Origin of the sequence: Gordonia sp. VNK21 (assembly GCF_046098115.1) — a bacterium.
GTDB lineage: Bacteria > Actinomycetota > Actinomycetes > Mycobacteriales > Mycobacteriaceae > Gordonia.
Genome location: NZ_JBJURU010000007.1, coordinates 45,465 through 87,137, shown reverse-complemented (window position 1 = coordinate 87,137; position 41,673 = coordinate 45,465). Strand labels below are relative to the sequence as shown.

Here is a 41,673-nt window from a genome sequence, read left to right as displayed (position 1 = left end):
GGCCGGTGGGCTGGCTCTCCGGCTCGTGCCTGCTGCTGCGGCGCACGGCGTTCGAGGGCGTCGACGGCTTCGACTCCCGGTACTTCATGTTCTTCGAGGACGTCGACCTCGGCGACCGGCTCACCCGGGCCGGCTGGCTGAACGTCTTCGTGCCGACGGCGCGGGCCACCCACGCCAAGAGTCACTCGGTGTCCCGGCACCCGGAGAAGATGATCCCGGCGCACCATGCGAGCGCCTACCGCTTTCAGGCCGACCGGCATCGCGGGCCGCTGTGGTCGCCGGTGCGTCTGGCCCTGCGGGCCGGACTGGCGGCCCGCTCCCGGCTGGCGGTGGCCGCCGCACGGCGCGAACAGCGTTCCTGATCCCGCCCGCATCCGGGCATGCGCGCATGCGCAGACGAGTAGACGACGAAAGGTTGTTCCGTGGCACCTGCAGTGCAGGCTCTGATCCTGGTGGGCGGCAAGGGAACCCGTTTGCGGCCGCTGACCCTCTCGGCGCCCAAACCGATGCTTCCTACCGCCGGTGTGCCGTTCCTGACTCACCTGCTGACCCGCATCCGCCAGGCCGGCATCACCGACGTGGTACTGGGCACCTCGTACCAGGCGGAGGTCTTCAGCGAGTACTACGGTGACGGCTCCGAACTGGGGATGACGCTCACCTACGTCACCGAGAAGGATCCGCTGGGCACCGGCGGCGGCATCCGCCACGTCTACGACGTCCTCACCGCCGACACCGTCCTGGTCTTCAACGGCGACGTGCTCGGCGGCACCGACGTGCGCGAGGTGCTCACCACCCACCAGAACTCCGGGGCCGAGGTCACCCTGCACCTGGTCCGGGTGAGCGATCCGCGGGCCTTCGGCTGCGTCCCGACCGACGCCGACGGCCGCGTCACCGCCTTCCTGGAGAAGACCCAGGATCCGCCGACCAACCAGATCAACGCCGGCACCTATGTCTTCAACCGTTCGGTGATCGGCGAGATCCCGGCCGGCCGGCCGGTGTCGGTGGAGCGGGAGGTGTTCCCGCGGCTGCTCGCCGAGGGCCGGCACATCCAGGCCCACGTGGACAACGCCTACTGGCGCGACATGGGCACCCCGGAGGACTTCGTGCGCGGCTCGGCCGATCTGGTGCGCGGTATCGCGCCGTCGCCGATCCTGGCCGACGTCTGCGGTGAGTCGCTGGTCAAAGCCGGCGCCGAGGTGGCGCCGAGCGCCGTGCTGATCGGCGGCACCGTCGTGGGCGCCGGGGCCACGGTGGGACCGGGCGCCCGGCTCGACGGCGCGGTGATCTTCGACGATGCGGTGATCGAGGCCGGTGCGGTGGTCGAGCGCAGCATCGTCGGCTTCCGGGCCCGGCTCGGCCGCGGCAGCCTGGTCCGCGACACCGTGATCGGCGACGACGCCCACGTCGGCGGCCGCTGCGAGCTGCTCCGCGGCGCCCGGGTGTGGCCGGGCGTGCACATCCCCGACAGCGGGATCCGCTTCTCCACCGACGTCTGACGCCGGTGGAGCGGCTCAGAGCTCGTCGCTGCGGGCCTTGGCCGCCGCCAGCAGCCCGGTGCCCACCGGCACCACGGCCGGCAGCAGCCGGTCGTCCTCGGCGATGAGCGAGGCCGCCTCGCGGACGGCGAGGGTCCGCGGATCGGTCGACGCCGGATCGGCGACGGTCCCGTCGGCCGAGGCGTTGGCCACCACCAGCACCCCGCCCGGACGCAGGATGCGTACACCCTCGGTGATGAACACCGGATAGCTCAGCAACGGGCCGTCGACGAAGACCACGTCGTAGGACTCGTCGGCGAGCCGGGTGAGCACGTCGCCGGGCATACCGGTGATCAGCCGGGTGCGCCCCGGGGCGATCTGGGCGTCGGCGAAGGCCTCCCGGGCGGCGCGGTGATGCTCCGGCTCCGGGTCGATGGTGGTGAGCACGCCGCCGTCGGGCATGCCGGCCAGCAGCCACAGCCCGCTGACCCCGGCTCCGGTGCCGATCTCCACCACGTGGCGCGCATCGGTGATCCGGGTGAGCAGTGAGAGCAGGGCGCCGGTGGCCGGGGAGACGGCGGTGGCGCCGAGTTCCTCGGCGCGGGCGCGGGCGGCCCGCAGCGCGTCGTCCTCCATGATCGCCGCGTCCGCGTAGGCGTTCAGGTCGGATTTCGGCGCAGGCGTGTCAGTCATGTGAATGAGGGTGCCACGGGCCCGCTGACCTGCGCGGGCAACGCGCCGAGCAGGGGCGAGATCGCCGCCCCGACGCGGCCGGCGACACATCCTCAGGAAACCCTCAGGCCGGTAACAGGGCGACCACACTCCGGTACGAGAGGCTGAGCCTCGAGATCGGCGACGAGCCGGCGCGGAACAACCCGGCACGCCGCGGCGTTCCACGCACTACAGCGTCCGGCCGGACGCGCAGGAAAGGACCACTGAGCACCGTTGAAGACCCTGCACAAGGACGTTTCCAGCTCCTTCACCGGCACCGCGGGATTCGATGCCACAGGTGACCGCGGCCTGATGCCGTCCTGGGATGAACTGGTCGCCGAGCACGCGGACCGCGTCTACCGGCTGGCCTACCGGCTGTGCGGCAACCAGCACGACGCCGAGGACCTCACGCAGGAGACCTTCATCCGGGTGTTCCGGTCGCTGCAGAACTATCAGCCGGGCACCTTCGAGGGCTGGCTGCACCGCATCACCACCAACCTGTTCCTGGACATGGTGCGCCGGCGCAACAAGATCCGGATGGAGGCCCTCGAGCCGTCCTACGAGCGGATCCCCACCGACACGCCCGATCCGCAGCAGGCCTTCGCCGATGCCAATCTGACGCCCGACCTGCAGAGCGCCCTGGACTCGCTGAGCCCGGAGTTCCGGGCCGCCGTGGTCCTCTGCGACATCGAGGGACTGTCCTACGAGGAGGTGGGCACCACGCTGGGCGTGAAGATGGGCACGGTGCGCAGCCGGATCCACCGCGGCCGCCAGGCCATCCGCGAACACCTCGCCGCGCAGGGCTACACCGACAGCCGTTCGGTGGCCGTGGGGGCCGGGGCCTGAATCGCAGGACGAGTCCGCGCGTGGCCGCATCGGGTTTTCCGATATCCTCGTCTGCAGACATGGCCGAGCGGACCGGGAAGAAGGTGGCGCGCGTGGGACTCGATCGAGGTTCGCGGGGCGGACGGTGGGCGCCGATTCCGGCGTCGATCACCCCCGATCCCCACCATCGGCTCACGCAGGGCTTCGCCCCGACCGAACACCTCGCGGCCGATGCCGTCGTCGCCTACGTCGACGGGGTGCTCGGCGGTACCGCGGCCGCCCGCGCCAACGCGCATCTGCGTGACTGCGGTCAATGCGCTGCCGACGTGGACGCCCAGGCCAAGGCCCGGCGTGCACTGCGCTCGGCCGGTGACCGGGTGCCGCTCCCGCCCGGGCTGCTGGGCCAGCTCAGCGCCATACCGACCCGGGAGATCGACATGCGCGCGGTCTTCGCCCGCGAGCACGCCGACCGGACCGGCGATGCGCAGCGACGGAATCGGGACAGCTGATCCGTGACCGAACCTCGTGAATGGTCTGCCCGATCCGGCGACGACGCCGCCGCGCAGCCGGCCGGTCCGCCGCGCCCGGCCGCACCGGCACCGGTACCCGAGCAGGTCACGGCCGTCTTCGGCCGGCCCGACGGGGTCACCGGCTCGTTCTCCCCGGAGGCCGCACCCGCCGACCGTCCGCAACCGCAGCTCGCGGACCCCGATCCGGTCCTGGCCGAGGCCTTCGCGCGCCCGGCCGGTTCGTCGGAGGGGCTGCAGCGCGATCCGTACGCGACCTTCGGGCGCGAGGACGCCGATCCGGAACCGGCCGACCCGTGGCGTGACCCGGACAGCGGCGCCTTCCTCGACGGTCCGGCCCTGACCGATCCGCAGACCGAGGCGCCGACCGTGGCCGGTCCCAAGCTGGGGCTGCGCGAACTGCTCTTCGGCGGCCGCGTCCACTGGTGGGCGCTGGCCAGCCTGGCGATGGTGGCACTGCTGGTGGGTCTGATCGGCGGCCTGATGGGCCGCTGGACGGCCGAGGCGGTGCCCCCGCTCAACGCCGACACCGTCTCCCTGAACGTGGACGACTCCGCGGCGTCGTCGGATTCGCCGATCGCTCAGGTCGCCAAGGAGTTCGCTCCGGCCGTGGTGATGATCGAGGTGCGCACCGCCGCCGGCGGCGGCACCGGCTCGGGCTTCGTCATCGACAAGCTCGGCTACATCGTCACCAACAACCACGTGGTCTCGATGGCCGCGACCGACAAGTCCGCCAAACTCGAAGTGGTCTTCTCCGACCACCACCGGGTGCCGGCCCGCGTCGTCGGCCGCGACCCGAAGACCGACCTGGCCGTCGTCAAGGTGGACGACGTGGAGAATCTCAAGGTCGCCGAATTCGGCAGCTCCAGCAAGCTGGAGATCGGCCAGCAGGTGATCGCCTTCGGCGCGCCCCTCGGCCTCGACCGCACGGTCACCACCGGCATCGTCAGCGCCATGGGCCGCGCGGTGCCGCTGCGGCCCGACGCCGAATCCGACACCGACACCGTCGTCGACGCCATCCAGACCGACGCCGCGATCAACCCCGGCAACTCCGGCGGCCCGCTGGTCGACGGCCAGGGCCGGGTGGTCGGGGTGAACACCGCCATCGCCTCCGGAGCCGGCGGATCGATCGGCCTGGGCTTCGCGATCCCGTCCGACGAGGCGGTGCCGGTGGTCGAACGGCTGATCAAGGACGGCAAGATCAACCACCCGCAGATCGGCATCACCGCCGACACGGTCCGCAACGACAAGGTCTACGGCGCCCGGATCAAGGACGTCGTGGCCGGCGGACCGGGTGCGGCGGCCGGGCTCAAGGAGAACGACGTGATCACCGGCTTCGACGGCCGGACCATCGAGGGCGCCGACGAATTGACGGTGGCCGTCCGGACGTCGAAAATCGGTAAGCAGGTGAAAATCACCTACTGGCGGGACGGTCGCACCTTCGACGGTGAGATCACCCCGCGCAGCGACTAGGCGTGAAGGTCCGGTAGCCGATGTTCCAGAGCGTGGGATGGGCGGAGATCCTCATCCTGGTGGTCGCGGCCCTGGTGATCCTGGGCCCCGAGCGGCTGCCCGGGGCGATCTCCTGGGTGATGAACGCCTTCCGCAAGGTCAAGGACTATGCCGGCGGCGCCTCCAACGAGCTGCAAGATCAGCTCGGCACCGACTTCGACTCCATCCGCGAACCGATCGCGCAACTCAACGAACTGCGGCAGATGACCCCGCGGGCGGTGATCACCAAACACCTCTTCGACGGCGACTCGTCGACGCTCGACTCGATGGAATCGGAGATGGGCCGGCTCGAGTCGTCGGTGCGCGACTCGCTCAGCGATGTGCCGACCACCTCCCGCCCGGCCGGCCCGCGCCCGGCCGCCGGCCGGAATCACGAGCCGCAGCCGCCCGCCGTCCGCGAACCGGCTGTTCAGCCGAAGGCCGCGCCGGCCGCGCGCAGGCACGACGTCACCGACTGGGACGCCACCTGACCGGACCGCACCTGTGCGCCCCGGCCGGGGCGCGGCGATGCCCCCCAGCCGGGTGTGCCCCAGTCCGGTGTGTATCGGTGTGGTGTGGTGTGGATCAGTGCCGGGTGGTGTCGATGCCCAGGCTCATGCCGGCCAGGCCGCGGCGACGGACCGCCAGCCGGTCGGCGATCGCCCGCAGTGCACTGCCGGCGGGGGAGTCGGGGGCGGCGAGCACCACCGGCGTACCGGCGTCCCCGCCTTCGCGCAGCGCCTGCTCGAGCGGCACCTGGCCGAGCAACTCCACCTCGGCGCCCACGGCCCGGGTCAGCCGTTCGGCGACCCGCTGCCCGCCGCCGGAGCCGAACGGCTCCATCCGGCTGCCGTCGGGCAGTTCCATCCAGGACATGTTCTCCACCACGCCGAGCACCTTCTGGCGGGTCTGCAGGGCGATCGCGCCGGCCCGCTCGGCCACCTCGGCCGCAGCCTGCTGCGGCGTCGTGACCACCAGGATCTCGGCCCCCGGAATCAGCTGGGCGATGGAGATGGCCACGTCACCGGTGCCGGGCGGCAGATCCAGCAGCAGCACGTCCAGATCGCCCCAGTAGACGTCGGCGAGGAACTGCTGCAGTGCACGGTGCAGCATCGGGCCGCGCCAGGTGACCGGGGTGTTGCCGTCGGTGAACTGGCCGATCGAGATGAACTTGACCCCGTGGCTCACCGGCGGCACGATCATCTGCTCGACCTGGGTGGGCTTGGTCTCGCTGCCCAGCATGCGCGGGACGCTGTGGCCGTAGATGTCGGCGTCGAGAACCCCCACCGACAGCCCGCGATCGGCGAGCGCGGCCGCCAGATTCACGGTGATCGACGATTTGCCGACACCGCCCTTGCCGGAGGCGATCGCGTACACCCGGGTCATGTTCCCCGGCTTGGAGAACGGGATCTCCGGCTCGGCGCGGTCGCCGCGCAGCTTCTTGCGCAGCGCGGTGCGCTGCTCGTCGTCCATCACGTCCAGTTCCACCCGCACCTCGCCGACGCCGGGCACGTCCGCGACGGCGGTGCGCACCCGATCGGAGATCTCGGTACGCATCGGGCAGCCGGAGGTGGTCAGATAGACGCCCACGTCGACGCTGCCGTCCTGGCCGATCGACACCGATTTCACCATGTCCAGCTCGGTGAGCGGTTTGCCCAGTTCCGGGTCGGAGACCCGGCTGAGCGCAGAGCGAACGGCGGATTCGGTGGGTGTGGCAGTAGAACTCACACCCCCCAGCCTAGCCTCGGTGAAAAGCGGGCGTCCGCGGCCCCGGACGCCGGCCGGTCAGCGCTGCGCGGTGGTGCGCTTGGCGGTGGTGGTCGGCGACGCCTTCTTGGTGTTCGGCGCCTGCTTCTTGGGAGCCGGCTTCTGCTGCGGCTGGCCGGGGATGATGTCGGCGGGGATGCACAGCGCACCCAGGCACTGCTGCTCCGGGGTGGTCTTCTTGGGCTTCGAGGACTTCGGGGCCGACGAGTCGGGCGCCGTCGAGGACTTGTCGTCCTTCTTCTTGTCGTCCTTCTTCTTCTTGTCGTCGGCCTTCTTCTTGTCCGGCTTCTCGGCGTCGTCGCCGGCACTCATCTCCGGGATGCCGCCGGTGGGCACCACGCCGGTGGCGTAGGCCACGGCCCAGCCGAGCACGTTGTTGGCGTAGGCGACCGAGCGGTTGTAGCGCAGCACCGCCGAGACCCGGGTGCCCTCGGCCATGATGTCGGTGACGCCGGCGCACAGGTAGCGGCCGGCGGCGTAGGTGGCGTCGAAGATGTTGTCCGGGTCGGCCTTGCCGTCGCCGTTGGCGTCCGAGCCCCAGCTGGCCCAGGTGCTCGGAATGAACTGCATCGGGCCCATCGCCCGGTCGTGGCTGCTGTCGCCGTCGTACTTGCCGCCGTCGGTGTCGGTGATCACGGCGTTGCCGGCCAGCGAGCCGTCGAGCACCGGACCGCGGATCTTGGTGCGGGTGTTGCCGTAATCGTCGACGTTGCCACCGCCGGCGTGACCGGATTCGATGCGGCCGATCCCGGCGAGCAGATACCAGGGCAGTTTGCACTGCGGGCTCTCGGCGGCCACCCGGTTGGCGGCCAGCTTGTAGGCCTGCAGCACCACGCCGGGGATGCCCAGCGGCCCCGACGGCAGATTCGCGGCGATCCGGAACTGCGGATCGGCGGCAGCAGCCCGTTCGGCGGGCGGTGCGAAGCCGCGCAGCGGGGCGGTGCGCGCCGGAACGGCCTCGGCGAGTGTGCGCCCGCCGTCATCGGTGATCGTGCTCTGGTACGCGGCGGTGGCGGTGCCCGCGGGCGTGCTGGCGGTGGCTCCGGTGAGCATGACGGCGCCGACGGCGGCTACTCCGGTGGTCACGGCGACGCCGCGCCAGGGCAGGGCGGCACTCGTGCGGCGCTGTCCCCGCCAGAAACTGATCCCCATAAGCTCGTCTGACTCCGAAAGCCTCGTCTGTTCGCACCGGTGTCGATTCCCCCGGTCCTGGCTGTGACACAGCATACAGGTTTGTCTCGGCGGGGGAACCGGCTCCCCGGGACCTGCTCGGCGGCGACCGGCGGTCAGTCGTCCCCCTGGGCGGTATCGGCGCCGGTCACCGCGGTGGGCTCGTCGCGCTCGCGCTGCCGGGAGTCGAGTCGTTCGACCAGATCATCGAGCAGATCGTCGAGCTCTCGGCGCAGGTAGTCGCGGGTGACCGTGTCGCCGACGGCCAGCCGGACCGCGGCCAGTTCGCGGGCCAGGAACTCGGTGTCGTCCTTGGTCTGGGCGGCCCGGCGCCGGTCCTCGTCGAGCGAGACCCGGTCCCGGTTCTCCTGCCGGTTCTGCGCCAGCAGGATCAGCGGGGCGGCGTAGGCGGCCTGGGTGGAGAACGCCAGGTTGAGCAGGATGAAGGGGTACGGATCCCAGTTCCAGCTGAAGGCGCCGATGTTGAGCAGGATCCAGACGATCACGACGACGGTCTGGATCGCCAGATAGCGGCCGGTGCCCAGGAAGCGGGCGACCCGCTCGGCGTAGAGCCCCACCGCGTCGCCGTCGAAGCTCACCTGCAGTCTGCGGCGGCCCTCGCTGGGAGTGTCCAGGCGGCGCGGGCTCATCGCAGTTCGGCCTCCGGTTCCTGTTCGCGCCAATCACTGGGCAGCATCGCGTCGAGCAGGTCGTCCACGGCCACCGCGCCGAGCAGATGTCCCTCGTCGTCGACCACCGGCGCGAGGACCAGGTTATAGGTGGCGAAGAAGCGCGTCATCTTCTCCAGCGAGTCGTCCGGGTGCAGGCGGGGCACGTCGGCGTCCAGGATGCCCGCCACCAGGTTGGCCGGCGGTTCGCGCAGCAGCGGCTGCGTGTGCACCGAGCCCAGGAATTTGCCGGTCGGTGTGCTGGTGGGCGGCCGGACGACGAAGACCATGCTGGCGCCGGCCGGGTTGATGTCCGGGTTGCGGATGTGCGCGAGCGCCTCGGCGACGGTGGCCGCGGCCGAGACGATGATCGGCTCGGGGGTCATCACGCCGCCGGCGGTGTCGGGGGAGTGCAGCATGAGCCGGCGCACCGGCTCGGACTCCTCCGGGTCCATCCGCGAGAGCAGGGCCTCGGCCTCGGTCGCGGGCAGCGCTGCGAGCAGGTCGGCCACATCGTCGGGGTCCATCGCCTCGAGCACGTCGGCCGCGCGCGACGGTTTCAGCTCGGCGAGCAGATCGGTCTGATCGTCGGTGGGCATCTCCTGCAGCACGTCGGCCAGCCGCTCGTCGTCGAGGGCCGCGGCCAGCTCGTTGCGCCGGGTCTCGGGCAGCTCGCGCAGAGCGTTGGCGACGTCGGCCGGGCGCATGCCCTCGAACTGGCTCAGTGCCAGCTCCACACCGTGCCCGGGCCGGTTCAGGTTCAGCCGGTTGAGGCCGTGCACGTGATTCCACGGCACCACCACGGTTTCGCCGCGCCGGCGCAGCCGGCCCTTGCGGGTGGTGCGCAGCGCCACTCGCGACACCAGCCAGTCGGTGCGGGCGCGCTCGATCTCCAGATCGACCACGGTGAGCTCGGTGCCGTGCTGCTCGGGCAGGTCGGGATCGTCGATCCGCACCCGCGAGTCGAGGATCTGGCCCACCGCGAGGGCCTCGTTGGGCCGCAGGTGCAGACTGCGCAGATTCACCCGGCCGGTGGTCAGCGTGACCGCATCGGCCTCGATACTGGTCACCCGGAGCATCGGCACGAAGATCCGGCGACGGGTGGTCAGCTCCACGGCCAGGCCGAGGGCGCGGGGGCGGTGGCCGGGCAGCGACATCGAGATCACCACGTCCCGGACGCGCCCGATTGATTCGCCGTCGGGGCCCAGCACCGTCAAACCGACTAATCTGGCGACGAAGACCTTGAGCGCTGTGGTCATGGGCCTAGCGTAGAAGGTGACTGCTCGGAAGCGGAGGAACCGACCATGACCAATCCGATGAGACCGGCCATGCCGGGACTGCCGACCAAGCCGCAGGGCTGGCCGGTGGGCTCGTACGACACCTACGAGCAGGCGCAGCGGGCGGTGGACTATCTGTCCGACAACGAATTCCAGGTGGAGAAGATCACCATCGTGGGCGTGGACCTGATGCAGGTGGAGAAGGTGCTCGGCCGGCTCACCTGGGGCAAGGTGGTCGGCGGAGGCCTGGTCTCGGGCGCCTGGCTGGGTCTGTTCTTCGGCCTGCTGGTCAGCCTGTTCGTCACGAACAGCGACATCTGGGTGCCGATCGTCTACGGTCTGATCGCCGGCATGGTCTTCGGCGTGATCAGCACGGCGATTCCGTATGCCGCCACCCGCGGACAGCGCGACTTCAGCTCCACCATGCAACTGGTGGCTGGGCGCTACGACGTGCTCTGCGAGCCGGACAGCGCCGAGCGCGCCCGGGACATGCTCGCCAAGCTCGCGCTCTAGCCCCCGGGCCGGGCCCGCGGGCCCACCGGCGCCGCCGGACACGCCGGATGCATTCCGTTTGTGTGGGTCGCCTCACTCCGCTGGGTTAACCTATGCCGCACAGCACGATTCACAGGTGATCTTCAGGTGCGCGCAACGGTGCGGCGCCGTGAGGCGAGCAGGAGGAGTCCGGCGAGATGAATCTTGAGGTTCCTTCCCGACGCGGGCGGCGACGCCGGCTGGGCGTGCGCCTGGGCGCGGCCGCACTCGCCGCCGCGGCGGCCATCCCGGCGCTGACCGCGTGCAGCGACAGCTATGAGGCCGGCGTCATCAACATCTACGCCCCGGCCGACGGTTTCGACTTCATCACCCAGGTGGCCGAGACCTGTTCGGCGGATTCGGGCGGTCAGTACCGGATCGCCACGCACATGCTGCCCAAGGAGGCCGACGGTCAGCGTCTGCAGCTGGCCCGCCGTCTCGCCGGCAACGACCACCGCATGGATCTGATGGCGATGGACGTGGTGTGGACCGCCGAATTCGCCGACGCGGACTGGCTGGTGCCGGTGCCCGACGATCTGGCGGCCGCCCTCGAGAAGACCAATCTCGGCGGCCCGCTGGAGACCGCGAAATGGCAGCGCGAGGACGACGCGGCCAAGCGGCTCTACGCGGTGCCGATCTGGACCAACACCCAGTTGCTCTGGTACCGGCCGGATCTCATGCGCACATCGCTCGGCTCGGCGAAGCCGCCGCAGACCTGGGATGAGATGCTCTCGGACACCAAGCGCATCGGCGAGGCCGGCGGACCGCGGCAGATCCTGTTGCAGGCCAAGCAGTATGAGGGCCTGATGGTGTGGTTCAACTCGCTGCTGGCCTCGGCCGGCGGCAGTGTGCTCGATCCGGACGATCCGACGAAGGTGACGCTGACCGACACCCCCGAACACCGCGCGGCCACCGTCGAGGCGCTGCGGGTGATGAAGGCCGTCGCCACCGCCCCGGGCCACGATCCGTCGATCACCAACTCCGACGAGAGTTCGGCGCGCACCGGGATGGAGCGCGGCGACGGCGCCTTCGAGATCAACTGGCCGTTCGTCTTCGCCGGCGCGCGGGAGAACGGTGTGGCCGGCGAGGCCCCCTTCCTGGGCGACTCGCTGGTGCGGTACCGCTCGATCGTCGAGGCCGCGGCGGACAATCCGACCGATCCTCAGCTCGAGACGGTCAACAACGCCCTGCGCAAGCGCTTCAACTTCGCGTTGTATCCGGGTATCTCGGACGATCTGCCCGCCCGCTCCACACCGGGCGGCCTGAACATCGGCGTGGCCTCGACCAGCAAGCAGGCTGATCTGGCGTTCACCGCCGCCAAGTGCCTGACCAGCGCCGACGCCCAGAAGATCTACGCGGTGCAGGGCGGCACCCCGCCGACCATCGCCTCGCTCTACGACGATCCAGACTTCAAGATCGTCTACCCGATGGGCGACGACATCCGCGATCAGCTCGAGGCCGACCGCGCCGCGCCGCGCCCGGCGTCGCCGCGGTACCAGGAGATCTCGACGGCCGTCACCGCCGCGCTCAGCCCGGTCGGCTCGTGGAACCCGGAGAAGATGGCCGATGAGCTCGCCACCCAGGTGAAGCGCGCGGTCAAGGGAGAGGGGATCGTGCCGTGACCAGTGGACCCCATGACGGCGACGGCCCGCAGGGCCGCGACCAGCACCCGCCGGTGCACTCGGACATCTGGGTGCCGCCTGAACAGCTGAACCGGCCCGCCGCCGACCGGCCCGCCGCCGAGGTTCCGGCGGCCGCGGCCGCCGGTGCCGGCGCAGCAGGCGGGACCGCGGTGCTCGATCAGTCCCCGCCCGCCGCACCGGCCGGCCGGCACGGCAGCACCGACCGCCGGCGGTCCGAGCGCCGCCTGGCCTACTGGCTGGTGGCTCCGGCCGCCGTGGTGATGGCACTGGTCACCGGCTATCCGATCGTCTACGCGATCTGGCTCTCGCTCACGGATGCGAACCTGCGCGATCCGGGCGAGCAGAAGTTCGTCGGTCTCTCCAACTACGGCACGGTGCTCTCGAGCAACTACTGGTGGACGGCTCTGGCGGTGACGGTCTGCATCACGGTGGTCTCGGTGCTCATCGAGCTGGTGCTGGGCATGGCCATCGCGATGGTCATGCATCGGGCGATGTTCGGCAAGGGCCTGGTACGCACCGTGGTGCTGATCCCGTACGGCATCGTCACCGTCGCCGCTGCCATCTCCTGGAAGTACGCGTGGACGCCGGGGACCGGCTATCTGGCCAATCTGCTGCCCGACGGCAGCGCGCCGCTCACCGAGCAGATCCCGGCCCTGTCGATCGTGGTGCTCGCCGAGGTCTGGAAGACCACCCCGTTCATGGCACTGCTGCTGCTGGCGGGCCTCGCGCTGGTGCCCGACGATCTGCTCAAGGCCGCTCAGGTGGACGGCGCCGGAGCCTGGACGCGGCTGTTCCGGATCACCCTGCCGCTGATGAAGCCGGCCATCCTGGTGGCGCTGCTCTTCCGCACCCTGGACGCCTTCCGGATCTTCGACAACATCTACGTGCTCACCGCCGGCAACCACGACACCGGATCGGTGTCGATGCTCGGCTACAACAACCTGTTCAAAGCGTTCAACCTCGGCGTCGGCTCCGCGATCAGCATTCTGATCTTCCTGTGCGTGGCCATCATCGCCGGGATCTTCATCAAGGGCTTCGGCGCCTCCGCGCCCGGTTCCGACGACGAGGGGAGATAGCCGACCATGAGCTCGCTGAACCGGCGACGGGCCGGCTGGACCATCGTCAACCTGCTGGTGGTGCTGTACGCGGTGATTCCGCTGTGGTGGATCATCAGCCTGTCGTTCAAGTCCACCGGCACGGTGACCGACGGCAACTTCATTCCCACGTCGTGGACGCTGGAGAACTACCGGAACATCTTCGACACCGGCTTCTTCACCTCGGCGCTGATCAACTCGATCGGCATCGGCCTGATCACCACCGCCATCGCCGTGGTGCTGGGCACGATGGCCGCCTACGCCATCGCCCGCCTGGAGTTCCGCGGCAAGAAGCTGCTGGTGGGTGCGGCGCTGCTGATCGCGATGTTCCCGCAGATCTCGCTGGTGACGCCGCTGTTCAACATCGAGCGCCGGATCGGGCTGTTCGACACCTGGCTGGGCCTGATCCTGCCGTACACCGCCTTCGCGCTGCCGCTGGCGATCTACACCCTCTCGGCCTTCTTCCGGGAGATCCCGTGGGATCTGGAGAAGGCGGCCATGATGGACGGCGCCTCGCCCACCCAGGCCTTCCGCCGGGTGATCGTGCCGCTGGCCGCACCCGGGGTGGTGACCTCGGCGATCCTGGTGTTCATCTTCGCCTGGAACGACCTGCTGCTGGCTCTGTCGCTGACCTCCACTGACCGGGCCCAGACGGCGCCGGTGGCGATCGCCAACTTCACCGGGGTCAGTCAGTTCGAGGAACCGACCGGAGCGATCGCCGCGGCCGCGGTGGTCATCACCATCCCCATCATCATCTTCGTGCTCTTCTTCCAACGTCGTATCGTGGCCGGTCTGACCTCCGGCGCGGTGAAGGGATAACCCATGGCCGATATCGTTCTGGACAACGTCTCCAAGCAGTACCCGGACGGCTCGACGGCCGTGGAGGGCGTGAATCTGCAGATCGCCGACGGCGAGTTCGTCATCCTGGTGGGCCCGTCGGGCTGCGGCAAGTCGACGACGCTGAACATGATCGCCGGCCTCGAGGACATCACCGGCGGTGACCTGTTCATCGGCGGCGAGCGGATGAACGACGTGGCGCCCAAGGACCGCGACATCGCGATGGTCTTCCAGAGCTACGCGCTGTACCCGCATATGAGCGTCCGGCAGAACATCGCCTTCCCGCTCTCGCTGGCCAAGCTGCCCAAGGCCGAGATCGCGCAGAAGGTGGACGAGGCCGCGCGGATTCTGGATCTGACCGAACTGCTCGACCGCAAGCCCGCCAACCTGTCCGGCGGTCAGCGTCAGCGAGTGGCGATGGGCCGGGCGATCGTGCGGTCGCCGAAGGTCTTCCTGATGGACGAGCCGCTGTCGAACCTGGACGCGAAACTGCGCGTGCAGATGCGCACCGAGATCGCTCAGCTGCAGGCGCGGATCGGCACCACCACGGTGTACGTGACCCACGATCAGACCGAGGCGATGACCCTCGGTGACCGGGTCGTGGTGATGAGCAAGGGCCGGGTGCAGCAGGTCGGCGCCCCGCAGGAGCTCTACGACCATCCGCTGAACCTGTTCGTGGCGGGGTTCATCGGCTCCCCGGCGATGAACTTCGTCCCGGGCCGGCTCACCGAGCACGGGGTGGAGTCGGTGATCGGCGAGATCGCCCTGCCCGACCACCGGGAGCTGCTGGCCCGGGCACAGGAGGTGGGCAGCGACGGTCACGTGCTGCTGGGCATCCGGCCCGAGCACTTCGCCGACGCGGCCCAGATCGATCCGGCGCTGCTGCCGCACTGCAAGGTCTTCGAGGCCGGAGTGGACTTCGTCGAGTCGATGGGCTCGGACAAGTACTACTACTTCACGCTCGAGGCGCCGGGCGGATCGGCGGAGGTCCTCAACCGGCTGGCCGAGGACATCGGCGCGTCCACCCAGGGAGGCCAGAAGGTGGCCCGGCTGCTGCCGACCACCACGGTGCCGCGCGGCGGCACCGTCTCGCTGGCCTTCGAACCGCGGCTGATGCACGTCTTCGACACCGCCTCCGGACTCTCGCTGCGCTGATCACACCGTGCCCTCGACACCCGAACTGGTGACGGCCGAGCTGGGCCGCGCCTTCAGCAGCACCCCGCAGCGGGCCTCGGTGACCTTCCTGGGCGTGGAGCCGATCGACGTCCTGCGTTTTCCGGTCGACGGCCCGGACGGGCCCGAGGTGGTCTTCGCGACGGTCGGCTGCGCGCGGCACCCGATGCACGATCCGTCCGATCCGGCCCCCGATCCGGTGCGCGGACCGCGCGCCGAACTGGTGGTGCGGATGCGCGCGGTGATGCCGGCTCCGGGCCTGCACCGGTCGCTGGCGACGGTGGCGGCGGCGCCGGCGGTGGAGGGGCTGGTGCTGGCACCCGACTCGCTGATCGACCTGGGGGAGCCGTTGTGGACCGGAGCGATCTGTTCGGCCTTCCTGCTCGAGCCGGACGAACTGGCCGACCTGGTGCTGCCCGAGCCGTCCGACCCGGTGCAGTTCCTGCGCGCCGTGCCGATCACCGCCAACGAGGCGGCGTGGGTCCGGCTCAAGGGCGCCGACGCGCTGCGTGAGGCCTGGGCGGAGGGCGACGTGGACATCACCGACCCGCGACGGGGCGGCGTCACCCCGTCCTGAGGTGGTTCCGGCCGCGCGGGCTCAGAGCCAGCCGTTGCGGTGGAAGGTGCGGTAGAGCAGGAAGCAGATCCCGGCCAGCACCAGCAGCACCACCGGGTACGAGTAGTCCCAGCTCAGTTCCGGCATGTTGTCGAAGTTCATGCCGTACACGCCGGCGATCATGGTCGGGGCCGCGGCGATCGCGGCCCACGCCGAGATCTTGCGCATGTCGGTGTTCTGCTGAATGCCCACCTTGGTGGCGGCGGCGTTCATCAGCGAGGTGAGCCGCTCGTCGAACTCACTCACCAGCTCGACCACCGTGGACAGATGGTCGGCGACGTCGCGGAAGTGCCGGCGATGCTCCTTGTCGGAGAACGACTCCGGCAGTCCGGCCGCACCCAGTTCGGCGTGCGGGGCGCCCGGTCCGCCGGTCCCGCCGGCGAGCCAGGAGAGTGGACCGGTCAGCGGCACCGCCGCCCGGCGCATCTCCAGGATCTCGCGTTTGAACAGGTAGACCACGTCGATGCCGACGTTGTTCGCGGCCGTCCCGAAGACGGCCTCCTCGATCTCGTCGACGTCCGACTGGATCTGGCCGACCAGATCCAGGTAGCTGTCGACGACGTGGTCGGCGATCGCGTGCACCACGGTGGCCGGCCCGTGCGAGAGCCGCTGCGGATGATCGGCCAGCCGTTCGCGGACCCCGGCGAGCTGGGTGTGCTCGCCGTGCCGGACGGTGATCACGAAGTTCGCACCGGCGAGCACCATGATCTCCCCGGCCTCGACCACGTCGCCGCCGGCCTGCGGCAGGTTCTCGTGCGGCAGGTAGCGCATCGAGCGCAGCACCAGGAACAGGGTGTCGCCGTAGAGCTCGAGCTTGGGCCGCTGATGTGCGTTCACCGCGTCCTCGACCATCAGCGGGTGCAGGCCGAAGGTCTGGGCCACCGACTCCATCTGGTGGTCGTCGGGAGCGTGCAGGCCCAGCCAGACGAAACCCTCGCCGGTCTCGGCGACCGTGCGGGCGGCCTCCCGGTAGTCGTGGTGTCCGGGCAGCCGCCGGCCGTCGACGTAGACGCCGCAGTCCACCACCGCCCGGGCCGCCGGCACCGGCGGCGGGACGGGGGAGCGGTGATCGGCGGACCGTCGGCTGGACGGGCCGAGTGATCCGGGACGTGGAATGGACGGCACGAGGAGGATCGTACCGACCGGCATGCTCTAACGTTGGCAGCGATGAAGACCTGGTTGCGTCCCCTCACCGTATTCGCCGCCGCGCTGCTGGCGCTGTCCGTGCTGACGGCGTGCGACTCCGACGATCCGGAGCCGCTGCGGATCGGCGCCTCCGCCGATCCGGCGTTGCAGGCCGCGGCCGGGGTGTACGCCTCGGTGCTCAGCCGCAGCGGGCGGCGGGCGGTGCTCGTGGACCGGCGGGACACCGAGCCGGCCCTGCTCGACGCCACGGCGGTGGGCGCGGTGGACCTGTTCCCGGCGTTCACCGGTGAGCTGCTGGACCTGCTGAGCTCGTCGCCGGTGGCCTACGGCGGGGACGAGCTGATCGCCGAGGTCAGTCGGGCACTGCCGCAAGGGGTGTCGATCGGCGATCCGACGCAGGCGGGCAACCGTCCGCAGCTGCTGATCGCCGCCGCCCTGCGCGACCGCTACGGGGTGGACGATCTGGCCGGCTGCGGAGCCCTGCCGGCCGGCCTGCCGCTGGTGACGATCGACGGCGTCGACGACGACGTCCTCGGGGCGTTCGCGGCGTGCCGGCCGGGACCGGTCACCCGGCTCGCCTCGGCGCAGGAGGTCCTCGCGCGGGTGTCCGGCGGTGAGGCGCTGGGGGTGCTGCCCGCCCTGGACACCGCGGCCGCGGAGGCCGCCGGACCGGACGCGCAGAACGGCACCGAGGTGCAGGCGCTGTCGGCCGACGGTGCGCCGCGGGCGCAGACGCTGCTGCCGGTCTACCGCAGCGCTGCGCTCACCCGGAATCAGCTCAAGGCGTTGAGTCGGGTGGCCGGCGAGCTCAGCACTGCCGACCTGGCCGAGCTGGCCGGCAAGGTCCGCGGCGGCGCCGATCCGGCCGCCGTCGGCCGGGAATGGGTCGGTACTCACGGCGTGTGACGGCACCGGCAGACGGCGAGCGCCGCCGGCTCCCCGGTGAGGGAGGCCGGCGGCGCTCGGCGGCCGGTGGCGGTCAGACCTTGGACAGACCCCACTTGGTGAGCCGGGCCGAGATCCCCTGGTAGCCGGAGGCCACCAGGCGCACGCCCAGATCGAGTAGTTTCGCGTCGGCGCCGACGAGCACCCGGGCCCGCTCCTTCTGCACGGCCGTCAGGATGATGTCGGCGGCCTTCTCCGAACTGGTGCGCGCCAGGTACTTGTCGAAGAACTGCGCCGTCTTGGCCTGGTCGTGGTCGCCGGAGGTGGTCGAGTTGCGGGCGATGGCGGTCTTGATGCCGCCGGGGTGCACGCAGGTCACCGCCACCTCGTGGCCGGAGATCAGCATCTCCTGGCGCAGCGCCTCGGTGAAGCCGCGGACGGCGAACTTGGCCGAGTTGTAGGCGGCCTGGCCCGGTTCGGCGAGCAGCCCGAACAGCGAACTGGTGTTGACGATGGCGCCGTCGCCCGAGGCGATGATGTGCGGCAGGAAGGCCTTGGTGCCGTTCACCACGCCCCAGTAGTCCACATCCATGATGCGCTCGATGTCCTTGAACTCCATCGTCTCCACCTCGCCGTGGTGGGCGATGCCGGCGTTGTTGAAGACGGCGTTCACCCGGCCGAAGTGCTCGACGACGGTGTCGGCGTAGGTCAGGACGGCCTCCCGCTCGGCCACGTTGAGCAGCTGGCTGTGCACGCGGGCGTTCGGGGCCTGCTGCGCGATGAGGGCCTCGGTGCCGGCCAGCCCGTCCGGGTCGAGGTCGGAGATGGCCAGGTGGGCGCCGCGCTGGGCGAGCTTGACGGCCAGGTCACGGCCCATGCCGGAGGCGGCGCCGGTGATCACGATGACCTTGTCGCGGAAGTCTTTCATAGCTGAGCTCTTTCTGTGGTGGCCCGCCGGTGCGGCGGACCGTCCGGTCTGCGGGAGGGGTGGGGCCGGTCAGGAGCCGGCGACGGCGGGCTGCGGCGCCGCACCGGATGCGGTCGAGGCGGTCTGGTCGGCGCCCTTCTGCACGTCGTAGGCCGCGATGTCGAAACGCCGGGTGGCGTTGCGGAAGGTGAAGGTGAAGCCCGGCCAGACGGTGGTGATGTTGCCGTGCTCGTCCTGGTACCACGACGAGCAGCCGCCGTTGACCCACACGCTGTTGCGCAGGGAGTGCTGGACTCCGGAGTTGAACCGGTCCTGTGCCTCCTCGGTGACCTCGGTCCGGGTGATGCCGGACCGGCGGGCGGTGCGGATGTAGTCCACCAGGTAGTTCAGCTGCGATTCGATCATGTAGACCATCGAGGTGTGGCCGAGGCCGGTCGACGGTCCGATCAGCAGCATCATGTTGGGGAAGCCGTGCACGAACGAACCCTTGTAGCCTCGCATGCCGGTCTGGTCCCAGACATCGGCCAGGCTGCGGCCGCCGGCCCCGTGGATGGTGGCGAAGACCGGCGAGTCGGTGACGTGGAAGCCGGTGGCCACCACGATCACGTCCACCTCGCGCAGCGTGCCGTCGCGGCTGACGATCCCGGCCTCGGTGATCTTCTCGATGCCGTCGGTCACCAGGTCGACGTTGGGCTGGTCGAGGGTGGGGTACCAGTCGTTGGACTTGAGGATGCGCTTGCAGCCGACGGCGTACGACGGGGTGACCGCCTCGCGGAGCTTCGGATCGCGGATGCCCTTGAAGATGTTGGCACGGCTGATCAGCTCCACCGGCTTGAGCGCCTTGGGGGCGAAGGTCATGCCGGCGGCGACCGTCTCGTTGAAGCCGTAGATACCGCCGCGGATCAGGTTCTGCAGGCCCGGCACGTTCTTGAACGCCCAGTTCTCCACCGGCAGGTAGGGGCGCTCGTTGCGCGGGATGATCCACGGCGCGGTGCGCTGGTAGACGTCCAGGTGGCCGACGACCTTGCCCAGCTGCGGCACGATCTGGATGGCCGAGGCGCCGGTGCCGATGACGGCGACGCGCTTGCCGGTGAAGTCCATCTCGTGGTCCCAGCGGGCCGAGTGCACGATGGTGCCGCCGAAGCCGTCGATGCCCTCGATGTCGGGCAGGTTGGGCTCGCACAGCGGTCCGACCGCGCCGACCAGGTGACGGGCGCGGACGGTGACCTGCTCGGCCGGCCCGCCGTCGACGGAGCGGGAGACGCTCAGCTCCCAGCGGTGCTCGTCCTCGTTCCAGTGCGCCGACTCGACCTCGGAGGTGAACCAGGTGCGCGCACCGATGCCGTAGTTGTCGGCGACGCCGTTGATGTAGCCGTGGATCTCCGGCTGGTGCGAATAGGACCGCGACCAGTCCGGGTTCTGCGCGAACGAGTACGAGTACAGGTGTGAGGGCACGTCGCAGGCCGCGCCGGGGTAGGTGTTGTCGCGCCAGGTGCCGCCGAAGTCGTTGCCGCGGTCGATGACGAGGTAATCGTCGACCCCGTTCTGGGAGAGCTTGATGGCTGCGCCGAGCCCGGAGAACCCGGCCCCGACGATGGCGATCTCTACATCGTGCGTTGTCATGGTCCCTAGCCTAAAGCCTTGCTGACGGAGCGTCAACAACTTGTTGAACATGAGTCAACAGTGACTTAGGGTGGGGCCATGACCGTCGAGCAGGCGTCCCCCGGCCCGCGTCCGGCCGACGCCCCGGATGCCCCGGACGAGCGGCGTCAGCGCAAGCGGATGAGCCCGCAGCAGCGCCGCCGCCAGTTGCTGGATCTGGGGTTGGAACTGGCCGCCGGACAACCGGTCGAGTCGGTGACCATCGAGGAGGTGGCCCAGCGCGCCGGGGTCTCCCGGGCGCTGATCTTTCACTACTTCGAGTCCCGGCAGGACTTCCATCGGGCGCTGATCGGGGAGCAGGCCGCCGAACTGCTGGCCCGGACCGAGCCGCGCACCGATCTGGACGACCCGGTGGAGATGCTCACCACGGCGGTCGCCGCCTACATCGACTACGTGGCCGACAACCGCGAGGGCTATCGCAGCCTGCTGCGCGGGGCCGCCGCGGCCGATCCGGGAATGCGGGAGGTGGCCGAACGCACCCGGGCCGAGCAGACCCGGCGCATCCTCGAATTCGGCTCGCTGCTGAACATCGAGGTCACGCCGACTGTGGAGCTGGCCGTGGCCGGCTGGGTGACCCTGACCGAAGACCTCATGCTGCGCTGGATCGCCGATCCGGCCATCGATCGCGACCAGCTGCTGGCGCTGATGGTGGGATCGCTGCCGCAGCTGGCCCAGCTCGCCGCCGGACTCGACGGCTGACCGCCCGAGCGCCTGACGCCTGACCGGCGCTGCGGATCCGCAGAACGACCACGGGCCGCACCCCGGTGGGGGTGCGGCCCGTGCGCGTCGAACCGGTCGGTCTCCGGCGTCTTAGTCCGTGGGTGCGAAGGCGGTGTCGATGATCTCGGCCTGCTCCACGGCGTGCACCTTGGACGAGCCCGACGACGGTGCGCTCATCGCGCGCCGCGAGATCCGGCGCAGTCCGCCGAGCAGATCCGGCAGCATCTCCGGCAACCACAGCCCCAGGTACGGCCACGGACCCTGGTTGGCCGGCTCCTCCTGGACCCAGACGAAGTCGGTGGCGTTCGGGTACTGCTCGAGCGTGCGGGCCAGGCGGCGATGCGGCACCGGGTAGAGCTGCTCGACGCGGACGATCGCGACGTCGTCGCGCTTCTCCTTGGCCCGGCGCGCGGACAGCTCGTAGTACAGCTTGCCGCTGACCAGCAGCACCCGCTTGACGGTGGCGCGGTCGCCCTGGCCGCCGACGCCCTTGAAGTCGCCGGCGTAGATCGGGTCGTCGCGCACCGACAGGAACTTGCCGTCGGTGAACTCCTCGACCGGCGAGACCGCGGCCTTGTTGCGCAGCATCGACTTGGGGGTGAAGACCACCAGCGGGCGGCTGATGCCGTCGTGCACGTGCCGGCGCAGCAGATGGAAGTAGCTGGCCGGGGTGGACGGCAGCGCCACGGTCATCGAACCCTCCGCGCACAGCTGCAGGAAACGCTCGATCCGGCCGGAGGTGTGGTCCGGGCCCTGACCCTCGTGGCCGTGCGGCAGCAGCAGCACCACGTCGGAGAGCTGACCCCACTTGGCCTCACCGGAGCTGATGAACTCGTCGATCACCGACTGGGCGCCGTTGACGAAGTCGCCGAACTGCGCCTCCCACAGGACCAGCGCGTCGGGATTGCCGATGGCGTAGCCGTACTCGAAACCGAGGACCGCGTACTCCGAGAGCGGGGAGTCGTACACCAGGAACCGGCCCGGACCGTCGTCGGTCAGGGTGTTCAGCGGGGTGTACTCCGAACCGTTCTCGCGGTCGATCAGCACCGAATGGCGCTGGGTGAAGGTGCCGCGGCGGGAGTCCTGTCCGGACAGGCGGACCGTCTTACCCTCCTCGACCAGGGTGCCGAAGGCCAGCAGCTCGGCGAACGCCCAGTCGATGCCGCCCTCGCGCGACATGTGCAGGCGCCGTTCGATGACCGGCTTGACCCGCGGGTGCGGGGTGAAGCCCTCGGGCAGCTCGGTGAAGGCGTCGCCGATCCGCTCCAGCGACTTCGCGCTGACGGCGGTCACCAGCTGCACCGGCAGCTGCTGGTCCTCGGTGATCGGCGGCGAGGCCTCCGGCTGGAACCGCTCGAGCTCCTTGACCTCCACGAAGACCCGTTCGAGCTGGCCCTGATAGTCGCGCAGGGCGTCCTCGGCCTCCTTGGTGGAGATGTCGCCACGGCCGATCAGCGATTCGGTGTAGCTCTTGCGGACGCTGCGCAGGCTGTCGATCACGTCGTACATGGCCGGCTGGGTCATCGACGGATCGTCGCCCTCGTTGTGACCGCGGCGGCGGTAGCAGACCAGGTCGATCACCACGTCGCGGTGGAAGGCCTCGCGGTAGTCGACGGCCAGCTGGGCGGCCCAGACGCAGGCCTCCGGGTCGTCGCCGTTCACGTGGAAGACCGGGGCGCCGATCATCTTGGCGACGTCGGTGCAGTACTCGGTGGAGCGCGAGTACTCCGGGGCGGTGGTGAAGCCGACCTGGTTGTTGACCACGATGTGCACGGTGCCGCCGGTGCGGTAGCCCGAGAGCATGGACAGGTTGAGCGTCTCGGCCACCACGCCCTGACCGATGAACGCGGCGTCGCCGTGCAGCATCAGGGGCAGGATGTCGAACTGGTGCTCCTCGTCGAGCATGTCCTGCTTGGCGCGGACGATGCCTTCGAGGACCGGGTCGACGGCTTCGAGGTGGCTGGGGTTGGCGGTCAGCGAGACGTTGATCTCGTTGTCGCCGAACATCTGGTAGTACTTGCCCTCGGCGCCGAGGTGGTACTTGACGTCGCCGGAGCCGTGCGACTGGGCCTCGCCCAGGTTGCCCTCGAACTCGGTGAAGATCTTCGAGTACGGCTTGCCGACGATGTTGGCGAGCACATTGAGCCGGCCGCGGTGCGGCATGCCGATGACCACCTCGTCGAGCTCGTGCTCGGCACTGCGGTCGAGCACGGCGTCCATCATCGGGATCACCGATTCGGCGCCCTCGAGCGAGAAGCGCTTCTGGCCCACGTACTTGGTCTGCAGGAAGGTCTCGAAGGCCTCGGCGGCGTTGAGCTTGGACAGGATGTACTTCTGCTCGGCCACCGACGGCTTGACGTGCTTGACCTCCACCCGCTCCTGCAGCCAGCGCTGCTGCTCGGGATCGAGGATGTGGGTGTACTCCACGCCGATGTGCCGGCAGTAGGCGTCGCGGAGCACCGCGAGGACCTCGCGCAGGGTCATCTCGTCCTGGCCGTGGAAGCCGCCGACCTTGAAGGTGCGGTCCAGATCCCACAGCGTCAGGCCGTAGGTGAGCACGTCCAGATCCGGGTGCGCGGTGCGCGCATCGGTGCCCATCATCAGCGGATCGGTGTCGGCCATCAGGTGGCCGCGGCTGCGATAGGCGGCGATCAGCTCGAGGACGCGGGTGTTCTTGTCCACCGAACCGGCCGGGATGTCACGGCGCCAGCGGATCGGCTCGTACGGGATGTGCAGGGCCGTGAAGATCTCGTCCCAGAAACCGTCGTCGAGCAGCAGCTGGTGGATGGTCCGCAGGAAGTCGCCGGACTCGGCGCCCTGAATCACCCGGTGATCGTAGGTGGAGGTGAGCGTCATCAGCTTGCCGACGCCCATCTCGGCCAGCTGCTGGTCGGACGAGCCCTGGAACTCGGCCGGGTACTCCATGGCGCCGGCGCCGATGATGGTGCCCTGACCCTGCATGAGGCGCGGCACCGAGTGCACGGTGCCGATGGTGCCCGGGTTGGTCAGCGAGATGGTGACGCCGGCGAAGTCCTCGGCGGTCAGCTTGCCCTCGCGGGCGCGCCGCACGATGTCCTCGTAGGCCTCCCAGAACCCGGCGAAGCCCATCGACTCGCAGTTCTTGATCGCGGCCACCACCAGGGTGCGCTGGCCGCCCTTGCCGGGCAGGTCGATGGCCAGCCCCAGGTTGGTGTGCGCCGGGGTCACCAGGTTCGGCTTGCCGTCGATCACCGCGAAGTGATTGTTCATGTTGGGGAACGACTTGATCGCCTGCACGATCGCGTAGCCCAGGATGTGCGTGAAGCTCACCTTGCCGCCGCGGGTGCGGGCCAGGTGGTTGTTGATCACGATGCGGTTGTCGAACATCAGCTTCACCGGCACGGCACGCACGCTTGTGGCGGTCGGCAGTTCCAGCGAGGCGTTCATGTTCTTCACGATGGCGCCGGCGGCACCGCGCAGAACCTTGGTCTGGTCCTCGGCGGCCTCGTCGGCCGGCGCTGCGGCCGGGGCGGTGCGGCTGACGCCTGCGGCGGCCTTGGTGGCCGGGGCCTCACGCAGCGGGCGGATCACCGAGCCGGCGGCCGGCGCCTCCCGGACGGGTTCCTGATCGAGGGTCAGCATGGGCTTGCCGGTCGCGGTGTTCTGCGGTGCGGCGGCCGGTGCGGCGGGAGCGGCGGCCGCCGAGCCGTTCGCGGCGGGGGCGCCGGTGCCGTTGGATGCAGCGCCGTTGGATGCAGGGCTGCTGGATGCGGGGCCGTTGGAGGTGGGCGCAGCGGAGGGGGCGCCGTTGGCTGAGGGGGCGGGACCGGGCCGGTAGTTCTTGAGCATCTCGTGCCAACTCGGATCCACCGAGTCCGGGTCCTTCTGAAAGCGCTGGTACATCTCCTCGACCAGCCACTCGTTCTGTCCGTAGTCGGTCTCGGATGTGGAACTGCTCACAGCGTTGTCTCGCCTCAATTCACATGTGCGTCTTCGATCGGTGCTTCCGTCGCAGGGCGGTCTTGTGAACCTCGTGCGACCAACAGTTGATCGTACGCCCCGACCGGTCGGAACGCTCGCTTGTGCGTGTGCCGGACCGCGGACCGGCGAGTAAGTGGTGAGAATCACCCGGACGGCGGTTGTCAGCGGTCCTCGTCCGGGCCCACTCCGGCCGCCCAGAGGCGGGCGTAACGCCCGTCCGCGGCGAGCAGTTCCCGGTGGGTGCCCAGCTCGACGACGGCGCCGTGGTCGATCACCGCGATGGCGTCGGCGCCGGCCGCGGTCGAGAGCCGGTGGGCCACGATCACGCTGGTGCGCCGGCGGGTCAGCTCCGTGCCGGCCGCGAGCACCTGGGCTTCGGTGGCCTGGTCGAGCGAGGCGGTCGCCTCGTCGAGCAGGATCAGATCCGGTTCGACGAGTTCGGCGCGGGCCAGCGCCAGCAGCTGCCGCTGCCCGGCCGAGAGGCCGCGGCCGCGTTCGGCGATCGGGAAGGTCATCCCGCCCGGCAGTGCGGCGATCATCGCCGCCGCACCCACCCGGCGGGCGGCCTCGGCGATCTCCTCGCGGCTCGCCCCGGGACGGCCGTAGGCGATGTTGCCGGCCACCGTGCCGGCGAACAGATGCGCTTCCTGGGGCACCACCCCGAGCCGGGACCGGTACTCGTGCAGATTGAGCCGGCGCAGATCGGCGCCGTTGTAGCGGACGGTTCCCGACGTCGGATCGTAGAACCGGGCGAGCAGTTTGACGATGGTCGACTTGCCGGCACCGGTGGCGCCGACCAGTGCCAGCGAGCCGCCCGACGGCAGGGTCAGGTCGATGCCGCCGAGCGCCTCGCGCGCGGCGTCGCGGTAGCGGAAGCTCACTGCCTCGAGGGCGACGTCGGCCCGGCCGCGTTCGGGTGCGGGGAGTGCGGCGTCGCCGGCTTCGACGATCGAACTCGGGGTGGTCAGCAGATCGCCGATCCGGCGCAGACCGACCGCCGCCTGCTGATAGCCGTCGAAGACCTGGGTGAGCTGCTGGACCGGACCGAAGAGCATGGACAGGTACAGCACGAAGGCCACCAGCGCGCCGGGGGTGAGGTGACCGGTGGCGATCTGGTGGGCGCCGGCGCCCACCGCGACGGCCGCCGCCACGTCGGCGCAGAAGGTGATGAACGGGAAGTACACCGAGATGGCCCGCTGGGAGTCCATCCGCGCGGCCACCCAGGCATCGCAGAGCAGGCCGAAGCGCCGCCGCGCCGGGCCGTCGTGCCGGTAGGCGACGGTGGTGCGCAGCCCGGTGACGTTCTCCTGGAAGTCGGCGTTGACCACCGAGACCAGTTCCCGCGAACGCGTGTACGCCGAGGCGGCGATGCGCCGGAAGACGACGGTGGCGACCACCAGGATCGGGAAGACGGGCAGCACCAGCAGCGCCAGATGCCAGTCGGTGACGAACAGTGCGGCCAGCACGCCGACCACCGTGAGCAGCGCGATCACCGCCGACGAGAGTCCGGTCTGGATGAAGTTCGACAGGGCGTCGACGTCCGTGGTCATCCGGGTCATGATGCGGCCCGACAGCTCGCGCTCGTAGTAGTCGAGCCCGAGCCGTTGCAGATGCGCGTAGCTGCGCACCCGCAGGGCGTACAGCACGCGTTCGCCGGCGCGGGCGGCGACGATCACATTGGCCGCCCCGGCCAGGGCGCCGACGGCCACCAACAGCAGGCCGGCGACCGTGGCCAGTGCGACGGTGGTGGACCGGCCGTGTGTGCCGGCGTCGAGCACCACCCGCGCCAGCGACGGATAGACCAGGCCGATCAGCGTGTCCGCGGCCACGGTGAGCAGCACCAGCACCAGCAGGCCGCGAACCGGGCGCAGGATCTGCCGCAGCGAGAAGTCCGGATGTTCGGCGCGGGCCGCGGACAGATCCACGCGCGGCTGCTCATCGGCCGGCGGCAGCGCCTCGACCGCCGCCTGCAGTTCGGGGGTGGCCGGCAGGGCACCGAAGGCGCCGGCGGCCGGCCCTCCGCCGCGGCCGCCGGGACGCGGGGCCGTCGCCGCCGGCGCGGCCGGGCCCCGGGTGCGGACCGGCTCCGGCCGGTCGGGCGGCGCGTCGGGCCACAGCTGCCCGACGGTCAGCGCCTGCTGCGCCCGCACCCGGCGCAGCGCCGCCGCGTGCGCACGATCGTCGTCGCCCGGGGTCATCAGCTCGGCGAAACGCGGGCAGCGGGCGTCGAGTTCGGCCACTGTGCCGGTGTCGATCACCGCCCCGTCGTCGAGGACGACGACGCGATCGGCCACCGACAGCGTCGAGCGCCGGTGCGCGAGCACCAGGACGGTGGTGCCGTCCTCACGCAGCCGGTTCAGGATCTGCGCCTCGGTGGCCGCGTCCACGGCGCTGGTGGCGTCGTCGAGGACGAGCACCCGCGGCTGCGCGTAGAGCGCCCGGGCCAGCGCGATGCGCTGGCGCTGCCCGCCGGAGAGGGTCAGGCCCCGTTCGCCCACGGCGGTCGCGAAACCGTCGGGCAACTCGTCGATGAACCCGGTGGCGCAGGCCCGGTCGGCGGCGCGGCGCAGCGCCGGGTCGTCCGCAGCGGGCGCCGGTCCGGGTCCGAGCGCGATGTTCTCGGCGATGGTGTCGGAGAACAGCACCGGCTCGTCGAAGGCGACCGTCACTGCCGCGTGCAGTGCCGACGGGGCGAGCCGGTCCACCGGATACTCCCGGCCGTCGGCGATCAGCGCCACCGTGCCGGCATCGGCCGGATAGGTGCCGCCGAGCAGGGCCGCGAGCGTGGACTTGCCCGATCCGGGTCCGCCGACCACCGCCACGCATTCGCCCGGCGCGAGGTCCAGGTCCACCCCGCGCAGCACCGGACGGTCCCGGTAGCCGAAGTCCACCGCCGTCAGGCGCACCCCGAGCGGGCCGTCGGGCACGGTGGCGGTGTTGCTCAGGGCGGGGTCGGCCGGATGGTCGATCACCTCGAAGACCCGGCTCGCCGACGACGCGGCGAGCTGTCCGCTGACCAGCAGCCCGGTGAGGATCCGCACCACTGCGGTCATCGAGGCGATGTACGTGGAGAAGGCGAGGAAGCTGCCGGCGCTCAGCGATCCCTGCAGGGTGAGGTAGCCGCCCGCACCGATCACCAGCACCATGCCGATCTGGGGGAGAGCGGCCATCACCGGGGCGAACCGGGCCTGCAGCCGCGCCGAACGCAGCTTGCGCCGGTACAGCTCAGCCCCGAGGCCGGCCAGCTCGTCGACGGCCCGGCTCTCCTGGCCGAAGCCCTTGACCACCCGGACGCCGGTGACGGTCTCCTCGACGTGGCCGGCCAGATCGGCCGCGGACTGCTGCGCCGACCAGGTGGCGGCGAACAGCGGTCGGCGGGCCCGGTAGGCCACGTAGCTCACCAGCGGCAGCACCACCAGCGCGATCAACGTCAGCGCCGGCGAGAGCCAGGCCATGATGCCGATCGCCAGCACCGCCTGCACCATCCCGCCGATCGCCAGCGGCAGCTGGGCCAGCAGTCCCTGCACCACCTGCAGATCCGAGATCGCGCGGGAGACCACCTGGCCGGTGTTGAGCGCATCCTGCGAGCGCCCGTCGACGCGCAGGAGGGTGCGCAGCAGATCGCGGCGCAGATCGTCCTGCACCGTCACCGACAGCCGCCCGGCGGTGAGCCGGCGGCCGAACTGGCAGGCGTAGCGGATCACGGCGGCCACGAGCATCGCCGCCACCAGCACGCCGAGTCCGGCGGCGGCGCGGGAGGTGCCGGTGGCGTGGTCGATGGCCGAGCGGGCCAGCAGCGGGGCGACGAGGTCGGCGGCGACGGCACCGAGGGTCACGGTCAGGGTGATCGCCGCGAGCCGCCCGTGCCGTCGGCACGCCGCGGTGAGCAGCCGGATCCAGCCCGGCGCGGCTGCCGGGGCGGCGCTCAAGAGCTCCGGCCGCGCCGGAGCAGGCGGCGTCGCGGTGCCGGGACCGGGGTGCCGGCCGGGTCGGCGGACCGGTTAGCGGTCAGCACCTCGCCGTCGATCGGGAAGTGCCGCGGCGGCGGGCCGAAGGCCTCGCGGGCGTTGCGCAGCACCAGCCGTCCCAGGGCCCGGTTGCCGGCGCCGCCGACGGCCGCGCCCACCCCGCCCGGGATCAGCTTGCCGACCAGGATCGGCGCGCGGCGCACCGCGAACTTGCGGACCAACCGGTTGGTGAGCGTCTTGTTCAGGCGCAGCAGGGATTTCGGGGCGGCGCCCGGCCGGCCGAGCCGGGCCACGGCGCCGGTGCTGCGAGTGCCGAGCACCTTGCCCAGTGCCGCGACACCCTCCTCGCCGAGGGCCACCGAGAGCACCAGCGCCCGGCGTCGTTCGGACTCGTGGACGGTGATGCCGTGCACCTCGGCGGTGGCCAGTGCGAGCAGTGCCGAGGCCTCGATGAAGACCGCGGTGTCGGCGGTGAGCGCCGTCAGCGCCGTGAAGGTCCCCACACCCGGAATGGACGCCGCGGCGCCGACGGCCGAGCCGGAGGCGGTGACCGCAGTGAGGTAGCGCCGCTCGAGGCGGGCGATCAGCGCCGCCGGATCGTCGTCGGGGTGGGCGTCGCGGAGCTTGGCCACGTAGCGGGAGACCGCCGGCTCCTGCAGGCGGCCGGCCCGGTCGAGGATGCGGCCGACCGCGGCGGCGGCGCGGGAGTCGGCCGCCGGGGCGGCGGTCACGGCGTCGGGCAGGACACCGGTCGTCGGCTTCTTCATGTCGGCTCTCCGTTCTGGCGGGCAACCCTCGATCAACGTCGCCGCGGCTGGGGTGATTCCCGGGCCGCTGTGATTCCACTCACCGCAGCGGCCTCTCGTCGCCGGGTGGATCCGGGTGCCTGTGTCGCCTCTCACGCTACGACACCGCACGGGGGTGCCAGGTGTCGCAGAGCGGTGCTAGTGTCGCGCTGCATCGATCGAGGAAACGAGGCTGTCCGATATGTCTGTTGCTGCAACGCCGCAGTTCAAGCCGGTGACCGACCGGCCGTGGGCCGCGCTGATGGCCCTGTGTGTCGGCTTCTTCATGATCCTCGTCGACATGACGATCGTGGCCGTGGCGCAGCCGGAGATCATGGAGGCGCTCGACGCCGGGGATGCGATCATCTGGGTCTCGTCGGCCTACCTGCTCACCTATGCGGTCCCGCTGCTGATCGCCGGCCGGCTCGGCGACAAGTACGGCCCCAAGCTCATCTATCAGATCGGCCTGGTGGTCTTCACCGCCTCGAGCGTCTGGTGCGGCCTGTCCGGGAGCATCACCGAGCTGATCATCGCCCGCGCTGTGCAGGGCATCGGTGCGGCGCTGATCACCCCGCAGACCATGGCGCTGATCACCCGGACCTTCCCGCCGGCCAAACGCGGTGCGGCGATGGGCGTGTGGGGCATCGTGGCCGGTGTGGCCACCATGGTGGGCCCGCTGCTCGGCGGCATCCTGACCGACTCGCTCGGCTGGGAGTGGATCTTCTTCATCAACCTGCCGGTCGGGCTGATCGGTCTGGTACTGGCGGCGCTGCTCGTGCCCACCGTCGACACCCACGACCACCGCTTCGACTGGATCGGGATGGTGCTCTCGGGTATCGGCCTGACGGCCATCGTCTTCGGCGTGCAGGAAGGCCAGTCGTACGACTGGGCGCTGTGGATCTGGCTGCTGATCGCCGCCGGCATCGTGGTGATGGGGCTGTTCGTGCTCTGGGAGGGATACACCCGCACCGAGGCGCTGGTGCCGCTCAAACTGTTCAAGGACCGGAACTTCTCGCTGGCCAACATCGGTATCACCACGATGGGCTTCGCAGTCTCGGGCATGATGATTCCGCTGATGTTCTTCCTGCAGCTGGTCGGCGGTATGTCGCCCACCCGCTCGGCGCTCATGCTGATCCCGATGGCGGTGCTCAGCGGCGCGCTGGCACCGGTGATCGGCCGGGTTCTGGACCGGGTGCATCCGCGCAACGTGATCAGCCTGAGCCTGCTGGGCTACGGCCTGGGCACCTTCTGGGCCGGCGCGATCATGGCCCCGCAGACACCGGTGTGGCAGCTGCTCCTGCCGACCATCCTGATGGGCGTCTGCCAGGCCGGCATCTGGGCGCCGCTGGCCGCGACCGCCACCCGCAACCTGCCGATGCGCGACGCCGGTGCCGGCGCAGGGATCTACAACACCACCCGGGTGATGGGTTCGGTGGTCGGCACCGCCGCAATCGGCGCCCTCATGCTCAACCGGCTCGCCGCCCAGAGCATCCCGTTCGAGCAGGGGGAGGACAGCGCCGTCCGGCAGCTGCCCGCGTTCATCCGCGACGGCTTCGCCACCGCGATGGGCGAGTCGCTGTATCTGGCCGGTGCGATGCTGCTGGTGGGCGCGGCGGCCACCCTCTTCCTGCAGCGGCCGCGGCACCAGGGGCCGGGTGGCCTCGCCGAGACCGAGGTGATTCCGGTCGACGAGGTCGACGAGGCCGACGAGGCCGACGAGGTGGGCGCGGCCGAGAGCTGATTGATCGGGCTGAGCGGGACAGGCTGAGCGGGCCGGCGCGACAGGCCGGGCCCGCGCCTGCCGCACGGTGTCAGAGGGTCTTCGTAGGATCGTTCACGAATCATCGCCAAGGCGATTCGTGTCGAGGAGGGCGCCGATGACCGCAGCATTCGCGGAGCTTCCGGAAGCGGTTCCGGAGCGGGAAGTGACCTTCCTGCACACCGCAGACTGGCAGCTGGGTATGACGCGGCACTTCCTGGCCGGGCAGGCCCAGCACACCTACGACGCGGCGCGCCTGGACGCGGTGGTGGCGATCGGGGAGCTCGCCGGCCGCACCGGTGCCGAGTTCGTGGTGGTCTGCGGCGACGTCTTCGACGACCCGCGGGTGTCGAGTCAGGTGATCCGCCGGACCCTCGACGCGCTGGCCGGCTACCCGGTGCCGGTGTACCTGCTGCCCGGCAACCACGATCCGGCCGACGCGACCAGCATCTACCGCAGCGCCACCTTCCAGGCGGCCTGCCCCGGCACCGTGCACGTCCTCGACCACGCCGGCCCGGTCCGGGTCCGCGACGGCATCACGCTGATCGCGGCGCCCTGGGCGTCGAAGAAGCCCACCGAGGACCTGATCGCGCAGCAGCTCACCAGGCTCGCCCCCGGTGACGACATCCGGATCGTCGTCGGCCACGGCGGTCTCGACACCCTCTCGCCGTCGGACGACCCGGCGATCGTGGCCACCGACGGACTCGAGCGCGCCGTCGACGAGGCCCTGGTCGACTATGTGGCCCTCGGCGACCGGCACTCGGTCACCGCGGTGGGCCGGTCCGAGCGGATCTGGTACGCGGGCGCCCCGGAGGTGACCGCCTTCGATCACGTCGAGGCCGGCTCCGGTCACGTGCTCGAGGTCTCGCTGCGCCGCGGGGCGGAGCGGGCGGTGGACGTCACCGAGCATCGGGTGGGCCGCTGGAGCTTCCGGACGGTACTCGACCAGGTGGACGGTGCCGCCGATCTGCAGCGGCTGCGGGACCGGCTGTCCGCCATCCCGGACAAGAGCCGCACCGTGGTGCAGCTGGGCCTGGTCGGCAGCATCGGGCTGGCCGAGCAGGCGCAGTTCGAGGCCTTGCTCGACGAGTTCGGCGATCACTTCGCGGCGCTGAAGCTCTGGGAGCGCAAGCACCAACTGACCGTGGTGGCCGACCCCACCGAGGTCTCCGGGCTGGGCCTGACCGGCTATGCCGCCGAGGCCGCCGCCGAACTCGCCGAACGCGCCGAGGGGCCCGACCCGGGCGATGCCGCGGCGGCGCGCGCCGCACTCGGGCTGCTCTTCCGGCTGGCCGGAGGTGCGCGGTGAGGGTCCATCGGCTGACGCTGAAGAACTATCGGGGCATCGACGAGCGCGAGGTGGACTTCGCCGACTCGGGGATCACCGTGGTCGAAGGCCCCAATGAGGCCGGTAAATCGTCGATGGTCGAGGCGCTGGATCTGCTGCTCAACGAGAAGGCCGACAGCCGCAAGGCGCGGGTGCGGGCCGTGCAGCCCGCCGGCCGCGACGTCGGATCCGAGGTCAGTGCCGAGATCAGCTGCGGCGCATGGCGGTTCGAGTACTTCAAACGCTTCAACCGGAAGCCGGAGACCTCGCTGACCATCACCGCGCCGGTGCGTGAACAGCACACCGGACGCACCGCTCACGAACGCGTCGAGGCGATGCTCGGCGACAACCTGGACCGGGCGCTGTTCGCGGCCCTGCAACTGCTGCAGTCCGGGGATCCCGAGCTCGGCGGTCTGGCGGATTCGTCGGCGCTGGCGCGGGCCCTGGACCGGGCGGCCGGACCCGCCGGCGCAGAGAGCGGTGAGGGAACAGGGGCCGACGAAACAGGCGCCGACGACGATGCCGGCGAGAACAGCGAACTGATCACCGCCGTCGAGGACGAGTACCGGCGGTACTTCACCGCCGGTCAGGGGCGGCCCACCGGGGAGTACGCGCAGGCACGTAAGGCCGAGAAGGCCGCCCGGGCCGAGGTGGAGCAGCGGGAGACGGCACTGGCGGCCGTCGACGAGGTGACCCGGCTGCTGCCGCAGGTGCAGGCCCGGATGACCGAACTGACCCGCGACGACGAGGCGGCCGCGGTGGCCGTGGCCGACCTGGACCGGCAGGTGGCCAAGGGGGAGGCGCTCGAAGAGAAGGTGGCTGCGGCCAGGGCCCGGCTGGGTCAGCTGGACGCGGAGCTGGAGATGGCCCGCTCCCGGTGTGCGGCCCGCGACGAGGCCGGCCGGCAGGTGGCCGAGCTGGCCGCCGCGGTCGGCCGCGAGGAGGCCGCCGAGGCGCAGTGGCGCGAGCGCGCCGAGCAGTCCGCTGCCCAGGCGTCGGCGTTGGAGACCGAACTCGTGACGGCGCGGGAGGCGTTGACCGCGTTGCAGAGCCGTGTCGATGCCGCCGAGACCGCGGCGTCGGTCCGGGCCGACCGGGCCCGGCTCGACGAGCTGGACCGGGCGCTCGAGCGGCTCGAGCGGCTCGAGGCCGATGCCGCGGGGCTGCAGTCGGCGGTGGACGCGAACCCGGTGAGGCCCGAACACGTCTCGGAGGCCGCAGCGCTGACCGCCGAGCTCGCGCGGGCCACCGCCCGGCTCGAGGCCGCCGGGACGTCCGCGGCGGTGACCGCACTGGGCTCGCAGCCGGTTCTCGTCGACGGCGAAGCCGTGGCGGGCGAGACCGTCTTCACCGTGGGCGGGGAGCAGACCGTCGAGGTGCCCGGGGTGGTCCGGGTGGTGCTGCGCGGCGGCGCCGATGCCCGCTCGCTGAGTGCCGACCTCGAAGCGCTCACCACGCGTTCCGCCGACCTGTGTGCGGCGTGCGGGGTGACCGATCCGGGCGAGATCGCCGCCCGGGCCGCCGAGCGTGACGCAGCGGTCCGCGAGCTGGCCGCGGTGCGCGCCGAGCAGCAGACGATCCTCGGCGGTGCTCAGGCCGCCGCGCTGCGGGCCGAACGGGAGGCGCTCGCCGCGCGGCTGCCCGATCAGCGCGATCCGGAGCCGGGGGAGGACCTGACCGAGCTGCGCGGCCAGGAGCGCCGGCTCGCGGAACTGGCCCGTCAGGCCGAGTCCACCGCGGTGCGCAAGCGGGCCGAGGCCGGGCAGGCGCAGGCGCGCGCCGAAGCGGCCGCCGAGGCGCTCGAGTCCGCCCGGGCCGCACTCGCCGCCCGCACGCAGGCCCTGACCGCCGAGCGTGCGCAGCTCTCCGACGAGGCGCTGCGCGGGGCGGCGGAGCTCGCCGCCGGCCGTCACGCCGATGCGGGGCAGACGCTCACCGCACGGGAACGGGATCTGGCCACCTGCGATCTGCCGGGGCTGCGCACCGCCTACGACGAAGCCCAGCAGCACGCGCAGCGGATCCGGGACCAGCTGGCCGCGCTGCGCGACGAGCGCACCGGCCTGCTGACCCGGCTGGAGGTATGCCGCGACGACGGCCGGCTCGACGAACTCGGCGAGGCACGTGCGGCGCACGAGGCCGCACGCGAGGCGCTGAGCCGGATCGAGGAGCGGGCCACCGCCGCACAGATGCTGCGGGAAGTGCTGTTGCGCAAGCGGACCGACAGCCGGTCGCGCTACGTGGCACCGTTCACACGGCGCCTCGAGGAGCTGGCCGCCCCGGTGTTCGGCGACTCCGTGCGGTTCGAGGTCGGCGACGACTTCGCCATCGCCCGGCGCACCCTCGACGGGGTCACCGTGGACGTCGACGCGCTCTCCGGGGGTGCCCGCGAGCAGCTCGGGCTGATCGCCCGGCTGGCCTGCGCCATGCTCGTCGACGAGAACGACGGGGTGCCGGTGATCCTCGACGACGCTCTCGGCTACTCCGATCCGGACCGGCTGGCGTCGATGGCCACGGTCCTCGGCGCAGCCGCCGACGATGCGCAGATCATCGTCCTGACCTGCGATCCGCAGCGCTATGCGGCGGTTCCGGGGGCCACCATGATCGCGGTCTGAGACTCGCGCTCGCCCCGGTTTGGGGCGAGCGGTCGTGGTGCGCTAGTCTTGCTCTCGCACCACCAAGCCCCCCTAGCTCAGGGGATAGAGCGTCTGCCTCCGGAGCAGAAGGTCGCAGGTTCGAATCCTGCGGGGGGCACAGTGAAATACCTGCCGACCTCCGGTCGGTGTGCGCCCGCTGTGTTCGAAGGATTCTCTTGTGGGCGCACAGTGAAATACCTGCCGAGGTGATTCCGCGTCACCGGCGCGTCCCGCCGCCCGGCGAACTACCGTGAGATCCATGTGCCGCTGGCTCGCCTACACCGGTTCCCCGATCCGGCTCGAGGACCTGCTGACCCGTCCGTCGCACTCACTGGTGGACCAGAGTTTCGGGGCCCGTCAGCTGTATCTGCCGGGTGCGCCGATGACCACCATGTTCCGCCATCACGCCTGGCCCACCAACGGCGACGGTTTCGGGATCGGCTGGTACGGCGACCGGGAGTTCCCCGGCCAGTACCGGGACGTGCGGCCGGCGTGGAGCGATCACAACCTGCAGCGCCTGGCCGAACAGATCTCCTCGCCGATGTTCCTGGCGCATGTCCGTGCCGCACTCGGCGGCACCATCTCCCGGGTCAACTGCCATCCGTTCCAGTACGGCCGGTGGCTGTTCCAGTACAACGGAGAGATCGGCGGCTTCTCTAAGGTCAAGCGCGCCTTGACCTTCGACGTGGCACCGGAACTGTACCCGTGCATCGAGGGCAACGCCGACACCGAACTCGTCTTCTATCTGGCCCTGACCTACGGGCTCGACGACGATCCGAAGACCGCACTGGCCAAGGCCGTCGGCAGGGTGGAGCGGGCCCGGGCCGAGGCCGGTGTCGAGGAGCCGTTCGTGGCCTGCATCGCCGCGGCGAACGGAGACCGGATCTATGCGGTTCGGTATTCCAGCGACAAGAACTCGCACACCCTCTACCACTCGGTGGGCGCGCTGACGCTCACCGCCGGCGACGGCGGTGACCCCATCGCACTGCCTGCCGACGGCCGGATCGTGGTCTCCGAACCCCTCGAACTGGAATACCGTCGCAGCCACTGGGTGGAACTGCCGGAGTGGTCGATCACCACCTTGCAGGCCGGGCGGGAGCCGATCGTGGAGGACTTCGTGCCGATCCCGGTCTGACGGGCTCGTCCGTAGACTCGGCGCAATGCTGGTGAACCGGGTGACATCGCTGGTCGCCGCCGCGGCGGCGGTGATCTTCTTCGGGCTGGCCGTCGTCGACGGCTCCGGCACCGTTGGGGCCGTCCCCGGATCCGGGAGTATCGTCACCGTCGCGGGTGCTGTCGGGGCCGTATGTGCCGTGATCTGCGCGCTCACCTCGCTTTCGCTGATGATCGCCCGCAGGCCCGCCGCCGCGGCCCGCAGGCTCTTCATCGCGCTTCTAGCGGTAGTCGCAGTGGCGTTGCTCGCGACTGTCATCGCGGTGGGCGTGAAGTGGACCGATCTGATCACCCTCGACACCGGCGGCGTGCTGCCGCTCTCGTTGGGCGCCCTGGTTCTCACCGGGCTGGCCGCCGTGGTAGCCGTCTGGCAGGGCCATCCACGTATCTGGTCGGCCGCCGTCGTCGTGACGGTGGCGATCACCGTGCCGCTGGCCATGCATACCGTCGTCGATCACCCGTGGACTGCGGACACCGGTACCGGAGCGGCACCGAGCCTGACCCGGCTCGACCGCGAATCACGCTCGGATCTACAGCGATTCACCGTCGGTCGCGAGCAGTCCGTCGTGCCCGGATACCGGAGTCTGGTCGTCGTCGACGAACAGCATCTCGACGTCGTCGACCCTGCGACCGGACGGGCACGATGGGGACTGGATCTGGCGTCGCTGTCTGGCAGCGAGACCAGCATCGTGCTCGTCGACACCCTGCCAGTAGCCGATCTGGCTCCCCGGCTGACGCTCGTTCGGTCGCCGTTCGTCGCGACGTACGACCTGCGGACCGGTGACCTCGAGTCGATCACCCACGACGACGGGCAGTGGCGTGAAGCCCTCCGCGAAGCGGAGACGTCCGTCGAGACGCTCGATCGCATCTACCGGGCCGACGGCGACGATGTGGCGGTGACCGATCTGCAGCACCGGCCGGTGCTGCAGGCCCGGTCGGTCTGTCCGGCCGGGCCGCCCACCGACCTGGAATCCCTCGGGGACGGAGTGCTGATCCGGTGCGAAGACCCGACGATGATCGCCACCCTCGTTCCACGAGGCCGCTGAGGCCACGCGGGACCGCGACTATCCTCGGCTGCTATGAGCGTTCCGCATTCCCGCGCCCTCGACCGGGACACCGTACTGTGCATCTCCCTGGCGGCCCGGCCGTCGAACATCGGCACCCGGTTCCACAACTACCTGTACAACAAGCTCGGGCTGAACTACGTCTACAAGGCCTTCGCCCCGGCCGACCTCGCCGATGCCGTCGCCGGCATCCGGGGGCTGCCGATCCGCGGCGCCGCGGTCTCCATGCCCTACAAGGAGGCGGTCATGGAGTACGTCGACGAGCTCATGCCGTCGGCGAAGGCCATCGACTCGGTCAACACCGTCGTCAACGACGGCGGCGTGCTGCGCGCCTACAACACCGACTACCAGGCGGTCGCCGACCTGCTCGCCGACTCCGGCTTCGACCGGAGCTGGACCGTGGCGGTGGCCGGCAGCGGCGGAATGGCCAAGGCGGTGGTGGCCGCGCTGCGCGATGCCGGCTTCACCGAGGTGATCGTGGTGGCGCGGAACGAGAGCACCGGCACCGCGCTGGCCGGCCGCTACGGCTTCACCCACCGCACTCACCTGACCGCTGAACGGCCGCAACTGCTGGTCAACGCCACCCCGAACGGCATGGCCGGCGCCGATGCGGACCGGCTGCCGTTCCCCGAGCAGGTCGTCGACGCGGCGCTGGCGGGCTTCGACGTGGTGGCCATGCCGGCCGAGACGCCGCTGGTGCGCCGGCTGCGCGGGGCGGGCAGACCGGCGATCACCGGCGACAGGGTCAGTGCCGGGCAGGCCGCCGCACAGTTCGCGCTGTACACCGGGATCACGCCCGATCCGGAGCTGGTCCGCGAGGCCTCCGACTACTCCCGCGAGGTGTGACGGGGCCCGACCGGCACCGGTCAGAGGCGAGTGAGGTCGACGGTGACCGGGAACGGTTCAGTAGCGGTGAAAGTCCCGATCGCGTGCGTGACCCCCACGTACTCGCCGTCGACGAGCGTGAACGAGCTGAGCGTCCGGTCGGGCCGGATGATCCAGTAGTGCCTGATCCCGGCTTCGGCGTACTCGCTGAGCTTGGTCACCGTGTCCAGACGCGCGGAGCCGGGGGAGACGATCTCGACGGCCAGCACGACGTCGTGTGCATGCAGCGGTTCGCCGGCCTCGGCAGCGACGACGACCAGATCGGGTACCCGCACGGTCGGCGGGAACCCGGCGTCGATGATCACATCGATCTCCATGATCGCGTGCAGATCCGATGGAAGCGCGGCCTGAACGACGGTGTACAACCCGCCGAGCGTGTCCTGATGCCGGCGCCTCGGTCTCGGTGACACGATCAGGACCCCCTCCTGAAGCTCAGACCGGCCGAGCTCGTCCTCGGGCAGCTCTGACCACTGGTCCAGGCTCAGCAGCCCGACGGGATCGGGGGCGGGGGTGTGCCGGCTGGTCATGCCGCCCAGTCTAGAACCCGGCCGGGGCGCGGCACAGGGGACGAGGACGGTTGTGGACAACTCCCCCGATTGTCCCCGAGCGCACCGGAAACAATAGGATGGGGAGCCGTGACTCCCACCGATCTCGCAGCATTGATCCGTGCCGCGACGCTGACCGTTTTCCAGGCGCACGATCTGGACGGCTCGCTCGTGCCCGAGACCGTCACGGTGGAGCGACCCCGCAACCCGGAGCACGGCGACTACGCCACCAACATCGCCCTGCAGCTGGGCAAGCGCGCCGGGGTGAATCCGCGGGAGCTGGCCGGCTGGCTGGTCGACGAACTGCGCACCCGTGACGGTATCGCCGACGCTGATCAGGCAGGTCCGGGATTCGTGAACCTGCGGCTGGCCGCGGCCGCCCAGAACGCCGCCGTCGCCACCATCCTCGAGGCCGGCGCCGGCTACGGCAGCGGCGACGAGCTGTCCGCTGCCCGGGTGAACCTGGAGTTCGTCTCGGCCAACCCCACCGGACCGATCCACCTCGGCGGCACGCGCTGGGCCGCCGTCGGCGACGCCCTGGGCCGGGTGCTGGCCGCGCGCGGCGCACAGGTCACCCGCGAGTACTACTTCAACGACCACGGTGAGCAGATCAACCGCTTCGCCCGGTCGCTGCTGGCCGCCGCCCGCAGCGAGCCCACCCCCGAGGACGGCTACGCCGGCGCCTACGTCGACGAGATCGCCGCCGACATCGTCGCCGCCGTGCCCGGGGTGCTCGACCAGCCCGCCGACGAAGCCCTGGAGACCTTCCGCGCCCGCGGCGTGGACCTGATGTTCACGCACATCAAGACCACCCTGGCCGACTTCGGCACCGTCTTCGACGTGTACACCCACGAGAACTCCATGTTCGACCGCGGACTGGTCGAGGAGTGCATCGCCGAGCTGAAGGCTTCGGACAACCTCTACGAGGCCGACGGGGCCTGGTGGCTGCGCTCGAGCAACTACGGGGACGACAAGGACCGCGTGGTGATCAAGAGCGACGGCGACGCCGCCTACATCGCCGGCGACATCGCCTACCTCAAGGACAAGCACGACCGCGGCTTCAACCACCTCATCTACATGCTCGGTGCGGATCACCACGGCTACGTGGTGCGGCTCAAGGCGGCCGCCGCCGCACTCGGCTTCGACCCGCAGAGCGTCGAGGTTCTGATCGGCCAGATGGTCAACCTGGTGCGCGACGGGCAGCCGGTGCGGATGAGCAAGCGGGCCGGCACCGTCATCACCCTCGACGACCTCGTCGAGGCGGTCGGTGTGGACGCCGCCCGCTACGCGCTGATCCGCTCGTCCATCGATGTCAACATCGACATCGATCTGGACCTGCTGCGCAAGCAGTCGTCCGACAACCCGGTGTACTACGTGCAGTACGCGCACGCCCGCCTCTGCGCTCTGGCCCGCAACGCCGCCGAACTGGGTGTCACGGCCTCCACCGAACACCTCGACCTGCTCGACGATCCGGCCGAGGGCGAACTGATCCGCACCCTGGGCGACTTCCCGGAGGTGGTGGCCACCGCCGCGGAACTGCGCGAGCCGCACCGGATCCCGCGGTACCTGGAGAATCTCGCCGGGTCGTACCACCGCTTCTACGCGCGCTGCCGGGTGCTCCCGCAGGGCGACGAACCGGCCGGCGACGTGCACGCCGCGCGGCTGAGCCTGTGCTCGGCCACCCGGCAGGTGCTGGCCAACGGACTGGAACTGGTGGGCGTGAGCGCCCCCGAGAGGATGTGAGGCGATCATGGCCCACCCCGCAGGACCCCGGCACGCCGAGATCCTCGCCGCCCCGCACCTCGCGGAACGGCCGAGTTCGCCCGAGGCGCTCGCGGCCATCCCGCCGAACGTGTACCCGCGCAACGCCTCCCGGAACGCCGACGGTGAGCTGACCGTAGCCGGCGTGGGGGTGCGCGAGCTGGCGCAGACCTACGGCACCCCGCTCTTCGTCTACGACGAGGACGACTTCCGCTCCCGCTGCGCCGACATGCAGCGCGCCTTCGGGCCGTACGGCCGCGTGCACTACGCCTCCAAGGCCTTCCTCTCCGTCCAGGTGGCCACCTGGATCGAGGAGGAGGGGCTGTCGCTGGACGTCTGCAGCGGCGGTGAACTGGCCGTGGCGCTGCACGCCGGCTTCCCCGCCGAGCGGATCGCCATGCACGGCAACAACAAGAGCGAGGCCGAGCTGGCGGCCGCCCTGGACGCCGGGGTGGGTCACATCGTGCTCGACTCGCTCATGGAGATCGAACGCCTCGACCGGCTTGCCGGCGAGCGCAATGTGGTCGCCGACGTGCTCATCAGGGTCACCGCCGGCGTGGAGGCGCACACGCACGAGTTCATCGCCACCGCGCACGAGGATCAGAAGTTCGGCTTCGCGCTGACCGGCGGGGCGGCGATGGACGCCGTCCGGGCGGTCTTCGCCACC

General features: G+C 70.7%; 34 protein-coding genes and 1 tRNA gene. 23 read left to right on the top strand and 12 right to left on the bottom strand.

The genetic code is table 11. From position 1 onward, the window contains the following. The coding region (locus ACJMNC_RS09310; RefSeq protein ID WP_408947667.1) for a glycosyltransferase at nt 1–362 on the top strand (362 nt) is incomplete at its 5' end. 60 nt (nt 363–422) lie between these two features. Then, the gene (locus tag ACJMNC_RS09305; RefSeq protein WP_408947666.1) at nt 423–1,496 is read left to right on the top strand and encodes a sugar phosphate nucleotidyltransferase; all 1,074 of its coding nucleotides are present in this window, start codon (nt 423–425) and stop codon (nt 1,494–1,496) included. Nucleotides 1,497–1,511: 15 nt separating this feature from the next. On the opposite strand, the gene ACJMNC_RS09300 is transcribed toward ACJMNC_RS09305, so the two are convergent. Beyond that, a complete protein-coding gene (locus ACJMNC_RS09300) occupies nt 1,512–2,168 on the bottom strand; it encodes an O-methyltransferase (protein WP_408947665.1) in 657 nt (218 codons plus the stop codon). Between the two features lie 252 nt (nt 2,169–2,420). Between ACJMNC_RS09300 and sigE the strand changes: the two genes are divergently transcribed. The 4 genes from sigE to tatB are packed head-to-tail and all read left to right on the top strand — an operon-like array spanning nt 2,421 to nt 5,520. Then, nucleotides 2,421–3,032: an RNA polymerase sigma factor SigE gene (sigE, locus tag ACJMNC_RS09295; RefSeq protein ID WP_408947664.1), complete on the top strand. Its 612-nt coding sequence runs from the start codon at nt 2,421–2,423 to the stop codon at nt 3,030–3,032. Between the two features lie 59 nt (nt 3,033–3,091). Then, nucleotides 3,092–3,520, top strand: a complete 429-nt coding sequence (locus tag ACJMNC_RS09290; RefSeq protein WP_408947663.1) for an anti-sigma factor family protein — start codon at nt 3,092–3,094, stop codon at nt 3,518–3,520. 3 nt (nt 3,521–3,523) lie between these two features. Then, nucleotides 3,524–5,011, top strand: a complete 1,488-nt coding sequence (locus ACJMNC_RS09285) for a trypsin-like peptidase domain-containing protein (RefSeq protein WP_408947662.1) — start codon at nt 3,524–3,526, stop codon at nt 5,009–5,011. Nucleotides 5,012–5,031: 20 nt separating this feature from the next. Beyond that, nucleotides 5,032–5,520, top strand: a complete 489-nt coding sequence (tatB, locus tag ACJMNC_RS09280) for a Sec-independent protein translocase protein TatB (RefSeq protein ID WP_408947661.1) — start codon at nt 5,032–5,034, stop codon at nt 5,518–5,520. A gap of 94 nt (nt 5,521–5,614) precedes the next feature. Here the strand turns inward: tatB and ACJMNC_RS09275 are convergent, their stop codons facing one another. The 4 genes from ACJMNC_RS09275 to ACJMNC_RS09260 all read right to left on the bottom strand — a co-directional run bounded on the left by ACJMNC_RS09275 (nt 5,615) and on the right by ACJMNC_RS09260 (nt 9,893). After that, a complete protein-coding gene (locus tag ACJMNC_RS09275) occupies nt 5,615–6,757 on the bottom strand; it encodes an Mrp/NBP35 family ATP-binding protein (protein WP_408947660.1) in 1,143 nt (380 codons plus the stop codon). 57 nt (nt 6,758–6,814) lie between these two features. Continuing rightward, nucleotides 6,815–7,948 (bottom strand): lytic transglycosylase domain-containing protein, encoded by a 1,134-nt coding sequence (locus ACJMNC_RS09270; protein ID WP_408947659.1) that lies wholly within the window; start codon nt 7,946–7,948, stop codon nt 6,815–6,817. Nucleotides 7,949–8,082: 134 nt separating this feature from the next. Then, the gene (locus ACJMNC_RS09265; RefSeq protein WP_408947658.1) at nt 8,083–8,616 is read right to left on the bottom strand and encodes a DUF1003 domain-containing protein; all 534 of its coding nucleotides are present in this window, start codon (nt 8,614–8,616) and stop codon (nt 8,083–8,085) included. Then, the gene (locus tag ACJMNC_RS09260) at nt 8,613–9,893 is read right to left on the bottom strand and encodes a magnesium transporter MgtE N-terminal domain-containing protein (RefSeq protein WP_408947657.1); all 1,281 of its coding nucleotides are present in this window, start codon (nt 9,891–9,893) and stop codon (nt 8,613–8,615) included. Before ACJMNC_RS09260 ends, ACJMNC_RS09265 begins: the two co-directional genes overlap by 4 nt. Nucleotides 9,894–9,938: 45 nt before the next feature. Between ACJMNC_RS09260 and ACJMNC_RS09255 the strand changes: the two genes are divergently transcribed. The 6 genes from ACJMNC_RS09255 (at nt 9,939) to ACJMNC_RS09230 (ending at nt 15,766) form a co-directional block, all read left to right on the top strand. Next, a complete protein-coding gene (locus ACJMNC_RS09255; protein ID WP_408947656.1) occupies nt 9,939–10,424 on the top strand; it encodes a general stress protein in 486 nt (161 codons plus the stop codon). A gap of 176 nt (nt 10,425–10,600) precedes the next feature. After that, entirely contained in the window at nt 10,601–12,064 is a 1,464-nt protein-coding gene (locus ACJMNC_RS09250; RefSeq protein ID WP_408947655.1) for an extracellular solute-binding protein, read from the top strand. Further along, nucleotides 12,061–13,161 carry a carbohydrate ABC transporter permease gene (locus ACJMNC_RS09245; RefSeq protein ID WP_408947654.1) on the top strand — a complete coding sequence of 367 codons (1,101 nt, stop codon included), beginning with the start codon at nt 12,061–12,063 and terminating at the stop codon, nt 13,159–13,161. The genes ACJMNC_RS09250 and ACJMNC_RS09245 overlap by 4 nt, the downstream gene beginning before the upstream one ends. 6 nt (nt 13,162–13,167) lie before the next feature. Next, the gene (locus ACJMNC_RS09240; protein ID WP_408947653.1) at nt 13,168–13,998 is read left to right on the top strand and encodes a carbohydrate ABC transporter permease; all 831 of its coding nucleotides are present in this window, start codon (nt 13,168–13,170) and stop codon (nt 13,996–13,998) included. A gap of 3 nt (nt 13,999–14,001) precedes the next feature. Beyond that, nucleotides 14,002–15,171 (top strand): ABC transporter ATP-binding protein, encoded by a 1,170-nt coding sequence (locus ACJMNC_RS09235; protein ID WP_408947652.1) that lies wholly within the window; start codon nt 14,002–14,004, stop codon nt 15,169–15,171. Nucleotides 15,172–15,178: 7 nt separating this feature from the next. Further along, nucleotides 15,179–15,766, top strand: a complete 588-nt coding sequence (locus ACJMNC_RS09230; protein ID WP_408947651.1) for a suppressor of fused domain protein — start codon at nt 15,179–15,181, stop codon at nt 15,764–15,766. Between the two features lie 21 nt (nt 15,767–15,787). Here the strand turns inward: ACJMNC_RS09230 and ACJMNC_RS09225 are convergent, their stop codons facing one another. After that, nucleotides 15,788–16,930 (bottom strand): magnesium and cobalt transport protein CorA, encoded by a 1,143-nt coding sequence (locus ACJMNC_RS09225; protein WP_408947650.1) that lies wholly within the window; start codon nt 16,928–16,930, stop codon nt 15,788–15,790. 42 nt (nt 16,931–16,972) lie between these two features. Between ACJMNC_RS09225 and ACJMNC_RS09220 the strand changes: the two genes are divergently transcribed. Continuing rightward, nucleotides 16,973–17,857, top strand: coding sequence for a glycine betaine ABC transporter substrate-binding protein (locus ACJMNC_RS09220; protein ID WP_408947649.1), 885 nt, complete (start codon nt 16,973–16,975; stop codon nt 17,855–17,857). A 73-nt stretch (nt 17,858–17,930) separates the two neighbouring features. On the opposite strand, the gene ACJMNC_RS09215 is transcribed toward ACJMNC_RS09220, so the two are convergent. Both ACJMNC_RS09215 and ACJMNC_RS09210 read right to left on the bottom strand, forming a co-directional pair. Next, a complete protein-coding gene (locus ACJMNC_RS09215; RefSeq protein WP_408947648.1) occupies nt 17,931–18,764 on the bottom strand; it encodes an SDR family NAD(P)-dependent oxidoreductase in 834 nt (277 codons plus the stop codon). Between the two features lie 69 nt (nt 18,765–18,833). Next, a complete protein-coding gene (locus tag ACJMNC_RS09210; protein WP_408947647.1) occupies nt 18,834–20,387 on the bottom strand; it encodes a flavin-containing monooxygenase in 1,554 nt (517 codons plus the stop codon). A gap of 78 nt (nt 20,388–20,465) precedes the next feature. Between ACJMNC_RS09210 and ACJMNC_RS09205 the strand changes: the two genes are divergently transcribed. Further along, the gene (locus ACJMNC_RS09205) at nt 20,466–21,125 is read left to right on the top strand and encodes a TetR/AcrR family transcriptional regulator (RefSeq protein ID WP_408947646.1); all 660 of its coding nucleotides are present in this window, start codon (nt 20,466–20,468) and stop codon (nt 21,123–21,125) included. 111 nt (nt 21,126–21,236) lie between these two features. On the opposite strand, the gene ACJMNC_RS09200 is transcribed toward ACJMNC_RS09205, so the two are convergent. The 3 genes from ACJMNC_RS09200 to ACJMNC_RS09190 form a co-directional block, all read right to left on the bottom strand. Then, nucleotides 21,237–25,085, bottom strand: a complete 3,849-nt coding sequence (locus ACJMNC_RS09200; protein WP_408947645.1) for a multifunctional oxoglutarate decarboxylase/oxoglutarate dehydrogenase thiamine pyrophosphate-binding subunit/dihydrolipoyllysine-residue succinyltransferase subunit — start codon at nt 25,083–25,085, stop codon at nt 21,237–21,239. A gap of 182 nt (nt 25,086–25,267) precedes the next feature. Continuing rightward, a complete protein-coding gene (locus ACJMNC_RS09195) occupies nt 25,268–29,035 on the bottom strand; it encodes an ABC transporter ATP-binding protein (protein WP_408947644.1) in 3,768 nt (1,255 codons plus the stop codon). Further along, on the bottom strand, nt 29,032–29,841 hold the full coding sequence (locus ACJMNC_RS09190; RefSeq protein ID WP_408947643.1) for a hypothetical protein: 810 nt from the start codon (nt 29,839–29,841) through the stop codon (nt 29,032–29,034). The genes ACJMNC_RS09195 and ACJMNC_RS09190 overlap by 4 nt, the downstream gene beginning before the upstream one ends. Nucleotides 29,842–30,061: 220 nt before the next feature. Between ACJMNC_RS09190 and ACJMNC_RS09185 the strand changes: the two genes are divergently transcribed. From ACJMNC_RS09185 to ACJMNC_RS09155, 7 genes are all read left to right on the top strand, one after another. Next, entirely contained in the window at nt 30,062–31,600 is a 1,539-nt protein-coding gene (locus tag ACJMNC_RS09185) for an MFS transporter (protein ID WP_408947642.1), read from the top strand. A 136-nt stretch (nt 31,601–31,736) separates the two neighbouring features. After that, a complete protein-coding gene (locus tag ACJMNC_RS09180; protein WP_408947641.1) occupies nt 31,737–32,927 on the top strand; it encodes an exonuclease SbcCD subunit D in 1,191 nt (396 codons plus the stop codon). Next, nucleotides 32,924–35,557, top strand: a complete 2,634-nt coding sequence (locus tag ACJMNC_RS09175; protein WP_408947640.1) for an AAA family ATPase — start codon at nt 32,924–32,926, stop codon at nt 35,555–35,557. The genes ACJMNC_RS09180 and ACJMNC_RS09175 overlap by 4 nt, the downstream gene beginning before the upstream one ends. 66 nt (nt 35,558–35,623) lie before the next feature. After that, nucleotides 35,624–35,696 (top strand) — tRNA-Arg (locus ACJMNC_RS09170). 141 nt (nt 35,697–35,837) lie between these two features. Then, nucleotides 35,838–36,713, top strand: coding sequence for a class II glutamine amidotransferase (locus tag ACJMNC_RS09165; protein WP_408947639.1), 876 nt, complete (start codon nt 35,838–35,840; stop codon nt 36,711–36,713). Between the two features lie 25 nt (nt 36,714–36,738). Continuing rightward, nucleotides 36,739–37,797, top strand: a complete 1,059-nt coding sequence (locus tag ACJMNC_RS09160; protein ID WP_408947638.1) for a hypothetical protein — start codon at nt 36,739–36,741, stop codon at nt 37,795–37,797. A 33-nt stretch (nt 37,798–37,830) separates the two neighbouring features. Next, on the top strand, nt 37,831–38,661 hold the full coding sequence (locus ACJMNC_RS09155; RefSeq protein WP_408947637.1) for a shikimate 5-dehydrogenase: 831 nt from the start codon (nt 37,831–37,833) through the stop codon (nt 38,659–38,661). Nucleotides 38,662–38,681: 20 nt separating this feature from the next. Here ACJMNC_RS09155 and ACJMNC_RS09150 read toward each other — a convergent pair whose 3' ends face one another. Further along, nucleotides 38,682–39,227, bottom strand: a complete 546-nt coding sequence (locus tag ACJMNC_RS09150; protein ID WP_408947636.1) for a Uma2 family endonuclease — start codon at nt 39,225–39,227, stop codon at nt 38,682–38,684. A gap of 108 nt (nt 39,228–39,335) precedes the next feature. Here ACJMNC_RS09150 and argS point away from each other — a divergent pair, with 108 nt between their 5' ends. Together argS and ACJMNC_RS09140 are read left to right on the top strand one after the other, a co-directional pair. Beyond that, on the top strand, nt 39,336–40,988 hold the full coding sequence (argS, locus tag ACJMNC_RS09145) for an arginine--tRNA ligase (RefSeq protein WP_408947635.1): 1,653 nt from the start codon (nt 39,336–39,338) through the stop codon (nt 40,986–40,988). A gap of 4 nt (nt 40,989–40,992) precedes the next feature. Continuing rightward, nucleotides 40,993–41,673: diaminopimelate decarboxylase family protein (locus tag ACJMNC_RS09140; RefSeq protein ID WP_408947790.1), on the top strand; the 681-nt coding region annotated here is incomplete at its 3' end.

Coding starts and splice junctions, on each gene's coding strand:
- ACJMNC_RS09185 (WP_408947642.1), top strand. CDS start 30,062: ATGTCTGTTGCTGCAACGCCGCAGTTCAAGCCGGTGACCGACCGGCCG.
- ACJMNC_RS09235 (WP_408947652.1), top strand. CDS start 14,002: ATGGCCGATATCGTTCTGGACAACGTCTCCAAGCAGTACCCGGACGGC.
- ACJMNC_RS09160 (WP_408947638.1), top strand. CDS start 36,739: ATGCTGGTGAACCGGGTGACATCGCTGGTCGCCGCCGCGGCGGCGGTG.
- ACJMNC_RS09220 (WP_408947649.1), top strand. CDS start 16,973: ATGAAGACCTGGTTGCGTCCCCTCACCGTATTCGCCGCCGCGCTGCTG.
- ACJMNC_RS09260 (WP_408947657.1), bottom strand. CDS start 9,893: ATGACCACAGCGCTCAAGGTCTTCGTCGCCAGATTAGTCGGTTTGACG.
- ACJMNC_RS09215 (WP_408947648.1), bottom strand. CDS start 18,764: ATGAAAGACTTCCGCGACAAGGTCATCGTGATCACCGGCGCCGCCTCC.
- ACJMNC_RS09270 (WP_408947659.1), bottom strand. CDS start 7,948: ATGGGGATCAGTTTCTGGCGGGGACAGCGCCGCACGAGTGCCGCCCTG.
- ACJMNC_RS09240 (WP_408947653.1), top strand. CDS start 13,168: ATGAGCTCGCTGAACCGGCGACGGGCCGGCTGGACCATCGTCAACCTG.
- ACJMNC_RS09300 (WP_408947665.1), bottom strand. CDS start 2,168: ATGACTGACACGCCTGCGCCGAAATCCGACCTGAACGCCTACGCGGAC.
- ACJMNC_RS09155 (WP_408947637.1), top strand. CDS start 37,831: ATGAGCGTTCCGCATTCCCGCGCCCTCGACCGGGACACCGTACTGTGC.
- ACJMNC_RS09205 (WP_408947646.1), top strand. CDS start 20,466: ATGACCGTCGAGCAGGCGTCCCCCGGCCCGCGTCCGGCCGACGCCCCG.
- ACJMNC_RS09210 (WP_408947647.1), bottom strand. CDS start 20,387: ATGACAACGCACGATGTAGAGATCGCCATCGTCGGGGCCGGGTTCTCC.
- ACJMNC_RS09255 (WP_408947656.1), top strand. CDS start 9,939: ATGACCAATCCGATGAGACCGGCCATGCCGGGACTGCCGACCAAGCCG.
- ACJMNC_RS09250 (WP_408947655.1), top strand. CDS start 10,601: ATGAATCTTGAGGTTCCTTCCCGACGCGGGCGGCGACGCCGGCTGGGC.
- ACJMNC_RS09150 (WP_408947636.1), bottom strand. CDS start 39,227: ATGACCAGCCGGCACACCCCCGCCCCCGATCCCGTCGGGCTGCTGAGC.
- ACJMNC_RS09290 (WP_408947663.1), top strand. CDS start 3,092: ATGGCCGAGCGGACCGGGAAGAAGGTGGCGCGCGTGGGACTCGATCGA.
- ACJMNC_RS09180 (WP_408947641.1), top strand. CDS start 31,737: ATGACCGCAGCATTCGCGGAGCTTCCGGAAGCGGTTCCGGAGCGGGAA.
- ACJMNC_RS09190 (WP_408947643.1), bottom strand. CDS start 29,841: ATGAAGAAGCCGACGACCGGTGTCCTGCCCGACGCCGTGACCGCCGCC.
- ACJMNC_RS09265 (WP_408947658.1), bottom strand. CDS start 8,616: ATGAGCCCGCGCCGCCTGGACACTCCCAGCGAGGGCCGCCGCAGACTG.
- ACJMNC_RS09165 (WP_408947639.1), top strand. CDS start 35,838: ATGTGCCGCTGGCTCGCCTACACCGGTTCCCCGATCCGGCTCGAGGAC.
- tatB (WP_408947661.1), top strand. CDS start 5,032: ATGTTCCAGAGCGTGGGATGGGCGGAGATCCTCATCCTGGTGGTCGCG.